48 protein-coding genes, 4 tRNA genes and 1 riboswitch (1 of these 53 running past the window's edge) are annotated in these 57,671 nt (G+C 57.2%); of the genes, 21 read left to right on the top strand and 31 right to left on the bottom strand.

What is annotated here, in order from left to right; all coding sequences use genetic code 11:
* The 7 genes from kdpB to G5253_RS14815 all read right to left on the bottom strand — a co-directional run.
* On the bottom strand, positions 1 to 1,883 hold the 5' portion of the coding sequence (gene kdpB / locus G5253_RS14845; protein ID WP_421203643.1) for a potassium-transporting ATPase subunit KdpB. Its footprint begins 175 nt before the window's first position; the window shows 1,883 of its 2,058 coding nt (coding positions 1-1,883); the start codon lies at positions 1,881 to 1,883; its stop codon lies off the left edge, out of view.
* A gap of 67 nt (positions 1,884 to 1,950) precedes the next feature.
* Complete coding sequence (gene kdpA / locus G5253_RS14840; protein WP_266135171.1) at positions 1,951 to 3,645, bottom strand: potassium-transporting ATPase subunit KdpA; 1,695 nt, start codon at positions 3,643 to 3,645, stop codon at positions 1,951 to 1,953.
* Positions 3,646 to 4,206: 561 nt separating this feature from the next.
* A complete protein-coding gene (gene gorA, locus G5253_RS14835) occupies positions 4,207 to 5,556 on the bottom strand; it encodes a glutathione-disulfide reductase (RefSeq protein ID WP_266135172.1) in 1,350 nt (449 codons plus the stop codon).
* A gap of 76 nt (positions 5,557 to 5,632) precedes the next feature.
* Positions 5,633 to 7,600 (bottom strand): ATP-binding protein, encoded by a 1,968-nt coding sequence (locus G5253_RS14830; protein ID WP_266135173.1) that lies wholly within the window; start codon positions 7,598 to 7,600, stop codon positions 5,633 to 5,635.
* A 118-nt stretch (positions 7,601 to 7,718) separates the two neighbouring features.
* A complete protein-coding gene (locus tag G5253_RS14825; RefSeq protein ID WP_216952542.1) occupies positions 7,719 to 10,799 on the bottom strand; it encodes a multidrug efflux RND transporter permease subunit in 3,081 nt (1,026 codons plus the stop codon).
* A gap of 15 nt (positions 10,800 to 10,814) precedes the next feature.
* The gene (locus G5253_RS14820) at positions 10,815 to 11,948 is read right to left on the bottom strand and encodes an efflux RND transporter periplasmic adaptor subunit (protein WP_005355753.1); all 1,134 of its coding nucleotides are present in this window, start codon (positions 11,946 to 11,948) and stop codon (positions 10,815 to 10,817) included.
* Positions 11,945 to 12,541 (bottom strand): TetR/AcrR family transcriptional regulator, encoded by a 597-nt coding sequence (locus G5253_RS14815; protein ID WP_266135174.1) that lies wholly within the window; start codon positions 12,539 to 12,541, stop codon positions 11,945 to 11,947. Before G5253_RS14815 ends, G5253_RS14820 begins: the two co-directional genes overlap by 4 nt.
* Before the next feature lie 232 nt (positions 12,542 to 12,773).
* Here G5253_RS14815 and G5253_RS14810 point away from each other — a divergent pair.
* From G5253_RS14810 to G5253_RS14790, 5 genes are all read left to right on the top strand, one after another.
* Positions 12,774 to 12,850, top strand: a tRNA-Arg gene (locus G5253_RS14810).
* A gap of 51 nt (positions 12,851 to 12,901) precedes the next feature.
* Positions 12,902 to 12,977, top strand: a tRNA-His gene (locus G5253_RS14805).
* A gap of 20 nt (positions 12,978 to 12,997) precedes the next feature.
* Positions 12,998 to 13,083: transfer RNA gene (locus G5253_RS14800), tRNA-Leu, on the top strand.
* 76 nt (positions 13,084 to 13,159) lie between these two features.
* Positions 13,160 to 13,236, top strand: a tRNA-Pro gene (locus G5253_RS14795).
* Positions 13,237 to 13,415: 179 nt separating this feature from the next.
* Positions 13,416 to 13,931 (top strand): ricin-type beta-trefoil lectin domain protein, encoded by a 516-nt coding sequence (locus G5253_RS14790; protein ID WP_266135175.1) that lies wholly within the window; start codon positions 13,416 to 13,418, stop codon positions 13,929 to 13,931.
* Positions 13,932 to 13,965: 34 nt separating this feature from the next.
* Here G5253_RS14790 and G5253_RS14785 read toward each other — a convergent pair whose 3' ends face one another.
* The 8 genes from G5253_RS14785 to G5253_RS14750 form a co-directional block, all read right to left on the bottom strand.
* Positions 13,966 to 14,781: a Cof-type HAD-IIB family hydrolase gene (locus G5253_RS14785; RefSeq protein ID WP_005339262.1), complete on the bottom strand. Its 816-nt coding sequence runs from the start codon at positions 14,779 to 14,781 to the stop codon at positions 13,966 to 13,968.
* Between the two features lie 89 nt (positions 14,782 to 14,870).
* On the bottom strand, positions 14,871 to 15,911 hold the full coding sequence (locus tag G5253_RS14780; protein WP_266135176.1) for an alpha/beta fold hydrolase: 1,041 nt from the start codon (positions 15,909 to 15,911) through the stop codon (positions 14,871 to 14,873).
* A complete protein-coding gene (locus G5253_RS14775; protein WP_266135177.1) occupies positions 15,911 to 16,570 on the bottom strand; it encodes a CatB-related O-acetyltransferase in 660 nt (219 codons plus the stop codon). The genes G5253_RS14780 and G5253_RS14775 overlap by 1 nt, the downstream gene beginning before the upstream one ends.
* Positions 16,570 to 17,301: a tRNA (guanosine(18)-2'-O)-methyltransferase TrmH gene (trmH, locus tag G5253_RS14770; RefSeq protein ID WP_159162642.1), complete on the bottom strand. Its 732-nt coding sequence runs from the start codon at positions 17,299 to 17,301 to the stop codon at positions 16,570 to 16,572. The genes G5253_RS14775 and trmH overlap by 1 nt, the downstream gene beginning before the upstream one ends.
* Before the next feature lie 44 nt (positions 17,302 to 17,345).
* Positions 17,346 to 19,463 carry a bifunctional GTP diphosphokinase/guanosine-3',5'-bis pyrophosphate 3'-pyrophosphohydrolase gene (gene spoT, locus G5253_RS14765; RefSeq protein WP_005339255.1) on the bottom strand — a complete coding sequence of 706 codons (2,118 nt, stop codon included), beginning with the start codon at positions 19,461 to 19,463 and terminating at the stop codon, positions 17,346 to 17,348.
* Positions 19,464 to 19,594: 131 nt separating this feature from the next.
* Positions 19,595 to 19,870: a DNA-directed RNA polymerase subunit omega gene (gene rpoZ, locus G5253_RS14760; protein WP_005307060.1), complete on the bottom strand. Its 276-nt coding sequence runs from the start codon at positions 19,868 to 19,870 to the stop codon at positions 19,595 to 19,597.
* A 79-nt stretch (positions 19,871 to 19,949) separates the two neighbouring features.
* Positions 19,950 to 20,576 carry a guanylate kinase gene (gmk, locus tag G5253_RS14755; protein ID WP_005339253.1) on the bottom strand — a complete coding sequence of 209 codons (627 nt, stop codon included), beginning with the start codon at positions 20,574 to 20,576 and terminating at the stop codon, positions 19,950 to 19,952.
* A gap of 303 nt (positions 20,577 to 20,879) precedes the next feature.
* The gene (locus tag G5253_RS14750; protein WP_266135178.1) at positions 20,880 to 21,932 is read right to left on the bottom strand and encodes a glycosyltransferase family 9 protein; all 1,053 of its coding nucleotides are present in this window, start codon (positions 21,930 to 21,932) and stop codon (positions 20,880 to 20,882) included.
* Positions 21,933 to 22,132: 200 nt separating this feature from the next.
* Here G5253_RS14750 and G5253_RS14745 point away from each other — a divergent pair, with 200 nt between their 5' ends.
* Positions 22,133 to 22,846, top strand: a complete 714-nt coding sequence (locus tag G5253_RS14745) for a 3-deoxy-D-manno-octulosonic acid kinase (protein WP_042031136.1) — start codon at positions 22,133 to 22,135, stop codon at positions 22,844 to 22,846.
* Positions 22,847 to 22,916: 70 nt separating this feature from the next.
* Positions 22,917 to 23,780 carry a GGDEF domain-containing protein gene (locus G5253_RS14740; RefSeq protein ID WP_266135179.1) on the top strand — a complete coding sequence of 288 codons (864 nt, stop codon included), beginning with the start codon at positions 22,917 to 22,919 and terminating at the stop codon, positions 23,778 to 23,780.
* Positions 23,781 to 23,786: 6 nt separating this feature from the next.
* Here G5253_RS14740 and G5253_RS14735 read toward each other — a convergent pair whose 3' ends face one another.
* Positions 23,787 to 24,641, bottom strand: a complete 855-nt coding sequence (locus G5253_RS14735) for a carboxylate/amino acid/amine transporter (protein ID WP_129503003.1) — start codon at positions 24,639 to 24,641, stop codon at positions 23,787 to 23,789.
* A gap of 39 nt (positions 24,642 to 24,680) precedes the next feature.
* Between G5253_RS14735 and G5253_RS14730 the strand changes: the two genes are divergently transcribed.
* A complete protein-coding gene (locus tag G5253_RS14730) occupies positions 24,681 to 25,142 on the top strand; it encodes a DUF6314 family protein (protein ID WP_266135180.1) in 462 nt (153 codons plus the stop codon).
* A 124-nt stretch (positions 25,143 to 25,266) separates the two neighbouring features.
* Here the strand turns inward: G5253_RS14730 and G5253_RS14725 are convergent, their stop codons facing one another.
* Together G5253_RS14725 and G5253_RS14720 are read right to left on the bottom strand one after the other, a co-directional pair.
* Entirely contained in the window at positions 25,267 to 25,428 is a 162-nt protein-coding gene (locus G5253_RS14725) for a hypothetical protein (RefSeq protein WP_279506390.1), read from the bottom strand.
* A complete protein-coding gene (locus G5253_RS14720) occupies positions 25,413 to 26,312 on the bottom strand; it encodes a DMT family transporter (protein WP_005355734.1) in 900 nt (299 codons plus the stop codon). Before G5253_RS14720 ends, G5253_RS14725 begins: the two co-directional genes overlap by 16 nt.
* 91 nt (positions 26,313 to 26,403) lie before the next feature.
* Between G5253_RS14720 and G5253_RS14715 the strand changes: the two genes are divergently transcribed.
* Positions 26,404 to 27,363, top strand: a complete 960-nt coding sequence (locus G5253_RS14715; protein WP_058056572.1) for a LysR family transcriptional regulator — start codon at positions 26,404 to 26,406, stop codon at positions 27,361 to 27,363.
* On the opposite strand, the gene trpS is transcribed toward G5253_RS14715, so the two are convergent.
* Both trpS and G5253_RS14705 read right to left on the bottom strand, forming a co-directional pair.
* The gene (gene trpS / locus G5253_RS14710) at positions 27,342 to 28,355 is read right to left on the bottom strand and encodes a tryptophan--tRNA ligase (protein ID WP_421203637.1); all 1,014 of its coding nucleotides are present in this window, start codon (positions 28,353 to 28,355) and stop codon (positions 27,342 to 27,344) included. The two genes, G5253_RS14715 and trpS, sit on opposite strands and share 22 nt — an antisense overlap.
* 192 nt (positions 28,356 to 28,547) lie before the next feature.
* Entirely contained in the window at positions 28,548 to 28,985 is a 438-nt protein-coding gene (locus tag G5253_RS14705) for a universal stress protein (RefSeq protein WP_005339229.1), read from the bottom strand.
* A gap of 401 nt (positions 28,986 to 29,386) precedes the next feature.
* Here G5253_RS14705 and fabV point away from each other — a divergent pair, with 401 nt between their 5' ends.
* The 4 genes from fabV (at position 29,387) to G5253_RS14685 (ending at position 33,265) form a co-directional block, all read left to right on the top strand.
* Entirely contained in the window at positions 29,387 to 30,574 is a 1,188-nt protein-coding gene (fabV, locus tag G5253_RS14700) for an enoyl-ACP reductase FabV (protein ID WP_421203635.1), read from the top strand.
* A 92-nt stretch (positions 30,575 to 30,666) separates the two neighbouring features.
* On the top strand, positions 30,667 to 31,191 hold the full coding sequence (gene ftnA / locus G5253_RS14695) for a non-heme ferritin (RefSeq protein WP_005339225.1): 525 nt from the start codon (positions 30,667 to 30,669) through the stop codon (positions 31,189 to 31,191).
* Positions 31,192 to 31,341: 150 nt separating this feature from the next.
* Positions 31,342 to 32,526: an NAD(P)/FAD-dependent oxidoreductase gene (locus tag G5253_RS14690; protein ID WP_421203647.1), complete on the top strand. Its 1,185-nt coding sequence runs from the start codon at positions 31,342 to 31,344 to the stop codon at positions 32,524 to 32,526.
* 130 nt (positions 32,527 to 32,656) lie between these two features.
* A complete protein-coding gene (locus G5253_RS14685; RefSeq protein WP_421203633.1) occupies positions 32,657 to 33,265 on the top strand; it encodes a hypothetical protein in 609 nt (202 codons plus the stop codon).
* Positions 33,266 to 33,653: 388 nt separating this feature from the next.
* Here G5253_RS14685 and G5253_RS14680 read toward each other — a convergent pair whose 3' ends face one another.
* The 5 genes from G5253_RS14680 to ecpA form a co-directional block, all read right to left on the bottom strand.
* Complete coding sequence (locus G5253_RS14680) at positions 33,654 to 35,270, bottom strand: hypothetical protein (protein WP_421203631.1); 1,617 nt, start codon at positions 35,268 to 35,270, stop codon at positions 33,654 to 33,656.
* A gap of 113 nt (positions 35,271 to 35,383) precedes the next feature.
* Complete coding sequence (locus tag G5253_RS14675; protein ID WP_421203629.1) at positions 35,384 to 36,058, bottom strand: fimbria/pilus periplasmic chaperone; 675 nt, start codon at positions 36,056 to 36,058, stop codon at positions 35,384 to 35,386.
* Between the two features lie 309 nt (positions 36,059 to 36,367).
* On the bottom strand, positions 36,368 to 38,830 hold the full coding sequence (locus tag G5253_RS14670) for a TcfC E-set like domain-containing protein (protein ID WP_421203627.1): 2,463 nt from the start codon (positions 38,828 to 38,830) through the stop codon (positions 36,368 to 36,370).
* A 51-nt stretch (positions 38,831 to 38,881) separates the two neighbouring features.
* Positions 38,882 to 39,544, bottom strand: a complete 663-nt coding sequence (locus G5253_RS14665) for a hypothetical protein (RefSeq protein WP_421203626.1) — start codon at positions 39,542 to 39,544, stop codon at positions 38,882 to 38,884.
* A 65-nt stretch (positions 39,545 to 39,609) separates the two neighbouring features.
* Positions 39,610 to 40,197 carry a common pilus major fimbrillin subunit EcpA gene (gene ecpA, locus G5253_RS14660; protein WP_421203624.1) on the bottom strand — a complete coding sequence of 196 codons (588 nt, stop codon included), beginning with the start codon at positions 40,195 to 40,197 and terminating at the stop codon, positions 39,610 to 39,612.
* A 639-nt stretch (positions 40,198 to 40,836) separates the two neighbouring features.
* Here ecpA and G5253_RS14655 point away from each other — a divergent pair.
* Together G5253_RS14655 and G5253_RS14650 are read left to right on the top strand one after the other, a co-directional pair.
* The gene (locus G5253_RS14655; protein ID WP_421203623.1) at positions 40,837 to 41,460 is read left to right on the top strand and encodes a response regulator; all 624 of its coding nucleotides are present in this window, start codon (positions 40,837 to 40,839) and stop codon (positions 41,458 to 41,460) included.
* 10 nt (positions 41,461 to 41,470) lie between these two features.
* On the top strand, positions 41,471 to 45,082 hold the full coding sequence (locus tag G5253_RS14650) for a response regulator (protein ID WP_421203621.1): 3,612 nt from the start codon (positions 41,471 to 41,473) through the stop codon (positions 45,080 to 45,082).
* 25 nt (positions 45,083 to 45,107) lie between these two features.
* Here G5253_RS14650 and G5253_RS14645 read toward each other — a convergent pair whose 3' ends face one another.
* Positions 45,108 to 45,512: a hypothetical protein gene (locus G5253_RS14645; protein WP_421203620.1), complete on the bottom strand. Its 405-nt coding sequence runs from the start codon at positions 45,510 to 45,512 to the stop codon at positions 45,108 to 45,110.
* Between the two features lie 133 nt (positions 45,513 to 45,645).
* Between G5253_RS14645 and G5253_RS14640 the strand changes: the two genes are divergently transcribed.
* The 3 genes from G5253_RS14640 to G5253_RS14630 all read left to right on the top strand — a co-directional run bounded on the left by G5253_RS14640 (position 45,646) and on the right by G5253_RS14630 (position 49,492).
* The gene (locus G5253_RS14640) at positions 45,646 to 47,319 is read left to right on the top strand and encodes a sensor histidine kinase (RefSeq protein ID WP_160880862.1); all 1,674 of its coding nucleotides are present in this window, start codon (positions 45,646 to 45,648) and stop codon (positions 47,317 to 47,319) included.
* A gap of 129 nt (positions 47,320 to 47,448) precedes the next feature.
* The gene (locus G5253_RS14635) at positions 47,449 to 48,192 is read left to right on the top strand and encodes a LytR/AlgR family response regulator transcription factor (RefSeq protein ID WP_421203619.1); all 744 of its coding nucleotides are present in this window, start codon (positions 47,449 to 47,451) and stop codon (positions 48,190 to 48,192) included.
* A gap of 109 nt (positions 48,193 to 48,301) precedes the next feature.
* The gene (locus G5253_RS14630; protein ID WP_040069602.1) at positions 48,302 to 49,492 is read left to right on the top strand and encodes an L-lactate MFS transporter; all 1,191 of its coding nucleotides are present in this window, start codon (positions 48,302 to 48,304) and stop codon (positions 49,490 to 49,492) included.
* 73 nt (positions 49,493 to 49,565) lie between these two features.
* Here the strand turns inward: G5253_RS14630 and G5253_RS14625 are convergent, their stop codons facing one another.
* The 4 genes from G5253_RS14625 to G5253_RS14610 form a co-directional block, all read right to left on the bottom strand.
* Entirely contained in the window at positions 49,566 to 50,690 is a 1,125-nt protein-coding gene (locus G5253_RS14625) for a 5-(carboxyamino)imidazole ribonucleotide synthase (RefSeq protein ID WP_421203618.1), read from the bottom strand.
* On the bottom strand, positions 50,687 to 51,196 hold the full coding sequence (gene purE, locus G5253_RS14620) for a 5-(carboxyamino)imidazole ribonucleotide mutase (protein ID WP_317103121.1): 510 nt from the start codon (positions 51,194 to 51,196) through the stop codon (positions 50,687 to 50,689). The genes G5253_RS14625 and purE overlap by 4 nt, the downstream gene beginning before the upstream one ends.
* Before the next feature lie 63 nt (positions 51,197 to 51,259).
* Positions 51,260 to 51,562 (bottom strand): P-II family nitrogen regulator, encoded by a 303-nt coding sequence (locus G5253_RS14615; protein WP_005321666.1) that lies wholly within the window; start codon positions 51,560 to 51,562, stop codon positions 51,260 to 51,262.
* A gap of 4 nt (positions 51,563 to 51,566) precedes the next feature.
* Positions 51,567 to 52,493: a sodium-dependent bicarbonate transport family permease gene (locus G5253_RS14610; RefSeq protein WP_040069609.1), complete on the bottom strand. Its 927-nt coding sequence runs from the start codon at positions 52,491 to 52,493 to the stop codon at positions 51,567 to 51,569.
* A gap of 109 nt (positions 52,494 to 52,602) precedes the next feature.
* Here G5253_RS14610 and G5253_RS14605 point away from each other — a divergent pair, with 109 nt between their 5' ends.
* From G5253_RS14605 to murI, 3 genes are all read left to right on the top strand, one after another.
* Positions 52,603 to 53,505 carry a LysR family transcriptional regulator gene (locus tag G5253_RS14605; protein WP_421203616.1) on the top strand — a complete coding sequence of 301 codons (903 nt, stop codon included), beginning with the start codon at positions 52,603 to 52,605 and terminating at the stop codon, positions 53,503 to 53,505.
* Between the two features lie 35 nt (positions 53,506 to 53,540).
* Positions 53,541 to 53,719, top strand: a riboswitch (cobalamin riboswitch).
* Between the two features lie 51 nt (positions 53,720 to 53,770).
* A complete protein-coding gene (locus G5253_RS14600) occupies positions 53,771 to 55,621 on the top strand; it encodes a TonB-dependent receptor domain-containing protein (protein ID WP_421203614.1) in 1,851 nt (616 codons plus the stop codon).
* Positions 55,622 to 55,729: 108 nt separating this feature from the next.
* Positions 55,730 to 56,533 (top strand): glutamate racemase, encoded by an 804-nt coding sequence (gene murI, locus G5253_RS14595; protein WP_199428019.1) that lies wholly within the window; start codon positions 55,730 to 55,732, stop codon positions 56,531 to 56,533.
* A gap of 6 nt (positions 56,534 to 56,539) precedes the next feature.
* Here murI and G5253_RS14590 read toward each other — a convergent pair whose 3' ends face one another.
* Positions 56,540 to 57,031 (bottom strand): RNA recognition motif domain-containing protein, encoded by a 492-nt coding sequence (locus G5253_RS14590; protein ID WP_005339200.1) that lies wholly within the window; start codon positions 57,029 to 57,031, stop codon positions 56,540 to 56,542.
* Positions 57,032 to 57,671: the final 640 nt, after the last annotated feature.

Below are 57,671 nucleotides of genomic sequence, written 5' to 3'. Positions count from 1 at the left end.
TTGAAGATGATGGCCGACAGGATGGCGCTCTGCGGGCTGCCCAGCTGCATCAGATTCAGTGCCCCCAGTTGCGGGTAGGCGGCGATGAACAGGGCTGGCAGGATGGCGAAGTACTTGGCCACGTCGTTGGCGATGGAGAAGGTGGTCAGGGCGCCACGGGTCACCAGCAGCTGTTTGCCGACCAGCACCACGTCCAGCAGCTTGGTGGGGTTGGAGTCGAGATCCACCAGATTGCCCGCCTCCTTGGCTGCCTGGGTACCCTCGTTCATGGCCAGACCCACATCAGCCTGTGCCAGTGCGGGTGCATCGTTGGCACCGTCGCCGCACATGGCAACCAGACGACCATCGGCCTGCTCCTGCCGGATATAGGCGAGCTTCTTCTCCGGCGTCGCTTCGGCGATGAAGTCATCCACCCCGGCTTCGGCGGCGATGGTGGCGGCGGTTTTCGGGTTGTCGCCGGTGATCATCACGGTACGGATCCCCATATGGCGCAGGATCTGGAAGCGAGCCTTGATACCGGGCTTGATGATGTCCTTGAGGTAGACCACCCCCAGCAGTTTCTCCTGAGTGCAGACCAGCAGCGGAGTCCCACCCTGACGGGCGATGCTGTCGACTGACTTGAGCACCAGCTCAGGTACCGCCTTGCGGTCGAGGCTGAGGTAGTTCAACACGGCATCCACCGCACCCTTGCGATATTGATGACCGTTGCGATCCAGCCCGCTCAGCCGGGTTTCGGCGCTGAAGGGGATCACCTTGTCGCTCTCCAGCTGGCTCGGCTTGGCCATGCTCTTGCTGGCCAGAGTCAGGATGGATTTTCCCTCCGGGGTGTTGTCACCCAGCGAGGCCAGCATGGCCGCTTGTGCCAGCAGGGCGGGGTCGACGCCCGGTGCCGGGATCAGCTCATCCGCCATCCGGTTACCGAAGGTGATGGTGCCGGTCTTGTCCAACAGCAAGGTGCGCACGTCACCGGCCGCTTCGACGGCACGGCCAGACTTGGCGATGACGTTCAGCTTCACCAATCGATCCATACCGGCAATACCGATGGCGGAGAGCAGGCCACCAATGGTGGTCGGGATCAGGGTGATGAAGAGGGCGATCAGGTAGAGGCGCGGTACCTGGGTGCCGTTGTAGTCGAGGAACCAGGGCAGGGTGGCGACCACCAACAGGAAGATCAGGGTCAGGCCCACCAGCAGGGCGTCGAGCGCCATCTCGTTGGGGGTCTTCTGGCGCTTGGCCCCTTCCACCAGTGCGATCATCCGATCCAGCGTACTTTCGCCCGGATTGTTGCTGACGCGCACCCAGATCTCGTCGGAGACGACCGTCGTGTTGCCGGTCACGCCGCTGCGGTCGGTTCCCGACTCGCGGATGACGGGGGCGGATTCGCCAGTGATGGCCGCCTCGTTGACCGAGGCGATACCGGCGATCACTTCGCCGTCGGCCGGGATCATCTCGCCGCTGCGTACCAGCACCAGATCCCCCTTCATCAGGCTGGTGGCGGGTACCCACTCGCCCTGACCATCTTTGGCATTCGCCACCCGACGGGCCTTGAGCTGGCTCATGCCCGCCTTCAGGCTGTCGGCGCGAGCCTTGCCGCGCCCCTCGGCCAGGGTTTCCGCGAAGTTGGCAAACCAGAGGGTCAGCCAGAGCCAGGCGGTCAGCTGCCAGGCCAGCGAGGGGGCGACGCCGGAGAGAGGCTGCCCCAGCAGGGACTCCACGGTCGCCATGACTGCGGCCAGCCAGAGGGTGAACAGGATGGGGCTGCCAAACAGCGCCTTGGGATTGAAGCGATAGAGGGCCTCAACCATTGCCTGGATGATCTGTGATTTCTGTTTTTTGCCCTTCACCAACATGGTGTCGGTGCTCATTGCAGTGGACTTGCTCATTGGAAAGCTCCCAGCATCAGATAGTTGGCGATTGGCATCCGGATGGTGATCGACAGGGTCAGGTTCATCAGAATGCACCTCCGATCAGACTCAGATGTTCAGCCACCGGGCCCAGTGCCAGCACCGGCAGGAAGGAGAGGCCACCTATCAGCAGGACGGTGATGATCAGTAGGGTAACGAACAGCGGGCCGCTGATGGGGAAGTCCCCTTCGCTCGTCTCCTGACGGGGCGCGCGGGCCAGCTGACCGGCGATGGCCAGTACCGGAATGATGTAGCCGAAGCGACCGAGCAGCATGGCCAGACCGATGGCGATGCACTGCCAGTTGTCACCGGCGGCAAAACCGGCAAAGGCGGAGCCGTTGTTACCAGCAGCCGAGGCGTAGGCGTAGATGAGGCGTGACAGACCGTGCGGGCCATCATGGCCGATGATGGTGCTGGCATCCGGCATCAGCAGGGTGACACCACCGATCACCAAAACCCCCACCGGCATGACCAGCATGCTGGCGACTACCCACTTCATCTCGGTGATGCCGAGGCGTTTGCCCAGATAGGTCGGGGTGCGCCCGACCATCAGGCCGCACAGGAACACGGTCAGCAGTACGAACAGCATCATGCCGTAGATACCGGAGCCGACCCCGCCGAAGATGACCTCACCCAGCAGCATGTTGATCATGCCCACCATGCCGCCGAGCGGAGTAAAGCTGTCGTGCATGGCGTTGACGGCACCGTTGGAGGCGGCAGTAGTCGCCACTTCCCAGATGCTGGAGAGCACAGGGCCGAAGCGGCTCTCCTTGCCTTCCCAGTTGCCAGTCATGTTGCTGGCGTCAGTGGTGAGCTGGGCGAGGGCGTGATCCGGTTTCAGCTCTTGGGAGAGGGAGACGAAGAGCCCCAGCACCAGCATGAGGGTCATGGCACCGAGAATGGCGCGGCTGTGGGCCATGTCCTTCACATAGCGGCCCAGAGTAAAGACCATGGCGGCGGCGATGGTGAGCAGGGCGACCATCTCCAGCCAGTTGGAGAGGGCTGTCGGGTTCTCGAACGGATGTGCCGAGTTGATGCCGAAGAAGCCGCCGCCGTTGGAGCCCAGTTGCTTGATGGCGATCTGCGAGGCCGCCGGGCCGAGGGGCAGCAGCTGCTCCTGACCCTCCACACCGTGGAACGACAGATAGGCGGAGAGGCTTTGCGGCACCCCTTGCCATACCAGCACCAGCGCCATGATCAGCGCGATGGGCAGCAGCACATAGAGGCAGAAACGCACCAGATCCTGCCAGAAGTTGCCAAGGTTGATGGCCTGCTGGCGGGCGATACCGCGGAACAGGGCAATGGCGACGGCTGCGCCCGTCCCTGCGGAGACGAAGTTCTGGGTGGTCAGCCCAACCATCTGGCTGAAGTAGGAGAGGCTGGCCTCACCGGAATAGGCTTGCCAGTTGGTGTTGGTCATAAAGCTGACCGCGGTGTTGAATGCCAGTTGCCAGCTCAGACCCGGCAGTTGTTGCGGGTTGAGGGGCAGCAACCCCTGCGCCATCAGGATCAGGAACAGCAGACCGAAACCGGCGCCGTTGAAGGCCAGCAGGCTGAGGGCGTAGGACTTCCAGTCCTGCTCCCGTCCATCGGTGCCACAGCAAGCCAGCGTGGCGCGCTCGACCGGTGCCAGCCAGTGGATTTTGCCTTCAAATACCCGATAGATGTAGTTGCCCAGCAGCGGTGCTGGTAGCAGAACCAGCAGCACGAAGGCCACCGGATAGATTATTTCTTGCCACATGTTCTAGTTCCTCACTCGTGGTCACGGTGCGTCAGGGCACGCATTGGATTGCTCACGAGGCTCGGCAGTTTGCTGGCCACCGGGTAGATAATTTCTTGCTGCATATAGTTAGTCCCTCACTCGTGACTGCGCGTGAGTGCGCGCATCAGATAGGCCATCAAGGCGAGGACGAGCAGCAGATATAGCCAATTCATATCGACTCCATTGAGATAATTAGCTGCGAGAGCCGATGTAAGACCATATCGACTCTGTTGGTGTCATTGACGCTGAAAAGGTATGTAAAACAGGCGTAAAGGCGCCATAAAGCGCCATGTGGCAGGCGTAAAATCGGCGTAAAGAACGGCGGATTTGCGAGAGAAATGGCGAGGAGGGATCAAAAAAAGCGGCCTGAGCCGGGTTTGTGGGAAGGGGCTACATGGCTGTAGACGCCGGCTGCTCGTGACAGGCCAACGTCAAACGTACCTATCGCATCGTCACGAACTCTTCAGCGCTGGTGGGATGAGGCATGGGAACGCAGTTGTTGAAGCTGGCCTGATAATGACAGGCCAACTTCAAACGTACCTATCGCATTGTCACGAACTCTTCAGCACTGGTCGGATGGATAGCAACGCAGTTGTCGAAATCTGCCTTGGTGGCCCCCATCTTCATGGCGACGCCGAAGCCTTGCAGGATCTCGTCCATCGCAAAGCCGATACCATGCAGACCGGCCACCTTCTCTTCCGGGCCGACACAGACCAGCTTCATCCGGGTGGGCTGGCGATGCTGGGTCAGTGCCGAGTACATGGCGGTGAACTGGCTGCGGTAGACCTTCACCTGGTCCTCGCCGTATTCGGCGATGGCTTCCGGTTCGGTCATGCCGATGGTGCCGATGGGCGGGTGGCTGAACACCACGGTCGGCACCAGATCGTAGTTGAGGTGCTCGTTCGGCTTGTTGTTGAACAGCCGCTCGGAGAGACGGCGGCCCGCCGCGACGGCTACCGGCGTGAGCTGGATGCGACCCGTGTTGTCACCCACCGCATAGATGTTGGCGACGGCGGTATTCTGGAACTTGTCGGTCGGGATAAAGCCCTTCTCGTCAAGCGCGATGCCTGCGGCGGCCAGATTCAGGTTGTCGGTAGCCGGTACCCGGCCGATGGCCCAGATCAGGCTGTCGACGGTGAGGTGGCGACCATCTTCCAGTTGCAGGGTCAGGCTGTTGTCAGCGTTCTTGAGCACGGCTTTGGGAATGGCGTGGGTGTGCAGCTTGGGCCCTTCCTGCGCCATGATTTCGACCAATGTCTCGTGGATCATGGGGTCGAAGTTGCGCAGCGGCGCGTGCTTGCGCACCACCAGATGGGTCTCTGAGCCGAGCGCCTGCATCACCCCTGCGATCTCGACTGCGATGTAGCCCGCACCCACTACGGCAACCCGCTTGGGTTGGCTTTGCAGGTCAAAGAAACCGTCGGAGTCTATACCCAGCTCGGCACCCGGGATCGCCGGAATTTCCGGGCGGCCACCGGTAGCGATCAGGATATGATCGGCCGTGTAGTGCTCGCCATTAACCTCGATGGTGTTGCTACTGACGAAGCGGGCGAAGCCCTTGATGACGGTGATCTGGTTCTTGCCCAGCACGTTCTGATAGGACTGGTGAATGCGGCCGATGTAGGCCTGGCGGGACTCGACCAGCTTGGCCCAGTTGAAGTGGTTGAGGGTGGTGTCAAAGCCGTAGTCGGCGCCATATTTCAGGGCATCGGCGATCTGGCCTGCATACCACATGGCCTTCTTCGGTACGCAGCCTACGTTGACGCAGGTTCCACCCAACTCTTTGGCTTCAATCAGGGCAACTTTCTTACCGTACATGGCAGCCCGGTTGGCAGAAGCAATACCGCCGCTGCCGCCGCCGATGGCGATATAGTCAAAATGCTGTGCCATTGCGAGGTTCTCCGCTCATTAAGAATGCAATCACAGCATGATGGGGATAAAGCGGCTGGCTCACAAGAGCCAGCGCTCAGTTATGTTGGATCGGCAGGCGAATATGGAACTGGGCGCCCTGGCCCGGTTCGCTGGCACAGCTGATACGGCCTTTCAGCAGTTGCACCACCAGGTTGTAGATGATGTGGGTGCCCAGACCGCTGCCACCCTGACCCCGCTTGGAGGTGACGAAGGGATCGAAGATGCGCGGCAAGATTTCGGGCGGGATGCCGCGGCCGTTGTCCGAATAGTCGATAAACAGCTCCTCTCCCTGCTGTTCCACCTTGATGGTGATCTTCTTCGGTTTGTCCCAGCTGTCGAACCCGTGGTTGATGGAGTTGAGGATCAGGTTCGAGTAGATCTGGGTAAAACTGCCCGGGAAGGAGAAGATCGACAGCTTGGGATCGCACTGGATATCCACTTCGCACTGGCTCTTCTTCAGTTTGTGGCCAAGCGAGACCACCACCTGATGGAGGTTGTCGGCGAGACTGAAGTTGTAGCGAGCTTCCGATGACTGGTCGACAGCCACCTGCTTGAAGCTGGCAATCAGCTCGGAGGCGCGCCGCAGGTTGCTCTGCAGCAGTTGCATCGATTCGTCGAGGTTGACGGTGAACTCGTTGAGATAGGAGCGCGACAGCTGCTTGGAGTCGATATGAGACTTGAAGTCGGCGACCCGCTCTTGCAGGTAGGAGGAGGCGGTCACGCTGATGCCGATCGGAGTGTTGATCTCGTGTGCCACCCCGGCTACCAGCGAGCCGAGGGAGGCCATCTTCTCCGACTCCACCAGAGTCTGCTGGGCCTGTTTCAGGTCGTCGTACGCTTTGCCGAGCTGGTTGTTGGCTTCACTCAGGCTGCGGGTACGTTCCACCACTTTTCCTTCCAGCTGCTCATTGAGCTGGATAATCTCCCGCTCGACCTTTTTCAGTTGGGTGATGTCGTAGCCGAACCCGATCTGGTACTTGAGGTTCGGCCCTTCATAGAAGGGTACGAAGGTCCACTGCAGCACCAGCTCGTGGGCCTGCTGGTCATGCATGATGACCTCTTTGTCTGCCAGTGACCCCTCTTCGTTCAGGATATTGTTCAGCTCTTCACGCTGGGTCGGGCTGACGAAGAGATCCAGCCAGTTGTGCTGGAGCAGCTCCTGTTGGTGATAACCGGTCAGCAGGATGGCTGCCGGATTGATGCTGGCGATGGTGAGATCCGGCTCCATACAGCAGATGACCATGTTGGCCGAGTTGATCAGGGTGGCGGAGAAATCCCGCTCCTGTTGCAGTTGTTCCACCGCCTGATGACGAGCGACCAGCTCGTCACGTAGCCGGGTGCGCATCTGGTTGAGGGTGGAGACCAGGGTATCCAGTTCGTCGGGTTTCTTGCGTGGTTGCGGACGCCCCTCCAGCACCAGCTCCATGTCGAGCCGATCGAGGTTGAACTTCTGGGCGTAGTTGGCGATGCGGTTGATGTGTCTGACCACCAGATAGTAAATGATGATCAGGATACAAAATGAGACCACCAGGGTCTTGATGGTCTGGCTGACCATGATCAGCACTGACTTCTCAATCAGACGCTGGTAAATCTGCTCCAGCGACGCGGCGACAAACAGCTTGCCGACAATTTCCCCCTGATAGGTGAGATTGAACTCCTGGGAGATGTCATAGCTTTCCCGTTCCACTCCCTGGGTCAACAGTGGCACTTCGGAGTTGCCGAGCATCTCCTTGACCATCACAAACTGCATGTTGGGCAGGTTCATGATCCCTTCGATCTGCACCTTGACCTGCTCCTCATCGAGGTTCCACAAGCTGGCGGCAATAGGTTGCAAAAAGGAGGCTTCGATCTGGCCGATGCTGTCTTCGATGACGGCGACATCCTTGCGGTAATCCCAGGCGAGTTGCAGCACCGTAATGATCATCGCCAATACGGTACTACACACCAGAATATAGGAGAGCAGGCGGTATGAGAGTCCGTTGCGGCCTACGGCCTCGGCGGTCTTGGAGATGAGTCCTGACATGGCGTCCTTGCGGTCTGGATGTTGTGTTTTTTAGTTTAACTGCTTCATGGACTTATGTCGTCTTTCCTGCGAACCATAAAAAAGGCCCCGTATCGGGGCCTTGGCAAGTGATTGATGATCAGTGTCCGCCGTTTGCCTTGGGCGGAATGGTTTCATCGAATACCGGCAAGGGTTTGTGCTCGGAAGCCAGATAGGTGTATATCACCGGCAGTACGAACAGGGTGAACAGGGTACCGATAGCAAGGCCTGCCACGATGACGATACCGATGCTGAACCGTTGTGCTGCACCGGCGCCTGCGGCGTAGAGCAGCGGGATCAGACCGGCAATCATGGCGGCGGTGGTCATCAGGATCGGACGCAGACGCACCTTGGCGGCTTGCATCACGGCTTCCATCCGGTTCATGCCGCGCAGCAGCTGCTCTTCCTTCGCTACTTCACAGATCAGGATGCCGTGCTTGGTAATCAGACCCACCAGGGTGATGAGGCCCACCTGGGAGTAGATGTTCATGGTCGCTAGTCCCCATGCCAGGGCAATCAATGCTCCACTGATGGCGAGCGGGACAGAGACCATGATGACCAAGGGGTCACGCACCGACTCGAACTGGATCGCCAGCACCAGGAAGATGATCGCCAGTGCCAGCGCGAAGGTGGCATAGAGCGCATTGCCTTCGGTGACGAACTGACGGGCTTCACCCATGAAGTCGTAACGATAGCCTTGCGGCAGCTTCTCGTCGGCGGTGGTCTGGAACCAGTTGATCGCATCACCCATGGCCACACCCGGAGCCGGAACGGCACCGATAGTGGCGGAGTTCAGCTGGTTGAAGTGGGGCAGGGCGCGGGGCTCGCCAACCACTTCAATGGTGATCAGGCTGCCGAGCGGGATCGACTTGCCATCTGCGGCCCGCACGTAGTAGCCCTTGATGGACTCCGGATTGAGACGGTATTTGCGCTCGACCTGCGGGATCACCTCGTAGGAGCGGCCATCCAGGTCGATACGGTTGACGTAACCGTCCGCCATCATGGTGCCCATGGTGATACCGATATCCTGCATGGTGATGCCGTAGGCACCCGCCTTGTCCTTGTCGATGCGGATCTTCATGGTGGCGGAGTCGTAGTTCAGATCGAGATCCGAATAGACGAACTGACCGTTACTCTGCGCCGCTGCCAGAATTTCACCGGCCACCAGGAACAGGCTTTCGAAGCTGTTCGGGGTGGTGATGACGAACTGGATCGGCAGACCACTCGATGCACCCGGCAGTTCCGGGAACTGGAAGGTGGTGATGGCCATACCCGGGATGTCTTTCACCAGATTGGCGACCCGGTCCAGCACCTCTTTCTGGCTCGCTTCACGTTGGCTCCAGGGCACCATGGAGGCGATACCGAACGCCTGGTTGGCGTTGAACACCCCTGAGAAGACCTGGGAGAAGGCGATCTCGGGCTGCTCGTCCAGGATCTTGTTCACATCCGCCATGGTGTTTTCGATGTAGTCTAGGTTGGCGTTGGACGGTGCGGTACCCAGCACGGCCATGACCCCCTTGTCCTCTGACGGTGCCAGTTCGCTCGGGATGAACTTGAACAGCAGCGGCAGGCTGGCGAAGACGATGACGGCGAACACCACGATGACGGGGCGCTTTTTCATCACGGCGTGCAGCATGCTGTCGTAGCGATCGGTCATCCGCTCCAGCAGGTGATGGACTGTGCTCTCGAACTTGCCTGGCTGCTCGTTGGCCTTGAGCATCTTGGAACACATCATCGGTGACAGAGTCAGGGCGATGATGCCCGAGACGAACACGGCACCGGCCAGCGTCAGGGCAAACTCCTTGAACAGGGAGCCGGTGATACCCCCCATCAGGGCGATAGGCGCGTATACCGCCGCCAGGGTGACCGTCATGGCGATAACCGGCACCGCAATTTCACGGGTACCGATAATGGCGGCCCGGAACGGCTCTTCCCCCTCCTTGATATGGCGGTCGACGTTCTCCAGCACCACGATGGCGTCATCCACCACCAGACCGATCGCCAGCACCATCGCCAGCAGGGTCATCAGGTTTATCGAGAAGCCGAACATATCCATCATCATCACCACGCCGATAAGACTGAGCGGAATGGTGATGATCGGGATGATGACCGCGCGGAACGAACCGAGGAACAGGGTGATGACCACCAGAACGATGGCGGCTGCCTCCAGGATGGTCTTGATAACCTCGTGGATGGACTCGTTGATCGCCACGGTGGAGTCATACATCACGTTGAGACGCATGGTGCTCGGCATATTGCGCTCAAGGCTCGGCAGCAGTGCCAGCACATCGCGGGCGATGTTGATGGGGTTGGCTGTCGGGGCGGCGTTGACCGCCATGACAACCGCTTCGCGACCATTGGCGCTGGCACGATAGACATCGTGACTCTTCTCGAGGGTTACCTTGGCGATGTCCGCCAGACGGATCACCTTGCCGTCGCGGGTAGCCACCACCAGTCGCTTCAGCTCGTCGACATCCTTGACCTGGGTCTCGGCATTGCCATTGAACAGGGTGAAGTAACCGGTCGCCTGACCTGTCGCGGACTGGTAGTTGTTGCTGTTGAGCACCGTCATCACGTCGCTGGCAGTCAGGTTGAAGGCCGCCATCTTGGCCGGATCCAGCCATACCCGCAGGGCAAACTCGACACCGCCGTAGAGGTCAACCTTGGAAACCCCGCCGACAGTAAAGAGCTGCGGCTTGATAACCCGCTCCAGATAGTCGGTGATCTGGCTGGAGTTGAGCTCCGGGCTGGTAAAGCCGAGGTAGAGCACTGCCGTGGTGGAACCGGTGGAGGAGGTGACCGACGGGTCTTCAGCCTCTTTCGGCAGCTGGGAGCGCACCGAGTTCACCTTCGCCAGGATGTCGGACAACGCGGCGTTGGGGTCGGTGTTGAGCTTCATGTACGCAGTGATGGTGGAGCTGCCCAGCTGGCTGGAGGAGGTCATGAAGTCGATGTTGTCGGCTTGTGCGACCGCCTGTTCCAGCGGCTGGGTGATGAACCCCTGGATCAGATCAGAACTGGCGCCATAGTAGCCAGTGCTGACGGTGATCACCGTGTTGGTCACCTCGGGGTATTCCCGTACCTGCATCTTGAAGATGGCCTGAAAGCCCAGCAAGGCGATCAGGAAGCTGAGCGAGATCGCCAGCACAGGCCGTTTTATAAATATGTCAGTAAATCGCATCGCAGATCTCCGCGCTTACAGCATCGGGGTTTGTGCCGGAACGGCCAGGGCATCGTTCTCGACCACATGCACCTTGGTGTCGTTGCTCAGGCGAACCTGACCCGACAGTACGATCTGGTCACCGGCCTGGATGCCGGAGAGCACATGCACATCGTTGCCACGGCGCTCACCCGCCTTGACCACAACCTGCTTGGCTCGCAGCACTTTCACCTTGTTACCCTCTTTGTCGGTCTCTTCGCCCTCTTTGAGCACGTAGACGTTCTGACCGTAAAGGGTGAAGGAGATAGCGGTTTGCGGGATCACAATCTGATCTTTCACCGTCGGCAGAATGATGCTGGCGCGGGCGAACATACCGGAACGGAGCTGACCGTCGTTGTTCGGAATGTCTGCCTGTACCTGGATCAGGCCGCTCTGGAAGTTGACCGCAGGCTCGATAGCGGTGATATGGCCGTCAAACTGGGTTTGCGGATAGGCATCCACATTGATCTTGATGGTCTGGCCCAGCTTGATTTTGGAGATATCGGTCTGGGGCACGGTGAAGCGCAGGCGCATCACGCTGGTATCTTCCAGGCGCACGATATCGGTGCCCGGCTGTAGATACTGACCGAGGAACACATTGCGCAGGCCGACCACGCCGCTAAAGGGCGCACGGACTTCACGACGGGCAATGGTCGCCTTCAGACTCTCGATATCCGCTTCCAGTGAGCGATAGGCCGCTTCCGCCTCATCTAGCTGCTCTTTGGAGATGGAGCTGGTCTTGTAGAGGTTCTGGAAACGATCGAACTTGGCTTTTGCCGCCGGCAGCTTGGCCTGGGAGGCGCGCAGATTGGCCCGCTCCACGGTGGAGTCCAGGCTCAGCAGCAGCTGGTCTGCCTTGACCGGTTTGCCTGACTCGAAGGTGATGGCGTCAATGGTACCTGCCAGTTCGGTGGAGAGGGTCACCCCCTGATTCGGCTCGATGAAGCCGATCGCTTCGATGGTCGGTACCCAATCCTGCGCCTTGGTCACCATGGCGGTGACGGGGAACTCGGGTTCCGGCCGGTTGGCCATGTATTGGGCAATCATCTTCTGTTTGAACAAATTGAAGCCGATGACGCTGCCAAACAAGGCGATCGCTATCAGCAACATAATGGCCATCCACTTTTTCATGAACAGGCTCCTGAGGTGGAAAGATTGGGGGATAAAATGGCATTCCAGCTGGCTCGGATCGCGGTTTCCAACTGCGATTCGGTCAGCGTGATGTTGTGAACCCTGCACTGCAGGGCCAGATGCATGACACTGTCCAGACTCAACACCTGGAGTGCCCGTATCGGTAAATCAATAAACAATCCTTGTTCAACGCCCTGTTCAAAGAATCGGTCCAGAGGCTCCCAAGCGGCCAGAATGACAGGATTGGTCTCCAATTCTGCCCCTAGCGGAGAGCTCTCGTACTGTAATTTGCACTTTATTGCGTTGGGTTCATTAACAAAAATGGCGTGAATATTGAGCCATAGTTGGCGGAATTGTTGAAATGAAACTTTATCGATCGCTACATCTGCCATGACCATGGGCACACACTGCAAGATAGTGTGCTGATGCAGTTGCCGGATCAGATCATCCTTGTCACCGAAGTAGCGATAGATGGTGCCGGTGGCAACATTGGCCTTCTTGGCGACTTCTGCAATCGACAGACCATGAAAACCCCGTTCACCCAGCACCTCATGGGCCGCGTTGAAGATGCTCTCTTTTTTATCCAGAATCATCAGTGTGACTTTCGATTGAATGAACGTTCATTCATTCTAGATGGGCACAACATCAAGTCAAGACGGCAAGATGAACTGATGCGGGGATGTATGCCTTTTGTCAGGCTACAGGCAGGAATGTGGAAGAAAAACACACAGATTGCCTGAAAAAACAACGAACAGTCCTTCGGTGACAGAAAAGTGTAGACAAACCAGAAACCATCATTAATAATGCGCCCCGTTCGACAGCGTAGCGCCCGTAGCTCAGCTGGATAGAGCGCTGCCCTCCGGAGGCAGAGGTCACAGGTTCGAATCCTGTCGGGCGCACCATCAAAAGTGCGTCGGTTAAACGGGCGTTGTTGTGGAACGAAAACAGCTGTGGTGGCTGTAGCTCAGTTGGTAGAGTCCCGGATTGTGATTCCGGTTGTCGTGGGTTCGAGCCCCATCAGCCACCCCATTTTACAGCTTGTCAGGTACGCGAAGGTGGCGGAATTGGTAGACGCGCTAGCTTCAGGTGTTAGTGCCCCCCGGGTGTGAGGGTTCGAGTCCCTCTCTTCGCACCATGCTTGCTGTATGACGAGGATGACCATAAGGTCGTCTTTGTTTTTTTGAAGTAAACTATTTTGAAAGAAATAGCCTCGGTGATTAGCGCAGTCCGGTAGCGCATCTGGTTTGGGACCAGAGGGTCAAAGGTTCGAATCCTTTATCACCGACCACATTTAGAAAAACCTCGCTTCGGCGGGGTTTTTTACTTTCTGGCCTCCGCTGGGCCAGTACTCTCTCCCTGTTACGTCTGTTTACACTCTATTTGGGCAGCGCGCCCCGCCTTTCGGTTATGCTTCAGCCTCGAGTCACTGACAACCGGATGTCATCGGCCCATTTCAGGCATTTTTCCATGAATGACAAAATTTCCTTTGCTTGCTCTCCCGCCCTGCTGGCTGCCTTGCTGCTGGGGGGGTGTACCATCAAACCGCCATCAACCGATGAAATTATGGACTCAATCGCTTCGAGACCTTCGGAAGATCGGGTGCTCTCTCCCTTGCTGACCAGCGGCGGCTTTTGTGTCGCAGTATCCCGACAGAAGGTGTTGGCACAACCTTGCAGCGGAAAAGACGATCAACTGTTCGAGTGGGATCTGGGTGAGTTGCGCCTGCAGGATCTCTGTTTGCAAGCCAAAAACGACAGCGAAGTGATGCTGGCACCCTGTGACGGTCAGGCGCAGTGGGAGTGGCAGAAAGACAGGCTGTTCAACAGCAAGGTCTCCCGCTGCCTCGATGTGGCCGGACGACGCCATACTCCCGGCACGCCGCTGCGGCTGGCCGAATGCTACGGCGGGGCGAACCAGAGCTTCAGCTGGCAGCGGCCCAATCCTTGGCTGGAAACCCTGAAAAAACAAAGCCTCACATGGTGAGGCTTTGCTGAATCGGATGGCGGTCTGAAGAGGATCAGGCTGCGCTGACGCTCTCCAGCTCGAACAGCTTCTCCAGATAGACGGCGACGCCATCTTCATCGGAGGTGAGGGTCTGCTCGTACTCCGGCAGCGCCATTTTCAGGCGGTCATGGGCGTTACCCATCACGATGCCGCGCCCCACCATAGTCAGCATCTCGAAGTCGTTCATGCCATCGCCGAATGCGATCGCCTCCGACATGTCGAAACCGTTCTGCTCCAGCACGGCACGCACCGCATTGCCCTTGTGCACCCCGGCGTGCATCACTTCGAGGCAGTCCGGCAGGGAGAAAGTGACGTTGAGCTGATCGCCGTAGCGCTGGTTGAGGTGCGCCTCGATCTTCAGCAGCTTTTCGTGGTCGCCGATGTAGAACACCTTGTTGATCTGCTCTTTCGGTTCCTGTTTCAGGTCATCGACCAGACGGTAGGTGAACCCTGACTCGTCGTGGAACTGCAGCAGCCAGGGCAGCTCCTCTTCCACCACCCAGTCATCACCCTGATAGACATTGAGGTGGATAGAGGGGTCGCGCTCCAGCGCAATCAGTTCGGCGGCGATTTCGGTCGGCAGCGGCTGGTTGAAAATGAGCTGATCCTGTTTGTCATGGACCACGGCGCCATTGGAAGTAATGAGGTAGATGTCCATCCCCAGCGCATCGCGGAAGCTGCGTACGTCAACGTGATGACGGCCGGTGGCGACCACGAATTTCACACCTTGTTCTACCAGGCGGTGCAGGGTATCCCGGGTACGGGGAGAGATCTGGTGCTGCTTGTTGAGCAGAGTGCCATCGAGATCGGATACAACTACCTTGAACATCATTACCTCGGCATCGATTGAAAACAGGGGCAGTTTACCTTAGCCCGCACTGTCACCCCATTTATTTAGGGTTACAAAAAATAGCCAGCTCAGAAGCGGGCGAAAAAGTCGACCATCGCGGTCAGGGCGGGCTGGCGCTTGTCATCGGATTCGATAAACAGTTCGTGCCAGGCACCCTCGATGCGCAGTGGTTTGCCCCCTTCGCACTTGGCAATGGTGCAGAAGCGATCCTGTGCGGCATTGTCCACCACGCTGTCGTTGCCAGCCTGCAGCACCAGCAGCGGCGTCTTGATGGCGCCCGCATCGGCGATGGCAGCATCGGCACCGGTGATCCCCTGATAAATCCAGTGGGCGGTCGCGCCACCCAGCTTGATCTGCGGGTGCTGTTCGTAGAGCTGGCGGAACGCCTGATAGCGGGACTGACTGTGAGTCAGCTCGTTGTCGGCAAAGCCGTGATCCTGATAGGTGCTCTGACCCGGCCCATAGGGTGGTTCGCCAAACCAACCGCCGACCGTGCCTATGGTGCTCGCCAATCCCTTGGCCAGCCACTTGGGCAGACCGCCGAGATTGATGCCCAGCATGGGGGAGGAGAGCACGGCCGCCTTGATATCATCGGGCCAGCGCTCCAGATAGCGGGCCGAGATGGCACCGCCCATGGAGTGGGCCAGCAGGAACAGCTTGGCAGGTTGGTCCGCCATGATTATCTGGTCGTGAAACTGCTTGAGATCGAGCACATAATCGTCGAATTGGTCGACATATCCCTTCTGCGGGTCATTCAGCATCCGGCCAGACATTCCCTGACCGCGATGGTCGATGAGATAGAGGCTGTAGCCCTGACGCCACAGATCCCACGTCAGCTCCTGATACTTGAGGTAGCTTTCGACCCGGCCATTGACGATGAGGATGGCGCGATCAACCTTCTCCTGCCGCAGCGCGGCATAGCGGATGGTCACCCCGTCCTTGCCCTTGAACTCCCCTTCAACCGCATGCTGGCGCCAGAAGTCGGGTAGGATTTGCTGGTAGAGGCTGGGTACATCGGCTTCGCTGGTGAGCTGATAGGTATTGGTCACGGCAAGGGCTCCGGCAGAAAACAGGGTCAGGGCCAACAGGGAAAGAGAGAGGGGTTTCATCAGGCACACTCCTGTTGCCAATGGTGATAAAGGGCAGCGATATCCTCCGAGCAGAGCAGCGCCATGCAGGCTTGCAAGCGAGGCAGGGGCCAGTCCCACCACTGCATCTCTTGCAGCATGAGGATCTGCTCATCGCTGAAACGACGGCGGATCGGCTGAGCCGGGTTGCCGCCGACTATGGTGTAAGGGGCCACATCCCTGGTTACCACGGCGCGGGTGGCGATGACGGCGCCATCACCTATGGTGATGCCGGGCATGATCATCGCTTCCGAGCCGATCCAGACATCGTTGCCAATCCGGGTGTCTCCCTTGCGCAGAAAGCCGCTGCGGGCCCCTTCGCCAAAGGTGTCGGGGTTGAACGGGAAGGTGGAAACCCAATCCAGCCGGTGGCCCTGATTGCCCGCCAGCACGAAGGTGGCGCCCGAGCCGATGGAGCAGAACTTGCCGATGATCAGCCGATCCACCTCGCCCCAGAGGCCGCTCTCCCAGGTGTCGCGGGTCGAGCCATCGCCGAGCAGGTAACGGACGCAGTGATCCTCGAACGGCTTGCCGTGGTAGTAGCCGGAGTAGTAGCTGTAGTCGCCGGCCTCTATGTTCGGGTTGGTCAGGTGATCCCGGATGATTTGCGATTCCAGCCAGCTGCCAAAAGGGTTCTCCATCACTCCTCCTGCGGATCGTCCTGCTCGCTCTGCTGCGCCCACCCTTTGCGGGTCAGCTGCATCCGTTGCCACCACTCTTCGTCCGCCAGAATTTCACCGGCCGGGCCGAGCTGGGGGTAGGGCATCTCTTTCTCTTTGCAGAGCTGGGCATAGATGGGATATCCACCCTCGAACAGGATGCTGTTCTGCTCCTCCGGAGTGAGCGGGCAGCCGCGCTGATAGCAACCGGCCAGCTCGCGCTGACGCTGCGCTTCGTAGAGGATGGCGGCAGCAGCCACCGAGACGTTGAGGGACTGCACCATGCCCACCATGGGGATGACGATATGGTGATCGGCCAGTGCCAGCGCCTCCTCACCGATGCCATGCTTCTCCTGACCCACCAGAATGGCGGTCGGTTTGGTGTAGTCGATAGCGCGAAAATCGACGGAGCTGTCGGAGAGGTGGGTTGCCAGGATCTGCATGCCTGAAGCTTTCAGCTCGGCAACGGCTGTGCCGATATCCGGGTGCAGTTTTACATCCACCCAGTTCTGGCTGCCGCGGGCGGTGCCCTTGCGCTTGTGGATCCAGGTTTTGGGCCAGACGGCGTGTACCCGGTGGATGCCGATGGCATCGGCGGTACGCACGATGGCGGCCAGATTGTGAGGTTTGTGTACCTCTTCCATACAGACGGTCAAATCGAGCTGACGCTGGGCCAGCATGTCGGTGATGCGCTTGAAGCGTTCGGGGGTCATGGCTTGTCTCTATAAAAGCAGCAGGCGGCTTGCGCCGCCTGTGTTCAGTTCTTCTGTCGGCTCACTTTGAGCACGTTGGGCATCACGCGGATCTTGCGCATGATGTTGGCCAGGTGGATGCGGCTCTTGGTGGTGATGAGCAGGCTCACCTGATAGACCCGGCCATCCTTCTCTTCGGTGCTGATGGCGTGAATGTTGGCACCGGTGGCGGCAATCACGTTGGCCAGCTCGGCCAGCGCACCCTGATGGTTGACGATCTCGATGCTGATGCCGGTGCGGAACTCCTGTTCCTGCTCCTTGTCCACTTCCCACTGCACTGGCAGGTACTTGTCCGGCTCCTTGCTGTAGCCCTTGATGTTGCGGCAGGCTTCCTGGTGGATCACCAGACCCTTGCCCGGGCTGATGTGGGCGATAATGGCATCTCCCGGGATCGGACGGCAGCAGTTGGCGAAGGTGACCAGCATGCCGTCGGCACCCTTGATCGGCATCTTCTTGCTGCTGGTTTTGGGCTGCTCTTCCGGCGGTAGTTCATCCCCCAGCATGCGGCGCGCCACCATGACGCTCATGGCGTTGCCGAGGCCCACATCGGCCAGCAGCCCCTGCAGGTTCTCATGCTTGGTATCGGCCAGCACCTGTTTGATGCGCGGCTCGGGGATGTCTTCGATATTCTTGGCGCCCAGCGCATGGTTGAGCAGGCGGCGACCCAGCACCACCGACTCTTCGGTGCGCAGGTTTTTGAGGAACTGACGTATCTTGGAGCGCGCCTTGGTGGTCACCACGAAGTTGAGCCAGGCCGCGTTGGGGCGGGCGCCCGGCGCAGTGATGATCTCCACCGTCTGGCCCGAGTGCAGCGGACTGCTGAGCGGGTAGGGGTGGCGGTCGACCCGCGAACCGACGCAGGCGTGGCCGATATCGGTGTGCACCGTGTAGGCAAAGTCCACCGGCGTTGCGCCAGCGGGCAGCTCCATGATGCGCCCTTCGGGGGTAAAGACGTAGATTTCGTCGGGGAAGAGGTCGGTTTTGACCCCTTCGATAAATTCAAACGAGCTGCCGGCGCTCTGCTGCAATTCCAGCAGGCTCTGCATCCAGCGCTGGGCTCGGATCTGGGCAGTGGTGCCCGAGCTGTCGCCATCCTGCTTGTAGGCCCAGTGGGCGGCAACCCCTTTGTCGGCCATCTGATCCATGAACTCGGTGCGGATCTGTACCTCCACCGGTACCCCGTGCGGCCCCACCAGAGAGGTGTGCAGCGACTGGTAACCGTTGGTCTTGGGGATGGCGATGTAATCCTTGAAGCGGCCGGGGCGAGGCTTGTAGAGGCTATGCATCTGCCCCAGCACCCGGTAACAGGTATCTATGTCCTTCACTTTTACTCGAAAGGCGTAGATATCCATTACCTCATGAAATTGCAGCTCTTTTTTCTCCATCTTGTTGTAGATGGAGAAGAGATTCTTCTCGCGGCCACTGACCTGATGCTCGATCCCCGCTTCTTTCAGACGACCGCTGATTTCGCTCTGGATGGAGTCGATGATCTCGCGGCGATTGCCACGGGCGCGGCGCACCGATTCGCGCAACACGCGGGATCGCATGGGATAGAGCGCCTCGAAGCCCAGCTCTTCCAGCTCGTTCTTCATGGTGTGAATACCGAGGCGGTTGGCGATGGGGGCGAAGATTTCGAGGGTTTCCCGAGCGATACGGCGGCGCTTGTCAGGGCGCAGGGAGCCCAGGGTGCGCATATTGTGGGTGCGGTCGGCCAGCTTGATCAGAATGACCCGGATATCCTGGGTCATCGCCATCACCATCTTGCGGAAGTTCTCGGCCTGCGCCTCTTTGCGATCGCGAAACTTCAGCTTGTCGAGCTTGGAGACCCCGGCCACCAGTTCTGCAACCGCGTTGCCGAATTGTTCGGCCAGATCGGCCTTGGTGACAGAGGTGTCTTCGATGACGTCGTGCAGCACGGCGGCCATCAGGGTTTCATGATCGAGGCGCATGTCACCCAAGATCCGGGCAACGGCAACAGGGTGGGTGATATAGGGTTCGCCACTGGAACGCATCTGGCCCTGGTGGGCATCACGGGCCACCACATAGGCTTGCTTGAGCTTCTCAACCTGCTCTGGCGGCAGGTAGGAACTGGCTATTTCTTTAAGGTTTTCAAATAAATACAAGACAGTCCCCGCAGCGGTGAAACGGCAATTCGTGGAATTGAGGGTATAGCCCTGAGTTTGCGAGGTTTTCGAGCGGTTGTAAATGGGGATGAACAGTCGGCACCCGGGAGGGTGCCAACCGGAGGAATAACTTAACCGCGGCCTTCGGCGATGGCAGCAACGGCAGCCAGCTCGGCGGCTTCCTGCTCTTGCTGTTCGTAGCGGTCCTGGGTGTCCATCACTTGATTGTTCACCAGACCCAGCTCGATCTCACGCAGGGCGATCACAGTCGGCTTGTCGTTCTCTTCGTCGACCAGGGGATCTTTGCCTTGTACCGCGATTTGACGAGCGCGGCGCGCGGCGACCAGCACCAGGTCAAAACGGTTACCTACCTGTTTTACAGCATCTTCTACAGTAACGCGTGCCATGCAGGACTCCAGTGTTTGGGCTTTCTGTATTTAGAAAAGCAGTGTTTAAAAATGACGCAAAAGTTTACTTGTTTTTGGCTTACTCTGCCAGTAGCTGTTGCAGCAAGTTTTTTTGAGCCTGTTGCTGGTGACGCATCTCCAGCCGTTGGCACTCAATAATGGACCTGAGCTGGAACAGCGCCTGCTCGAAGTCTTCGTTGATAATGACATAGTCATACTCGTCGTAGTGCACCATTTCGGCAATGGCTTTCGCCATCCGGCCGGCAATCACTTCGGCGCTGTCCTGACCGCGCCCAATCAGGCGGCGCTCCAGCTCTTCGCGGCTGGGGGGCAGGATGAAAATGGATTTGGTCGGCATCTGCTCGCGGATCTGGCGGGCACCTTGCCAGTCGATGTCGAGGAATACGTCGATCCCCTTGGCCAGGCAGGCTTCGATGGCGGCGCGTGAGGTGCCGTAGTAGTTGCCGAATACTTCGGCCCACTCCAGAAAATCACCACGCTCGATCAGCGCCTTGAACTCTTCCACCTGAACGAAGTGGTAGTGTACGCCGTGCTCTTCGCCCGGGCGGGTGGCGCGAGTGGTGTGGGAAACCGATAGCTGCATCTTGCCAGCTTGATTGTGGTTGGTCAGCAAGGCATTGAGCAGACTGGATTTACCCGCGCCGCTCGGAGAAGAGATGATATAGAGTGTGCCTTGTTGCGCCATATTATTACCTTTAATCGAAACCGCTGTTTTGGTTGTAGCAGAGACCGCCGTCTTGTGCCCGAAAGGGAGACAGCCAAACGCAAAACGCGGAAAATTCTTGAGTCAGGGGGATGTAAAGGCGGCGAATTTTACCAGAATGCGGCGAATAAAAAAACGGCCGGAATCATATTCCAGCCGATCAAAGTATTCGTAGCTTGCTGCGGGAGCGTAACCCACATCAGCCTGCATTGTGCCTTTGGCTGAGGGCAGAGGCTATCAGGTTATCCCTGCCTGATGGCTCGGAATTCCCGAGGTGCCCTGTCATTACGGCAGTTGACGATCTGCACAGAGGCGGTCGAAGGCGGTGATCACCTGCTCGCTGGTGATTTTTCGCATGGCCTCCGGGTCTTTGAGACGGGTGCGCCAGCTCAATTCGGCCAGCGGCTTGCCGGTCTCCTGTTCGACCAGCTCCTGATAGACGCTGACCACGTAGTCGCGGCACAGATAGGGGCCGGTGCGGGCCGGATTGTGGTGGGCATAGAGACCGATCACCGGCGTGCCCACTATGGTGGCCATATGGGTGGGGCCGGTATCGGGGGCCAGCACCAGACTCGCCTCACCAATCAGCGCCAGCAGTTGCTTGAGGTTGGTCTGCCCCACCAGATCGACCGGTTTGCTCTGGCTTAAGCGCTGGATCTCGGCAGCCAGATCCCGCTCCAGTTTGGCAGGCCCGCCACAGAGATAGACCTGAAAGCCCTTGTTGGCGGCGTGATCTGCCAGCGCGGCATAGCCTGCGGCCGTCCAGTTTTTGAATGCCTTGCTGGCGGCTGCGCAGATAAGCAGAGTCGGTTTGCCGCCAATCTTCTCCCTTGCCCACGCCTGATGATCGGCGCTGATGGGCAGTTGCCAGTCCGGGGTCAGATCCTTGATGCCGAGCTCTTTGGCGAAAGCGAGGAAACCGTCCAGCACATGGGGAGAGGCAGGCGAAGGCACCTTGTGGTTGGTGAACAGCCACTGGCCGTCGTTGGCCCGTTCCCGATCAAACCCGAGTTTGACCTTGGCCTTGATGCCGAGGGTAGCGATGCTGGCCCGCATCGCCGCCTGCAGGTGGAGCAGGGCATCGAATTTGCGCCCCTTGAGGGTCTGCCAGAGATCGCGATAGCCGCGCCACCCCTTGCTCTTGTCGAAGGGGATTACCTCGACCCCGGGCAGATCGGCAAACAGGGTTGCTTCGATTTTGCCGGTGATCCAGGTGATGCGGGTCTGTGGCCACTCCCGCTGGATGACGCGCACCAGCGCCAGTGCGTGGCAGCAATCCCCGATGGCGGAGAGCCGCAGGATGCAGATGGAGGAGGGGGGCGTTTGAAATAGCGGCATGTTGTGGCGCACGGCTGGCAAAAAGGGTGGATGGCATTATGCAAACTCCCCTGTGGATTGTAAAATTGCGCGCAATCGTCAGCCGGGCTTTGCCACCCGAATAGCCGCCATGGCTGGCACATGTTGCGGGCATGCCACAGTCGCAGCCTCATCGCCCATAAACAGGGGCGATCAACGACCCACCGAGCGGGATCTTCATGATGCTGATACAGACCGAACACAACCAGGTTTGCTGGTTCGCCGAAGGGGCCTTTCGCGACCCCACTTCCCAGTTATTCGAACCGGCCTGGTGGCAGAACAACCGTCAGGTGGTGGGAACCTCCATCGGTCGCGGCGTGACCTGGTTCGTCAAGGATGAGTCCCGCCATCTGGTGCTGCGCCACTACTATCGCGGCGGCATGGTGGGCAAGGTGGTGCGGGATCGCTTCTGGTTCGAAGGGGTCGAATCGAGCCGTGCCATGGCGGAATACACCCTGCTGGCCAAGTTGTGCGAACTGGGGTTGCCGGTGCCGCGTCCGTTTGGTGCGCGGATGGCCAAACAGGGCCCATTTTATCGCGCCGACATCCTGATCGAGCGTATTCGCGGTGCCAAGGACATGGTCGCCCTGCTCAAGCAGGGGCCGGTGGCCAGCGAGGTGTGGCACAAGATTGGCCAGACGGTGCGCCAGCTGCACGATGCCGGGGTTTACCACGCCGATCTCAACAGCCACAACCTGCTGCTTGATAAGGATGAGAAGGTGTGGGTGATCGACTTCGACAAGGGGGCGATCCGCTCCCCCGGTGAGTGGCAGAAGGGCAATCTGGAGCGGCTGTTGCGCTCCTTCAACAAGGAGTCTCAACTGCACACCAGCTTCCACTTCGTACCGGACAACTGGCAGACCCTGATGGAGGGTTATCACGGAAAAGCGAGCTGACCCTGTTGCTCGGCGTGAACGCCAATGTTACTTATTGAGCAGGTATTCAGATCCTGTTTCGAGGCGCCCCATGGAAATGCTCAAGACACCTTTGGTCGATGTGACTGCCCGGCTTGATCCGGGTCTGCTGTCTGATGCCATGGCGCTGCTGGAGGCTGGGATCTGGAGCTGGTCAGCCCAACATGGACTGCAGCGTGATCCCTCCTGCCTGCGCCTGTTGGGATTGGGAGAGTGCTGGCCGGATGATCTCGGCTGGCTGGATCGGGTGCATCCCGACGATGTTGCCCGGCTGGAAGATGCCCTGCTCGCCTGCCAGAGCGGCCGCAGCAGCGGTCTGCGCCTCGAATACCGCATTCTGCATCATCACGGTCACTACATCCGGCTGGAAGAGAGGATGCGTCGCGATGAGCGGGGGTATCTGCTGGGGGTTGTCCGTCACCTCGATCCCGCTGCCGTGCTGGTGGAGGAGCGACATGGCACCGATCCGCTGACCGGACTGGAGAGCCGTGGCCGTTTCGAGCAACTGCTGGAGGAGCGGCTGGCGACCGAGAGTGGCACTTTCAGTCTGCTGCAGTTTTCGGTCGATCACATGGCCAAAATCCAGCAATTGTTTGGCGAAGCGGCTTGCGACGCCATGCTGGCCAAGCTGGCGCGTATCGTGCGCCACGAGCTGCGGCGGGAAGATCCCTTTGCCCGCTGGGATCAGGATGGTTTTATCCTGATGCTCTCCCAGACCGAACGGATGAGTGCGCTGGAGATTGCCGAGCGACTGCGCCTCGAGATTGCCGATGCCAGCCTGCTGCCGCAGCGGCCGGTCACCGTCAGCATCGGGCTGGTGCAGAGTCAGGCTGGCGAGCAGCTCGATCATCTGCTGGCCCGGCTGGCCAGCTGTCACAGCCAGGCCAGACGGGAGCACAACACAGTCGTCGGCTGAGTGCGGTCAGGGCTGGCCGCGCTTGTCACGCTGGCAGACCCAGAGCGAGGCCAGCATCAGCAGGCCGCCGATGGTCAGCCGGGTCAGGTCGGTATCCTTGCCCCAGAGCAGCAGATTGACCAGCAAGCCGGCCGGAATGAGCGCATTGTTCATGATGGCCAGCACCCCGCTGGTGACCAGCGTCGCCCCCTTGTTCCAGAGGAAGTAGCCGAGGCCGGAGGCACCCACCCCCAGCCAGAGCAGAATACCCCACTGCAACCCTGACGTCGGATATTGCGGCTTGCCCAGCAGCCACCAGGCGGGCAATGCGATCACCAGCGCTCCCAGATAGAAGCAGCCGAACACCGCCAGTTGCGGCGGTTGCTCCGCCTCCCTTGCCAGCAGTACCTTGTAGCCCACTTGACCCAGGGCGAAACAGAGGTTGGCCCCCTGCACCACCAGAAATCCCAACACATAGCTTTCGGTCAGGCCGTCAAAGCGGATGACGGCAGCCCCGAGCACCGCCAGCAGGGCGCCCCACAGATAGGTGGGCTTGAAGCGCCCCTCCAGCAGATCGTGGAGCAGGGTGACGTAGATGGGGGTGAAGATGGTAAAGACCAGCACTTCCGGCACCGTCAGCAGCAGAAAGGAGTGGTAGTAGAAGAGATACATTATGCCGAGCTGGATGGCGCCCAGCGCCATCAGCTTGGCCGCCAGATCGGGGCGCAGCCAGCGGCGGCGCAGGAAGGGGAGAAACACCAGACTGGCGAGGGCGATGCGGGTCAGCACCGAGAAGTAGGCATCGACCTGACCAGCGAGGTAGACCCCGATCAGGCTGAAGGAGAATGACCAGAGCAGGGTGACCCCTATCAAGTAGTTCATGTGTTTGATTTATCGTCAGTTGTCAATTTTAAGGGGGCTATGATGGCCGAGATGGAAGCGGCAATCCAGCGTTTATGGGGGCGATTGCCACAGGTCGGAGCATTTTCCTTTACCGCCAGCAATGGCGAGGGGTCGGCGACCGACTGGAATGGTCGGGGCGAGGGGCGTGTGCAGGTGACCGATCATCAGGGTGGCTGGCTGTTTAACGAGCAGGGCCGTTACATCACGCCTCATGGCAGGGAGCTCGCCATGCACAACTGCTTCTGGTGGCAGCGCAGCGAGCGGGGGATCCGCCTTTCTCACCTGCGTTATGAAGCGCCGGTCGAACTGTTCGAGCTCCTGCCGCAGGGGGATGGCCGCTGGCTGACCGCCGAGCCCCATCTGTGCGGGGCGGATCACTACAGCGCCGAGTTGACCGAGATCGACGGTGGTTTTCTGCTGAGCTGGCAGATCACCGGGCCGCGCAAGAACGAGCGACTCAGCTATCGCTATCTGATCTGACGCCGGCTGGCAGGCATAAAAAAACCGGCGCAGAGCGCCGGTAGCGGGGGACAAATCGGAGGTTTTTTAAAACAGTCCCAAAAACAGGAGAGATAGACTCTCGTCACACATTCAGAGATGGACTTCAGGCATTCAGGGCATAGCTCAGCATGGCTTGCAGCCTGCTATCGAAGAACCAGGGCAGCAGTACCATCAGCAGGCCCAGGATCCCGGCCAGCCGCTGGCGATACTGCCAGCCGGCAATCAGTACCAGACCACCGCACAGTGTGGTCAGGATGCCTGACATAGGGAGACCTCTCGCTGCATGCGACGCTGCTGCGCCCACTGGTTCATGGCGACCGAGCCGAGGATCAGGGCCAGAGCAACACCTGTGGTGGGGTGGATCTGCTCGCCGAGGAACAGGGCACCCAGCATCACGCCGAACAGCGGCACCAGATAGTTGCTGAAGGAGGCGAACGTCGGGCCGGCCTTCTGGATCAGCGCCATGTAGAGGAAGTAGACCAGACCGGTGCAGAGGGTACCCAGCACGGTGATCGCGCTCAGGGCCTGGGTGCTCGGCAGGGTCAGGCTGCTGAGGTCAACCATGAAGGGGGCGACCAGCAGCAACTGGATTGCCGAGGAGATCAGGATATTGCGGGCGACCACGACCGGATGGTCCTTGGCGAAGCGCTTGATCATCAGCAGGCCGATGGCGAAGCAGCTGGCACCCAGCAGGATGGCCATGGCACCGAGCAGACCAGCGTTCATGCCCTGGGAGAGTTTCGGCCAGAACAGGGTGAGTACACCGGCAAAGCCGATGATCACGGAAAGCAGCCCGGTTTTGGTGATTCTTTCACCAGAAATAAACAGCGGTGCAGCCAGAATGGTCACAAACGGGATACAACCCATGACTACGGCGGCGATGGCGCTATCCACATACTGCTGGCCCCAGGCGACCATGATGAAGGGGATGGTGGCATCCAGCAGGGCGATCAGCATATAGGTGCGCCACGGGGTGTGCTCACTCTTGAGCCGCATGAACAGGCAGAGCAGACCCAGGGTCAGGCTGCCGCACAGGGCACGACCGGCAGCCACCAGAATGGGGGGCAACTCGGCAACGGCCTGGTGCATGAAAATGAACTGGGAACCCCAGAGCAGGCCAATGGCCAGCAATAACAGATAGCTACGCATTTTAATCTCCGATGTATTAAGCCAGCGCATTCTAGGTAATCTGTTACTATGGTAAAAATGAATTGTTGGCATTTAACTATGGCTAATATCGATGGATAGCTCACTCGCCCGTCTCGACCTCAACCTGCTCGCCGTATTCGACATGCTGATGCAGGAACGCAACGTCACCCGTGCCGCCGAACGGCTGCATCTCTCCCAATCCACCGTCAGTCACGCCTTGGGGCGGCTGCGGGTGGCGCTGGATGATCCGCTGTTCGTGATGAGTCGGCGCGAGATGATGCCGACCGAGCGAGCCAAGGCGCTGGCCGGGCCGGTGCGTCAGGCGCTGGCGATGCTGGAGCAGGGATTGCGGCAGGCCAAAGGGTTTGATCCCGCTACCGCACGGCGGATTTTCCGTATCGCCACCCCGGGCTCGGTGGAGCACGGGCTGGTGCCGGTGCTGGTGGACAGACTTCATCGGCAGGCCCCTCACTGTCGGCTTGAGGTGTGCGAGCTGGCGGACAGCGACTACGAGCGGGAGTTGGAAAAAGGTGAGCTGGATCTGGTGATCGGCTTCGCCGGGGCGAATCATCTCTCACCCCGCTTGTGGCGGGAGGAGTGGTTCAACAACCCGCTGGTCTGCCTGTCGCCCCTTGGCAGCGAATTGCCCGATGTGCTGACCCCGGTCGAGCTGGTGAGCCGTCCCCACATCCACACCTCCAGCTGGGGCCACAGTCAGGCGATGGTGGAGCTCTGGCTGGCCCGCTTCGGGGTGGAGCGGGAGTTGGGCGTGCGGTTGCCGAGCTTTATGGCGGTGCCGCCGTTGATGGCGACCGGCCGCTATCTGGTGGTGGTGCCCGAGATGATCGGGCGCCACTTCTGCCGCTACTACCCGCTGCGGATGCATCAACTCGACCCCGCCATCCCCATCGTCTACCTGATGGCGGGGCACCCGCTCACCGCTCACGACGAGGCGATCGGCTGGTTCAAGAGCCTGCTGCACCAGTTGGTGTTCGACCTCTACGGCGACGATGCGCTCGGGACCCCCGCTCAGCGGATGCTGGCGAAGTAGTCGAGCCCCATGGCGCTTTTCACCTCCGCCAATACCTCATCGGTGATGATGCGGGCCTGCTCGGTGCCCTGATAGAGCAGTTCCAGCAGCATCTTCTTGTCGGCGATAGCCGCGGCCCGGCGCTCCCGCATCGGGGCGAGCAGGGTTTGCAGGCAGTCATTGAGCACCTGCTTGCAGCGCATGTCCCCTAGTCCGCCGCACCGGTAGTGGGCCTTCATCTCGGCGACCAGCGCCTTGTCGGGATGGAAGGCATCGAGATAGGCGAACACCGTATTTCCCTCCACCTGACCCGGATCGCTCACCTTGAGGTGGTTGGGGTCGGTATACATGGCGAACACCGCCTGTTTGACCTCTTCCGCCGACATGCCGAGCTCTATGGTGTTGCCGAGGGATTTGGACATCTTGGCCTTGCCGTCGATGCCGGGCAGGCGGCCGGTGTCACTCAGGATCGGTTGGCATTCGGTCAGCACCTCTTTGCCTACCAGAGAGTTGAAGCGGCGGACGATCTCGTTGGTCTGCTCCAGCATCGGCAGCTGATCTTCACCCACAGGCACATGGCTGGCGCGAAAGGCGGTGATGTCGGCGGCCTGACTGACCGGATAGACCAGAAAACCGGCCGGCAGCGTTCGTTCAAACCCTTTTTGCTGGATCTCCGCCTTGACGGTGGGATTGCGCTCCAGCCGGGCGACGCTGACCAGATTGAGGTAGTAGCAGGTGAGCTCGCTGAGGGCGGGCAGGGCGCTCTGCAGGCAGAAGGTAGTCTTGGCCGGGTCGAGGCCGACCGCCAGATAGTCGGCCATCACCTCCAGCACGTTGTCGGTCACCTTGGCCGGGTTGTGGCCGTTGTCGGTCAGCGCCTGCAAGTCGGCGATCATCACGAATTGACGGTAGTGGTGCTGGGCTTCGACGCGCTGGCGCAGGGAACCGACATAGTGGCCGATGTGCAGTTTGCCGGTGGGACGATCGCCAGTAAGGATTACGGGGTTGTGCATGTCACTCTCTCCAGTTGGGTGAGCCGGGAGGCGACAAAGGGATAAAAACAGTTGACCGCCTCTCGGCGGTCACGGTGTTTTCTTTGGGAAATCTTGAATAGAAACGCGGTGCCGCCTGTTTAGGAGCAGCACCACCAGTAGTTGTGATTGAATGCGGTCATATTCATAGCAAATCAAACTACGCCGGTTTCATTACTTCTGCAAGGGGACGACCAGCAGATCGCAGGGCACCGTATTCATCAGCTGACGGGCGCTCGAGGTGAGCAGGCTCCAGAAGCTCTGGCGATGGCCGCACACCAGCAGGTCGATCTCGTACTCCTTGACCGCCTGATTGACCCGCTCGCTCAGATCGCCGCAGATCACCAGCTTCTTCTCGATGGGATAGTCCACCGAGGCCAGAAATGCCTCCAGCTTCTCTTTCGCTTCGGCGATCACCTGATCCTGCACGTTGTCGATATCGATATCGATCATCTCGGTGTAGAGATCCTTGAGGTCCACATCGACATGGATAACCGACAGCTTGGCGCCGTTGGAGCGGGCTCTGTCCACCGCCTTGTCGATCACCTTGCGGTTATCTTCAGAGAGGTCGATCGCGGCCAGAATATGCTTGTAATAGGTTGTTCCACTCATGGGGGTTCTCCTTACCGATCCTTCAGCCCACTATACCAATCTCTGCTGAAACTAAAATGGTGCCTCAGGCACAGTTTTGGGATTTAAATGAGTTTAATGACGTGTGACACAGGGTCAGCCACTCCGTTATTAACCACTATTTGCCTATAAATTAAACAAGAGTTTGATGCCGGTCACACCCCTCAGCTTGCCGATCAGGGGGGAGAGGCATAGGATGGGCCCGTGCTTCGCAATGAACACAAAACAACAAAAAGCATCTGAATACCGCTTTGGGGAGCCACGTGCTCCCTTTTGTTTTTCTGCCTCAATTCCCGCGGCTTTTCTGACTGATAGCGATCCGGCATCAAGTTAATCTCTTTTGATTTGGTTATGCTGTAGCCAGTTTCTTTGGAGGCCTTCCCATGATCATTCATCCCCAGATTCAAGGTTGTGTTGCCCGCAACTGTCACCCCATCGGCTGTCGCGCCGCCGTGCAGCAGCAGATCGAACGCATCAAGGCTGCGGGCCCGTTCAACGGCCCCAAGCGGGTGCTGGTGCTGGGTGCCTCCTCCGGGTTTGGGCTGGCGTCGCGCATTGCGCTCGCCTTCGGGGCTGGTGCCGACACCATCGGCATCTCCTTCGAGCGTGGCCCTTCCGACAAAGGATTGGGTAGCGCCGGTTGGTACAACAACATCTGGTTTCGCAAGGAGGCGGAACAGGAGGGGCGTATCGCCATCAACCTGATCGGTGATGCCTTCTCCGATGCCATGCGCCAGCAGGCCATCGACACCATCCGCCAGCAGCTGGGGCAGGTGGATCTGGTGATCTACTCGCTGGCGAGCGGCATCCGGGTGCTGCCCGACGGTACGCAAGTGCGCTCTGTGCTCAAGACCACCGGCCAGCCATTCAGCGGTTGGGGGCTGGATCTGGAGCGCGATGCTCTGGTGCAGCAGTCGCTGGCGCCCGCCACGCCGGAGGAGATCCGCGATACCGTCACCGTGATGGGGGGCGAGGATTGGCAGCTCTGGATGCAGGCGTTGCAGCAGGCCGGTTGTCTCGCTCCCGGCGCGCAAACCGTGGCCTACTCCTACATTGGCCCCGAATCCACCTATCCCCTCTATCGGGATGGCACCATCGGTTATGCCAAGGAGCATCTGCACGCCACCGCCGAGACCATCAACCTGCAGCTGGCCGAGATTGGCGGTCACGCCTGGGTGTCGGTCTGCAAGGCGCTGGTGACCAAAGCGAGCGCCTATATTCCTGTGTTGCCGGTCTATCTGGGCCTGCTGATGGGGGTGATGAAGGAGCGCGGCGTCCATGAGGGCTGCATCGAGCAGATGCAGCGACTGTTTGCCGCCAAGATGTACGGGCCCAATGGGGTGGTGGCCGATGGCAACCGGCTGATCCGGATGGATGACCACGAGCTCGACCCGGCCATTCAGGCCGCCGTTTCGGCGCTCTGGCCCAAGGTGACGCCGGACAATTTCCACGGGCTGGGGGACTTTGCCGGGCTGCGGCAGGACTTCATGCAACTCAACGGCTTCGAGCTGCCGGGCGTCGATTATGCTGCGCCGGTGGATGTCGCCTCCCTTGGCGAGCTGACCCCCTGAGCTGAAAGAAACGGGATCTCCCTCTCGTTGGCGGGTTGATTCGCGGCGGGAGTGTGGCGACAATCGATACCAAATCACTGAGGAGAAACAAGATGCTGGCCCAAGCCATGATCGAGAAGTTGAACGAGCAGATTAACCTGGAGTTCTACTCCTCCAATCTCTATCTGCAGATGAGCGCCTGGTGCGAAGACAAGGGCTTTGAAGGGGCGGCGACCTTCCTGCGCCAGCACGCCGTCGAGGAGCGCCAGCACATGGAGCGTCTGTTCACCTATGTGAGCGAGACCGGCGCCATGCCCAAGCTGGGTGCCATCGATGCCCCTCCCCACGAGTTCAAGTCGCTGGGCGACGTGTTCCGTACCACTCTGGAGCACGAGTATCACATCACCAAGTGCATCAATGGTCTGGCCCACGTAGCCTTCACTACCCAGGACTACTCCACCTTCAATTTCCTGCAGTGGTATGTGGCCGAGCAGCATGAAGAAGAGAAGCTGTTCAAGAGCATCGTCGACCGTCTGGGTCTGGTGGGTGAAGATGGCAAAGGCCTCTACTTCATCGATAAGGAGCTGGCCGAACTGGCCAAGGGCGCCCCGGCCAGCATCATGGACAGCAACGCCTGATAGTCGTGGACACTTAGTGTTCAGCCAGTACAATAACGGCCCTTTTAAGGGCCGTTGTTTATTCTGGTGGGCAGCCACTATGGTTGTGTTCCGCCAGAGGCAATCTCGGTTCTGGCCAGGTGCCGTTTCTATTTTGATAAGTGAGTGATGATGAAGCAGGTCGATGTGGTGGTGATCGGGGCCGGTGCGGCCGGATTGATGTGTGCGGCGCAGGCGGGCTACCGTGGCCGCTCCGTGCTGGTGCTCGACAACGCCAAGAAGCCGGGCCGCAAGATCCTCATCAGTGGCGGTGGCCGCTGCAACTTCACCAACCATCAGGCTGGCGCTCACGCCTACCTGTCGGAGAATCCCCACTTCAGCAAGTCGGCGCTGGCCCGCTACACCCAGCAGGACTTTATCGATCTGGTGGACCGCCACGGGGTCAACTATCACGAGCGCACCTTGGGGCAGCTGTTCTGTCTCGAGAGTGCCAAGGATATCGTCGATGTGCTGCTCACCGAGTGTGACTGGGCCGGGGTGACCCTGCAGTTCCAGACCGAAATTCTCACCGTCAGCAAACAGGACGAGGGCTTTGTGTTGACGACCAGCAAGGGTGAGATCGGCTGTCACTCGCTGGTGGTGGCGACCGGCGGTCTCTCCATGCCCAAGCTGGGGGCGACCCCTTATGGCTTCAAGCTGGCGGAGCAGTTCGGTCTCAAGGTGCTGCCGACCCGCGCCGGTCTGGTGCCCTTCACCCTCCATCAGGCGGAGAAAGAGGCGTTCGCCGATCTGGCGGGCATCAGCCTGCCGGTGGCGGTGACCGCCGAGGATGGCACTCGCTTCAAGGAGGCGATGCTGTTCACCCATCGCGGCCTCTCCGGCCCCGTCATCCTGCAGATCTCCTCCTACTGGCATGCGGGTGAGAAGATCCACATCAACCTGCTGCCGGAGCTGGATATTCCGGCTGCCCTGCGCGAGTGGGCGCAGGCTCACCCGGCGCAGGAGCTGAAAACCGTGCTGGGGCGCGAGCTGCCCAAGCGCTTCGTCGACAAGCTGGTGGAGCTGGGCCAGCTGGTCAGCAAGCCGATGCGCCAGTACAACGAGCGGGAGCTGGAAGCGGTGGCCAATTTGCTGGGTGACTGGCAGATCCTGCCCAACGGCACCGAGGGGTATCGCACCGCAGAAGTGACCCTGGGTGGCGTCGATACCAACGAGCTCTCCTCCAAGACCATGGAGGCGCGCAAGGTACCGGGCCTCTACTTCATCGGCGAAGTGGTGGACGTGACCGGCTGGCTCGGTGGTTACAACTTCCAGTGGGCCTGGTCCTCCGGCTGGGTGGCTGGTCAGTTCTGTTGATAGGAAGAAAAATCTGTGCAGAGATCTTGCCATACCTATTCATGTAAGAACTTTCCTTTTTGTGTGGCGAGTTCTTTTATTGTTCAACTGAGTGCAATGAAATATGCCCCTTATGAAAAAGGGGTATTAGATGATTGCTCGGGTGATAGGGTTGTTATGTATTTTCCAATGGTCATGGGCTGCAGAGTCATTTCAGTTCCAAAGCTATCGGGATGGATTCTTGCGCATGATGCTAATCACACCCAGCGTCCAGGGAGAGCTATTTTTACGGGGTGATGATAAATTGGTGCCATTACAAGGCGGTATAATCGAAGATTTGTTTACCCTGCGTATTCCAGTATCCTGTCAGTTATTAAGTTCGCAACAAACTATCTATTGGTCATCGCCAGGACGGCCACTAATCAAGGGTCAGGTGCCGGCACAGTCGTGCAAGCGTCTCCCTGAGTTGCCATTGAAATTGCCGGTTCGGGTTTTTTCCAAAGGTGGGAAATGCCTGATCGATACTGCGGGTAATACTTTGTGGCATACAGCATCTGAATTGGCAAAGAAAAATCGTGCGTCTGTCTATCAAAATGTTTACGCATTATTTCTTACAAATAAACCCGCCTTTGCGGGGCAAGATATTCATCGGTTACGTACTCAGGTTCTTCATTGTCCTGATCCAGCATTGTTTGAACATATCGATGCTGAACATGCCCGCCAGCTATTTAAGGAAGGACTACTGTTGCAAAAACAATAAAATCTATAATGAATTGAAAGCCATATTGCGATTGTTTTCGTCATTTTATACTGAATCAGTCTCAGCCTATTGCATAGGCTACCCTCCCTATTGGGCGTTTTTATGCCGATGTTACCACTCTCGCCTATTCAATTAAGTTGTTGTCATGTTGATGACTTTTAAATGAGTTTTTAAACGCATAAAAAGCATAGTATAGTTGCCTTTTATTTAGAGTGGTGCGCAGTTTTGAGATATTTATAACTGTGGTTTTATAAATATACAGAACAAGAATGTGTAGTAATGTTATACTAAGGCAGATGCCATGATTTCATCATGGCATCTGCCTTAATTGTTGTGTTATCTCAGCCTGGCAAAGCCAGGTATTAATTTGGTTAATATATTGGCAGCATCAATTCCAGAGACCGGTAAGAATGATTTTTCCACTCTGATGAACGAGCCCTTCCCAGTCATCACCGCTCACTGTTTTTCTGGTCATATTGTCAGTGAGTGAAAATTGCAGGCCCAGGTCATAGAAGCGGGTATAACCTATACCCCCCTCATCCCATTCTTGTGCTGGTCGTGATTCAATAATCTTTCTGGACCTCAGGTCTATGGGAGGACCATTACACTCTATGGGCGTGGATACCGGCTGGTTACCAGCAGAGCTGAAGATGATGCTGGTAGGCACAGGCACTGCCCGGGAGGATTCGATTTGTCCGTCCGGGTAGAAGGTACACCGACCCTGATGGGGAATACCGACATCTTGCGTGACTTTGACCTCCAGTCGGGCCGCATTGGTATAACCGGTTTCCGACAGCTCGTAGTTAAACACCAGATTGTCCTTGCCCACCTCACCGGTCTGATAAGGCGATGGGTTACCATCGGCCGACTTGATGCTCACTGTCTGTGCTCGCGGTATAAACTCAAACCCTCCCCTAAAAGGTATGGATAGACCAAACAGGTAACCGGTTGAATATGTGGCATACAGTTCCGCAATGTCATCGAAATGTATTTTATTTTGCTTGTACATTCTCTTGAGAAGTGCATTATTGAAAAATACTTTAATCTGTTCTGTTCCGCTCCGGCTTCTAATCCTTGCTGAGTTCACTATAGTTGTATTCCCAGGATAAATAGGCGCCCAGTTAATTTGTGGGCCAAACTTGAAGGCGATTAATTCATTGCTACCAGATAGTCTTTGCTTGAGAACCATAGAAAAGAAATATTCATCTAAGGGTGAATAAGGGGGATACGGAGCCGGTACCCAGCTTAGGTTGTATGAGGCAATGGTGCATGTGAGCCCATCGCTATCGCCCACCCTGTCAGCAATACAGGCGCCGCTCCCACCGGGGGCAGGAGTAGGGTTGCCATTGCTATCTATCACAATCTCTTCATTGATATCTTTGCTGACAAACTTGATGTGCCCGGCCTTATTGGTGGTTAATTTACGCACGCGCCAGTCGTGTGGCTGGGTTTGGGCGGTGCAACGATTGGAATTGTTTGTATCTTGGTAGATACAATAGTGGAGGTCACGCACTATCGATGTGCCTACCGGCGCATCGCGCAGATACCAGAGTGTATTTTGCGATAATCTGCTGCTCAAACCATAGGAACTGTGCCCATAGTCGCTGAAGCCATAAAAGCCTTTGGCGTCTATCTGAGCAGGCCTCGCTCGTGGACTGAAACCGCTGCACCCCTGCCTAAAATTGCCACCATTATTATTGCTACACAGCAAACTTGCATACGGGAAGGAAATGGGGCCATCCTCCCATACATCCAGTTTGTAACCATCAGGTAAGACTCGTGGTAAAAAATTATCATCGTTACTAAAAGCCAACACTCCATTGGTCTTGTCCAGGTTATAGATGTTAACATCAGTAGGTTTAGGCGTACGAATGAGCAAATCGGGGTGCCCCTCTACGCTTACGATGACCAGATTCGATTCTTTGTCGATATAACGGACCGGGGTGTTGGCCATCACCTGGTAACTACCTAGCAGTAGCAGCAATATTTTGGAAAGATGTGTCATGAGTTATCCTGATATGTTCAAAATATGTCAACCCAGTCGTGTCTTGAATACTGTTTTCAGTCCGCGACGTTTAGGGATGCATCATCACGAAGAGAAGCGGATACGCTTATGCGTTAAGCTGGTGAGCATGCTTGACCTATGGTCATAAAACGGCGGTCATACACGATCAGCTTCTGATTGCCGGATTGTGAAATCTTGGTGTTATACCAAGTCTCCCCCGGTAGCAGATATTTGGTATCTGCCGTGCTGTCTGGTTCATCACAGCCTTGTTTGACAATAAACTCAAAGAAGGTGTTGCCTGTGTTGCGAATCGTCCCTTCGCTTTCATCGAGCTCGTAATTGAATTTCTCCTGACGGGGTCGCACCACCAGAATGGATTGCACCTCAATGTTCAGCTCCAGTGTACCTTTGCGATCGACGGGTGGTTTTTTTTCAAGCTGGGCTGCGGGTGATTCGACAAAAAAGACGCGATAGTAGCGCTCCTGATCATCCTTGGCTCCCTTGTAATAGAGTTTGACATTTTGCCTCTGCCCTTCGTGCAGTACAAAGCGTTTGGGGGTGTACAGCAGCTCACCGGGCAACATGGCCAATGGGTAGCCTTTGGCTGTGGGGTCGCTTATCTTCTGTGCTTTGACTTCATACACCTTGGGTAAACGGTCATTATTAATAATGGTCCGCGCTATCAAATCACTTGATGGTTCCATGATTGCTGTCATGGCACCTATATCAATGGCTGTGACGGGGAGCCCCCAAACCAGCGAGATCAAACACAAGAAAGTACGATACATATCTATCTCTTCCAATAATAAGTTCTGGTGACCTTCATCATGGCCTGGGGCATTTTGCTATTCACCATCTGTCGATCATTCGATGAGTGACCGGAGCTTTGATTGTCATCAACATTACCCGGAGTGATACATCCTTCCTTGATAAGGTGCTGCTTGTACCACCTTTATCGGTCTCACAAGCCAGCTGTCCTCGGTTTCGTTTTCAATTAACAGGAAATGATGGCGTCGTGCTTAATCACAATGACCCAATATCCGGTGCAGTCAGCGCAGCGTACAACCATTGCGTCGAGCAAAGAGAGGCCTTCACGGTTAATTCCTTGTCACCATCGCATATGTCGGCAGCCCCTGGCAGGTAATGACCCCTATCCAGGCGGCGCCAGTCTGCTCTTCAAGATCCAACTCCGCCTCACAAAAATCACTGCCGCGGCGGAACATCAACATGGGGTTGGCTTTATCCACATCCAGAGAGAACTCCCCTGCTTCATTGGTGACCGTGCTGCCGATGTGATTATCCAACCTGGCATTGGTCAGCAGGCTGCCATCCTCTGCCTTGATGATGCCAAACACTGTGACCATCTCTTTGATATTGTTGCGCGCATCCAGGGTGGCCACGTTGCCGGGAAACAGGGTGTAACGTTGTTTACCGGTGTTTATTTCATAGCTGTCCATGCTGGTTTTGCTGTTGAGCAGCTCGATTTCATATTCCTGATAGGGTTGCAGGGCCAGGAAGGTTTTCTCACCTTGCAGGGGATAGTCCTGGCCATTGACCTTGGCCAGCATTTGTCCACCACCAGATAACCCGGTATCGATAAGCACGCCAGCGTTGGCCTCGTTCCTGCCTGATGCTGCCAGGTGTTCACCCGCAGTGGCGATCGAGCCCCGTGCGATCAGGTTGCCGTTAAGATCACCCTGACTGCTGCGCGACAGACTGGAGGTGCCGCTAATGACTTGATGCTCGAAGCCCAAGGTACCCGAGAGGGCGGGTGAACCTCGTTCATCACCGTTCAAGACCTTTTGGACGTTGAGAGAAGCCAGGTTGACAACCCCCTCCAACCGCTGTTGGTAGTTGAGGTTGGCAATGCTCTGGCCCTGTTCGTTGCTGCTCATGCCCATGCTGAACAGCTGGCCCAGCGGCAAGCTGTAATCGAGCGTGATGCTCTTGTTGCTGTTGCTACCGATGCGGTCATCATTGCCGCTCTGCACGCTGGCGCGCATCGACAGGTTGCCATAGCGACCGGAATAGAGGTGCTGGTAGTAGTCCAGATAGTTGCGTGTGCTGCCTATCTCTTTGTCATGGGTAGTGCTGAACGAGAGTTGGCCCAGGCCATTCAGCCAGCCGCCAAGGCTCAAACTGAGTCCTGATGAGTAGAGGTGGCTTTCGCTGAGGTTAAGGCGTGAGCCGCTGCTCAGCTTCTCTTGTGAAGCCCAGAGTGACACATTGTCGATCGGTTGTACGCTGATGTTGCTACCTGCTCGCCAGGCGCTATCAGAAGAGGCCATGGCCTGGGCGCCCAGGTTGATGCGTTCATGGGCCTGCCACTGTATCCCGCTTTCAGCAACAACGGCCTGGTTGAAGGCATAGCTGGTACCGGAATAGGTGAGGGCATCCAGGGTGCGAGAGAAAGATACGCCCAACAAGGGAGAGTCACCCTGCTCATCTGAGGTTGATTCCATCCAGCCCCCCCACCACTGCCAGCCCCAACGGCCGACGAACTGGTTGCCCCCTCCCAATTTGGTGACGCGCTGGGTGCTGGTGTCGGTCAAACGTCCATCAACATAGACTTCAACGGTGACGTTATAGACACCACCAGGGAAGGAAGTGGTATCAATACTCTGGTTGCCGATATTGAGGTTCTGCAGCCCAATCAGACGGCCATCCCGATAGATGCGCGCTTCGCCGTTGGCGGGCATAAAGACCTGCACCGGGGTCGTGGATTGGTTGGCGTTCTGCTGGCGAGACTGGGCCTGGTTGCCATAAGAAGCACCATAGATACGTCTGCTGTTCAGGGCTGTGACCATGCCCAATGTTTGCAAATCCCAGGTCGATACCATGCCAGCGGCCAGACGACGATCATCCAGATCCCGCTCGTACATGGCACTGTAAAGTGTGCCGCTTTGCTGTGGCTCGCCCAGGTTGAAGAGAGAACCATCCAGCGTCATGTGATGCGCCCCGTAGCCGAAGGTACTGCCAAGCTGGACAAAGTTGGAGTCGAGATAGCCGTAATCCGTGTTGTTGAAGGAGTAGCCCAAGTTGTAACGATGCACGCTGGTCAGCGCCTCTACACTGGGTGTCAGGCTGGTGCTTGAATCTTGGGTAGCGGCCATCCCAAAGGCATCGCGAGAAACCTCTATATTCAACTGCATGGTGAGCAAATCCAGCTTCATGCTGGCATCGGAATTGACCTCCAGATGACCTTGCTCATCAAAGGTGCGTTGTTCGCTATCGGCAGAGAGGGTCGAGACCAGCGCCTCGTTGAGCTGCGTCTGTTGCTGGCTGGCACCGAAGTCGATATTCAGCAGTTGCAACTGCTGTTCTCTGAGCACCAGAGTGGCACTGCCAATCGGATCTGAGGTGAGGGTTTCTTTCCCGCTCAGTTCATCCCGATAGTGCAGTAGCACAGGGACTGACAAACCATCGCGCAGTGCACTGGCAAAACTGGCTGGAATGATGACATTGGCAAGGCGCAACGGTGCGATCGATTCTGCGGCTGCGCTGGTGGCAAGCAATAGAGCGGCAACACTGACGGCATATTGTTGAATCCAGGGGCGCATCATTTATCCAAAGTAGTGATTAGTCTGCTGCTTGAGCTGGTCGCTGCAAGGTTACTTGACGGTGGCAAAGTCTTTGCCGAGCCAGAGACCGACGTGACTCTTCTCGTGATTGGTATCAACCCGTTTGAAGACGCGCTGTTTGCCCGGCAAGTCGTAATAGGTCTCTTTGCACTGCTTGCCCGGTTGGTCGCGGCAAACACCATAGGCCACCACCCGATAAGAGGCATTGCCCCGGTTGGTGAGCTCGCCATGGCTCAAGAGATAGTCAAAGCGTACCTTGCGTGGGGTCACCACCAGAATGGTGCCGATCTGGGCAGAGGTAGTGGCCATCGCCTGACGACTCTCGTTGCGCTGCTCATCCATGGAGAGCGCCGTATCGCGCCAGGTGATGCGGTAGTAACGCTCCTGGTCATCAGCGGGACCTTTATAGAAGAAACGCACGTTGTTCTTCCCCTTGGCGGGCAACATCATGCGTGCCGGTGAGAGCAGCAATTCACCCTCTACCTCCATCGGAATGTCTACCCCTCCTTCTTCAGGGGATGAGATACGCGAGATATTCACCGTTACCAGTCGAGCCTGGTCACTGTTGTTTTCAATCTCTTTGGCCACTTCGGTTTCATTGCTATCGATAAAGGTCGTGACCGACCCTACGTTGATCGCATTGACCACCGGCAGATAAAACAGGCCTGCCAGCAGAAAGATCGTGAATCGCATGATGGTGTTCCGTAATTAAAAAAGGGGGACCAGATTGGCCCCCCAGTTGGAGTCGGGTGGCGTGTTTAGGCCCAGCTGGCGACAAACTCAACGCTGACCTCACCAGACCAGATACCGTCAGGCAGGGTGGTGAATGGAGCGTTTGTCCCATTGACGGTGGCGCTGTCGATATTGAAGCTGAAGGCGGCCTGAGCACTGGTGCGCTCACCAGCGGTATTGGCGCCCTGTGCAACTGGTGCCAGGTTGCCACCATTGATGCCGGCTGCGGTGTCAATCAGGGTGGTGTAGCCTGTGGAAGCGACCGGCTGGCCCATCCAGAACACACCCACATCGACAGTTGAACCGCCGCTCAGGTGGTTCAGGGTACCGCTCAACTTCTTGGCCTTGAGGGTAAATTCGGTCAGCTCAGCGCCCACCTCGCCGGCATTACCCTGAACGCTAACGTCGAACAGGCCATCGACGGTGTTAAAGCCCTTGATGCCTTCGGCATATTGGAATGCGAGGCTGCCCAGCGGAGTGACGACCAGGTCGCTACTGGTATCTTTCTTGGCTGTGGCTTTCCAGGTTGCAATGGAAGGAGGTGCTTCAACTGCAGCATGGGCAGCAGTTGACGCAAAGCCAGCTAGAACGATGGCGATCAGAGTCTTTTTCATTATAAATCCTCGGTTGTTTTTATATTCTGGTGATTGAATATGCGTTCTCGTGGTCTTGGCTGGTATGCAATGCACTTATTATCGGAATCTCACCGCGACATGCCTGTTTGCCAAGATGGAAAAATATTAATCGGCCATGTTTCGAGATGCGACCAAAAAGCATGTAGGACAATTCCTAAGGTGCATTTAAAAAACAACAACGGGGTTTGTTGTTTTTTTGTTGGTTATTTCGGCGACTGTTGTTGCATCGATGTTTTGGCAGGGATGCTTGAAACAATCTATTACGAAATAGTTATTGCTAGACATAACAATGTGTTAAGTGGTAATCGAAAGTACCTTTGCTTTACCATTCCTTAACGTATAGTTATGTAGGGAATCTTATAAAGGCATTAATTATCAATGATTTACAAGTAGATCTTTCTCTCCGTTAGCGATGGCCACATTCAGCTATAATCATGATGCATCAGACATTCATGTATTAGCTCCAGCAGTAAATGCCAGATAAGATTCATGATTGATGAGGCGTTCATTAAGCTATTAGAAAGCTTGGCTATGGCTTGATACGCCTTAGGAACTCAAGTAAAGCTAAGAATAGATAGCATTATTTTGGTTTTCAGTTGGAGCCGTCCTGGAGGGAGCATGAGAAAAGTATTGGTTGTGGATGATCATCCAGCAATAAGAGTTGCCATTCGCATATTGTTGCAACAAGAAAATTATATAGTTGCGGGTGAGGTTGATAATGGTGTTGATGCCCTGTCAGTTTTTAAAAAAATCAATCCGGATATTACTATCATTGATATCGGAATTCCAAGTTTGGATGGTATAGAAGTGATTAAAAGAATTAGAATGGAGGGATCGCCTGCTATTATCATTGTTTTCTCCGCGCTCGATAGTCAACATAATATGTTAAGGTGTTTGCAAGCCGGAGCAGATGGTTTTGTCTCAAAATTAGATGATATTATGATGCTTAAAAAGGCTATATTGAAATGCCAGAGTCAGAAAAAAGCTTTTCCAAAAAAAGTTATGCATCATGGGAAATATGCAGAGCTAATTGATGGAGATAATATTTTCAGCACCCTATCAAGTCGAGAAATGACAGTGTTGCGCAACCTCTGCCTTGGCAAGGCAAATAAGGAAATTGCTATAGATATGTTGCTTAGTGAAAAAACCATCAGCACTTATAAAGCACGACTGATGGCAAAGTTAAATGTTTCCAATATTGTGGAGCTAATAGAACTAGCAAAGAGCAAAAGTCTTTTTTGAGTGGACGCCAATGAAAATGAACAGCTTCATTAAATATCTTGCTATTATGCTGGTGATACCTTTTTTTAGCTTTGCATCATCGAAAGACGAATATATTAAAATTCATTCTCGTGAGAAATCGTATAACTATAAAAACACCTTGCCGGCATTTAATGCTGAACAACTAATATGGTTGCGTAAAAAAGAGCAATTGGTATTGGCTGTGCCATTGCCTGATAACCCCCCCTTGGATATTACCATTCGCTCAGAAAACTATGAGGGTGCAACGGCCGATGTACTTGGATTGCTGTCGAAAATTCTTGATATAGATATTTTTGCCAAAAAATACCCTTCACGTGATGCAGCGATCATGGCTGTCAAGATGGGTGAGGCTGACATGATCAGCTCTGCCAATGGGTATGAGATAAATAATGGATTGTTATTAACGGATGTCTATCTTGAAGATCAGCCGGCTCTCTATAAAAACATCAGTGTAAATAATAAAAAGATAAAAAATATTACGGTGGCAGAAGGTTATTTGCCTATGGCCGAAATAATAAAAATATTACCTGGTGTGAAGATAGATATACATGCCTCAAAATACAGTGCGGTAGCTGCGGTTGCCTATGGTGAGGCTGATGCCGTATTGATTGACATGATATCAGGTAACTTTATTGTCAATAAGCTTTATCAGGACAGTGTGCATCTGGTTAGACCACTTTTTGCGCAGACCAATGGTTTTGCATTTGGACTCAAGTCTGATGATGATCTCCTAAGAGATATAGTGAATATTGCTCTCCGTGTCGTCACCACGTTCCATCATGACTCTATTTTGAAAAGATGGAGTGGTGGGGGCCTATCTATCGAATCAAAGCCTGCCATGCTGACGGAAGAGGAATGGCAATGGATCAATAGCAAAGGGGAGCTTAGAATTGCGGTAAATAAAGGGGCACCGCCACTGAGCTTTATCGATGTCAGAGGTAACCTGCATGGCATCTCTCTGGATGTATTACAGGTGATTGGTGCCAAGCTCGGCATTCAGGTCACTCCCGTACCTATCGGCTCTTCTCTTGAACAGCTAGAAAGACTGGGGCGCAGAGAGGTTGATGCCATCGTCATTACCCCGACGAAAGCTCGTGAAGACACGCTGCTGTTTAGCCGTGCGTTTATGCTTGATCCCATTGTGATGGTCGTTAAGAAAAATCCACAGCGACCATCTGCCAGCGAGATATTAGAACGTGGCCGTATTGCGCAGATTGAGGGTGCTCGATTGGAATATCCTTATGGGGGCCAGCTATCAGTCAATAAGCCAGTATGGGTGAAAAAACTTACTGACGCGGTGGAATGTGTCTTCTCTGAACGATGTGATATGGCACTGGTGCCACTGCGAGCAGCCAAGTATCTGATTAACTCAGAATATTCAGATAGCTTGATCATTGCTGGTGAGCTTTTTGATTCGATGCCAATAAGAGCATCCTTTGCTGTCAACCAAGATCAGTCAAACCTGATTGGCATCATCAATAAAGTATTGGCCTCCATCCCACCTGATGAGCTGGATATATTGGCATCTCGCTGGCGAGTCAGTGCAAAACATGATGAAATGTCTTTTTATGAGTTTATAGTTATTTATGCTAAGTATATTTTTGCAGCACTGCTGACGCTGGTATTAGCCTTTTTTTGGATACTCTATTTGCGCCGGCAAGTCAAGCTGAGAAAAAAAGCGGAAATAGAGCTGAATGCACAGCTTAACTTTATTGAAGAGTTGGTGGATAGTACTCCCCATCCTATTTATGCTAGGGATGTAACAGGTCGCTTGATACTCTGTAATAGCAGTTATGCGGCATTTTTTGATGTTGAAAAAAGAGACTTAATCGGCTTGACAATAGAAGAATGTGAGCGACGCTGGCCATATATGTCAGTCCTTGGCGATGTTTATCGAGGGACTCTTCAGGATGCAGAGCCCAGAGATGGCGATCATGTATTGCTGCTGACCGATCGAGTTTTAAATATATATCACTGGATACAGGTTTTTCGTGGCCTTTCAGAAGAGGTCGATGGTGTTGTCGGTGGCTGGATAGACATCAGTGAACGAGTCTCTTTGATCGAGAGACTAGATAATGCAAGCCGTGATGCTCAGGCGGCCAGTCGTGCCAAGTCAACCTTTTTAGCCACAATGAGCCATGAGATCAGAACGCCGATGAATGCCATCATTGGTTTGCTTGAGTTGACATTAAGAAAGGATGGCTTGAATACGGAGGACCGTGATGCAATTCGAGTCGCCTATCAAGCGTCGCATGATTTACTAGGGTTGATAGGTGACATACTGGACCTTTCAAAAATTGAATCAGGCAAACTGGAGCTGTCTCCATCACCGCAACAAATCAATGTGCTTAACCAGTCTGTAATCAATGTTTTTTCTGTCGTAGCACGTCAGAAGGGACTGACCTTGAAATTATACGACCAGCATGATGTGGCCGTCATGGTTGACCCTATTAGGTATAAGCAGGTGCTTTCCAACTTAGTGAGTAATGCCATTAAATTTACCCGCCAAGGCGGTGTCGAACTGGCGGTTGATTTACGGCCAGATGGAGAATGGTGTGACATCACCGTAAGTGTCGCTGATACCGGGATCGGGATCAGTAAGGAAGATTTGGAGTATCTGTTTTTGCCCTTTAGTCAGGCTACGCAACCTGCCGATATACAAAAATCTGGCACCGGGTTGGGACTGATGATCAGCCGGACTCTGTGTCAGATGATGGGAGGTGATCTGGAAATAAACAGTGAGCTGGGACTGGGGACAAAGGTAATCGTGTCGCTTCGTTTGCCTCTTGCGGAAACCTTGGCTGTCCGAGAGTGTGGCTCAGAAGAGAGGTTTACTCCGTCATATGACAATGCGGGATACCGTATTCTTGTTATTGACGATCACCCGACAAATCTCTTGCTGGTCAGCCAGCAACTGACATTTTTAGGTCATGAGGTGCTGACGGCCAGCTCAGGTAAATCCGCTCTGCAACTGTTGTCACAGGAGCCTGTTGATATCATCATTAGCGACTTCAATATGCCTGATATTGATGGTTTGGAATTTACCACTTTGCTGCGCCAGCAGGAGCGAGATAATGAAGCCGTGCGTACCGTAGTGATTGGTTTGACTGCAGATGCTCGCCAAGATCAAGTGCAGAGGGCCATGGAGGCTGGGATGGACGATTGTTTGTTCAAGCCCGTGAGTCTCGATGACCTCAAGGCATGCTTGGCTACCCACCACCCAGGGAAAATATTGCTGGCTCCTGAAGATATGGCTACTCGATTCATGCATAAATTGAGCAAGCTTACGGTAGGGAACAGTGAGCTGATGAGCGTATTGATTAATGAGTTTGTCACTGCATCTGAACAAGACATGCAGCATCTTGCTGAAGCCTGTATGCAAGGTCATAGCCAGAAGTTCTTGGCCCAGCTGCATCGTTTGAAAGGGGGGGCCAGGATTCTGGGAGCGGATGAATTGGTTGCCTGCTGTAACGAATGGGAGCAGTCACCTCGTCTGTCGGTTTGCATGCCCGCAGCATTGAGACAGGTCCGAAATATGTATCAACAGGTAAAGGCTGGGGTCGATTATTGGAATAAAGCACACAAAACGAGAGGGGAGTAACCCCTCTCACTGCGGTCTTAGGCGATTACCAGTAGGCTACTAGCTCATACCCACTTTCGGTTAGCTGCCCAGCAGACTGGGCAGTTTGTTGATATGAAAGATAATATTGTTCCGTTGCTGGGACTGACTGGTACTTTGTAGTGAGCTTTTTGCCATTAAGCATCACAGTGGGGGTATCACTTGCCGTCGACAAGGTGCGAGCTTTAAACGTTAACCCGCTATCGGGAGAGGTTAGCTTGGCTGCCAATACTTGAGCCGCCGGGTTTGTTGTGGAAATGGCTTGTTGCCCCGGATGCAGCAAGCTGACGGAGGATTGGCTGTCTTTGCTGGCTGTTGCTTGCCAGGTCACTGTCTGGCTCAGTGTTTGTGCCTCGACCTGGTTGGCAATCAGCAGGGTGGGGAGTGCAAGCAGCAGGAAGTTCTTTTTCATGATGTGTATCTCCTGTGTGGTGGCCCCGAATGGAGTCAATTTCTCTATCGGCGAGCATTAGAAAAAGCTTAGACCGACCTGGAGTGGCACAATGCGCAGCCTTGTTGTTTTACATGCGGGAGAGGTGCGGGTGTTGCTCGAAAATCAAATGATGTTGTTGGCGGTGTTCGAACGGGCGGCGCTGATGCTGATGACCCTCTTCTTCCTGACCCGCACCCGGCCGTTCCAGCGGCTGTTCCAGAAGCGGGATCACACCCCGGCGGAGCTGGTGCTGGTAGCCTCCATCTTCTGCCTGTTTGCGGTGTTCAGCACCTACACCGGCATTCCGGTAGAGGGGGCGCTGATCAACGTGCGGATCATCGCCATCATCTCGGGCGGCATTCTGTTCGGCCCCTGGGTCGGCATTCCGGCCGGGGTCATCTCCGGTCTGCACCGCTATCTCATCGACATGGATGGCCACACCTCGATCCCGTGCCTCATCGCCAGCATCATCGCCGGTCTGCTCGCCACCTGGCTGCACCTGCGCTGCCGCAAGTCGCGGCTCTGGCTCTACGGCATTCTGGCGGGGATGCTGTGCGAAGGGCTCACCATGCTGCTGATCTGGCTGCTGACCGAGCCCCACGAAGTCGGGGTGGAGATCGTCAACCATATCGCCTATCCGATGATCGCCGGGGCGCTCTGCATCGGCCTTATCATCAAGCTGGTGCAGGATCTGGATGACGAGAAGGAGCTGATTGCCGCCAAGCAGGCCAAGCTGGCGCTCGATATCGCCAACAAGACGCTGCCCTTCTTCCAGAACATCGATCGCCACTCTCTCAGTCAGGTGTGTGATGTGATCCGGCGCGACATCAGCGCCGATGCGGTGGCCATCACAGATACCCATGACGTGCTGGCTTATGTCGGGGTGGGCAAGGACTATTACGAGCTGGATGAGCACCACGCCATCAGCGGCATGACCCAGCAGGCGGTGCTGCTCGACCAGATCATCATCAACAACGATCTGCGCCAGTATCACCTCTCCGATTTCCACTCGGTCATCATTATTCCGCTGCGAGAAAACGGCTCGGTGAGCGGCACCCTCAAGATCTACTACCGCCGCACCCACAGCATCACCAGCTCCCTGCGGGAGATGGCGGTGGGCCTCTCCCAGCTCATCTCCACCCAGATGGAGGTGTCGCGCATCGAGCAACTCAAGGAGATGACCCGCAAGGCGGAGTTCACCGCCCTGCAGAGCAAGATCAACCCGCACTTCCTGTTCAATGCCCTCAATGCTATCTCGTCGCTGATCCGCATCCGGCCCCAGCAGGCGCGCCAGCTCATCGCCAATCTGGCGGACTACCTGCGCTACAACCTCAACAAGGGGGATGAGCTTATCGACATTCAGGAGGAGCTGCAGCAGGTGCGTGACTACGTGGCAATCGAGCAGGCCCGCTTCGGCGACAAGCTAGAGGTGGTGTTCGAGGTGGACGACGTGCACATTCAGGTGCCGAGCCTGCTGTTGCAGCCGCTGGTGGAAAACGCCATCCTGCACGGCATCCAGCCCCGCAGCGCGCCGGGCCGGGTCACCATCGAGGTGAAACAGCTGGCGGGCGGCATCCGGGTATCGGTGCGCGATACCGGTTACGGCATCAGTCAGGCGGTGATCGACGGGGTCGCCGCCGGTCGGGTGGAGAGTCGCAGCATTGGCCTGATGAACGTGCATCAGAGGGTCAAGCTGCTCTATGGTGACGGCCTGCACCTCAAGCGGCTGGAGCCGGGTACCGAGGTGAGTTTCTATCTGCCGGATCAGGAGTCGATGCCATGCTGAGAGCCATCATGGTTGAGGATAAGTGTGTGCCGCGAGAGGTGTTGTCATGCTGAAAGCGATCATTGTGGAAGACGAATGTTTGATTCGTGAGGAGCTTGCTTCTCCTGTGCTCCTTCAGGGGGCAATGTCATGTTGAAAGCGATCATAGTGGAAGACGAGTATCTGGCTCGCGAGGAGTTGATCTATCTGGTGAATCAGCACAGCCAGATCGAGATAGTGGCGAGCTTCGAGGATGGGCTGGAGGCGTTCAAATACCTGCAGGATCACGAGGTGGATGTGGTGTTTCTGGATATCCAGATCCCTTCCATCGACGGCCTGCTGCTGGCCAAGAACCTGCACAAGTCGAGCCATCCGCCCCACATTGTCTTCGTCACCGCCTACAAGGAATTTGCGGTGGAGGCGTTCGAGCTGGAGGCGTTCGACTACATCCTCAAGCCCTACAACGAGCCCCGCATCATCAATCTGCTGCAAAAGCTCGAGCATGCGGGCAAGTCGCAGCCAGCCACCACAGGGGAGGCGAGCGGCGAGGGGATCAGCCCCCACAATCGCACCGTCAATCTGGTGAAGGGGGAGCGCATCATCGTCACCCCCTGCGAGCAGATCTACTACGCGGAAGCCGACGAGAAGCTCACCTATGTCTACACCCGCGACGATCGCTACGTGATGACCATGACCATCAGCGAGTTTGTCAGCCGGCTGCCGGCCGAGGGGTTCTTTCGCTGCCACCGCTCCTACTGCGTCAACATCAACAAGATCCGCGAAATAGTCCCCTGGTTTAACAGCACCTACCTCATCCGGCTCCATGATCTGCCGTTCGAGGTGCCGGTCAGTCGCAGCAACATCAAGGCGTTCCGTCAGCTGATGCGGCTCTGATTGTCATTCATTCCCGCCGATCTGCATTTCATGCCTTAATCGATCGGCGCGAGCTGCGTCTTGCCTATAGTGGCCTCAATTTCCTTAAGGCCATCGACCGAGACGCATCATGACCAAAGAGATGAATCGCACCCGGTACCTGACACTGATCGGTACCATCATCACCCAGTTTGCACTGGGTTCTGTCTACACCTGGAGCCTGTTCAACGCCCAGCTCTCCGACAAGCTGGACGAGCCGGTGAGTCAGGTCGCTTTCGCCTTCGGGCTGCTCAGCCTCTCGCTGGCGGTCGCCTCCTCCATGGCGGGCAAGCTGCAGGAGCGATTCGGGGTGCGCAACGTGACCCTGGGTGCCGGTGTGCTGCTCGGCATCGGTTTCTTCCTCACTGCCCATGCCAGCAATCTGGCGATGCTCTACCTCTGCGCCGGCATTCTGGTCGGTTTTGCCGACGGTACCGGCTACCTGATGACTCTCTCCAACTGCGTGAAGTGGTTCCCGGAGCGCAAGGGGCTGATCTCCGCCTGCTCCATCGGGGCCTATGGTCTCGGCAGTCTCGGTTTCAAATACATCAACCTGCTGCTGCTCTCCAGCTCCGGCCTTGAGACCACCTTCCAGCTGTGGGGGCTGATCGCCATGTCCATGGTGCTGGTGGGCGGCATGCTGATGAAGGATGCGCCCAAGCAGGCCGCTTCCGTGCAGCAGAGCGAGAGCCGTGACTTCACTCTGGCCGAGGCGATGCGCAAGCCGCAGTACTGGATGCTGGCGCTGATGTTCCTCACCGCCTGCATGAGCGGCCTCTACGTCATCGGCGTGGCCAAGGATATCGGCGAGAAGATGGTGGGTCTGCCTGCTGTAGTCGCCGCCAATGCCGTCGCCATCATCGCCATGGCCAACCTGGGCGGCCGTCTGGTGCTGGGTATCCTCTCCGACAAGATGTCCCGCATCCGGGTCATCACCATTGCCCAGCTGATTACCCTGGCGGGCATGGCGCTGCTGCTGTTCGTGCCGCTCAATGCCAACCTGTTCTTTGTGGCGGTCGCCTGTGTGGCGTTCAGCTTTGGTGGCACCATCACCGTCTACCCCTCGCTGGTGAGCGACTTCTTCGGTCTCAACAACCTGACCAAGAACTACGGCGTCATCTATCTGGGCTTTGGTCTGGGCAGCATCATCGGCTCCATCGTGGCCTCCCTGTTTGGCGGCTTTATGGCGACCTTCCACCTGATCCTGGTGTTGCTGGTGGTGGCGCTGGTGCTCTCCCTCACCATTCGCCTGCCGGCACCGGTAGCGGTGGAGCGGGCCTGATAAGCCTCCCTGCCACAGCAAGCAAAAACAGAGACCCGGGCCATGCCCGGGTCTTTGCATTTCCGATGGTCGATCAGCGCGGCGCTAGCCCCAGCAGCTGGCGGGCCTTGCGGCAGCTTTCCTCCACCGTTGACCAGTCGTCACCGGTTACCGTGATATGGCCCATCTTGCGGCCGGAGCGGGGTTCGCCCTTGCCATAGAGGTGCAGATGCAGGCCGGGCAGCGCCAGCAGGGCAGCCCAGTCGGGTGTGCCGTTCTGCCAGAGATCTCCCAGCAGGTTGATTAACAGGGCGGGCCGCACGGCGATCTGCTCCGGCAGCGGCATATCGCACAGGGCCCGCACCTGCAACTCGAACTGGCTGCATGCGGCGTTGTCGAGGCTGGGGTGACCCGAGTTGTGGGGGCGGGGCGCCAGCTCGTTGACCAGCAATTTGCCTTCCACCAGAAAGAACTCCACCGTCAGCACCCCCATGTAATCGAGGGCGGCAATCAGTGGCTCAGCGATCCCTTTGGCCTCGCGCTCCAGCGTTGGCACATTGGCCGGGGAGCGGGTCTGGTCCAGAATGCCGCCGCTGTGCCAGTTCTGCACCAGTGGCAGGGCGCTGATGGCGCCGCCCGGACTGCGGGCCAGGGTCAGGGCAAACTCCCCCTCCAGCGCCAGCCGTTGTTCCAGCACGCAGGGCACGCCACTGGCTGCCAGCGCGCTCGCCAGCTCATCCAGATCGCTCACCTGCCACTGCCCCTTGCCGTCGTACCCTTCGCGGGCCGTCTTGAGAATGGCGGGCAAGAGTTCGCTGGCCTGTGCGGGGATAGGCTCTTCCGGCAGTAGCGCCAGATAGGGTGCGACCCGGATGTTGGCTCCGCGCAGAAAGGCTTTCTCTTCACGGCGATCCTGACAGATGCGCACCGCGCTGGCGCCCGGGCGTACCGGCTTTTGTTTTTCGAGCAGTGCCAGGGTGGCGGCGGGCACATTTTCGAACTCGCAGCTGATGGCCTCGCAGCGGCTGGCCAGTTCGTGCAGGGCTGCGGTGTCGTCATAGGGGGCGACAATATGGTGATCGGCTGCGGCCCCGGCGATGCTGGCCGGATCGGGATCCAGCACCACTACCTTGTAGCCGAGGCGGTGGGCGGCCATCACAAAGTAGCGGCCAAGCTGGCCGCCCCCCAGCATGCCGAGGGTGGCGGGTGGCAGGATCATGTCGGTTCCTCCAGCGTGAGGGCCAGCACCCGGTCGCGCTCGCGGGTGCGGAAGTCGTCGAGCTGCTGCCGGTAGCGGGGGGCGTCGTCGTCTTGTGCGACCGAGAGCAGGGAGACGGCGAACAGAGCGGCGTTGGCCGCTCCCGCTTCGCCGATGGCGAAGGTGGCGACCGGTACCCCCTTGGGCATCTGCACGATGGAGAGCAGGGAGTCCATCCCCTTGAGATGGCGGGAGGGGATGGGCACCCCCAGTACCGGCAATGTGGTCTTGGCGGCGACCATACCCGGCAGGTGGGCGGCGCCACCGGCTCCGGCGATGATGGCGCGCAGGCCGCGCTCGCGGGCGGTGGCGGCATACTCGAACAGCAGATCCGGGGTGCGATGGGCCGAGACTACCTGCGCCTCGTAGGGCACGCCGTGCTCCTTGAGGATGCGGGCGGCAGCCTGCAGCACGGGCCAGTCGGAGTCGGAGCCCATTACCAGGCCGATCAGGGGAGGGGTGTTCATTTTCTCTGAATCCTTGCTGTTAAACGTTTGCTTTTGGTGAACAAAAAGAGCCGGCAAGCCGGCTCAGAATTTCTCGGGTCGCACGATTTCGACCGGTTGCAGAAAGGCGATCATGGCGTAATCGGGGTAGTAACGACTCTGCAGGTGGGCCAGCAGCCGCTCCGCCTGCTCCCGGCTGCAGATGGCCTCCAGCCGGATGTTGCCGCTCTCGCTCCAGCTGGCGTTGCGCTCGCCATGATCCCCTCGGCCGCGGGCATCTGTGATGGTGTAGCCGCGCAGCCCCTCGCGGGTGAGGGTGCGCAGCAGGGTCGGCTCCAGATTGGCTTCCGTAATGACGGTCAGCAGGGTGCGGGTCTCGGTCTGCATGTGGCTACTCCGTGAAGTGGCGGGCCCAGCTGTGGTAGAGCGGGATCCCCAGCATGATGTTGAACGGGAAGGTGACCCCCAGCACGGCGCTGAGGGACAGCCCCGGATTGGCCTGAGGCACAGCGATGCGCATGGTAGCCGGCACGGCAATATAGGAGGCGCTGGCCGCCAGGGTCGCCAGCAGGGTCAGTCCGCCGAGGGAGAGGCCCATCAGCTGGCCAGCTGCCAATCCCAGTCCCGCCGAGGCGAGCGGCATCAACAGGGCGAAGCCGAGCAGGAAGAAGCCATGCTTGCGTAAGTCCTGACACTGACGGGCGACGATGAGGCCCATCTCCAGCAGGAACAGCGCCAGCGCCCCCTTGAACAGGTCGACAAACAGCGGTTTGAGCGGGGCAATTCCGTCCGGCCCGGCCAGATAGCCGATGGCCATGCCGCCCAGCAGCAGGGTCACCCCTTTGCCGAGGAAGGTCTCGTGGGCCAGCATGCGCCAGCGGGTCTCGCGACTGATGCCGCGGGCCAGCACTATGCCCACCAGAATGGCGGGGATCTCCATCACCGCGAGGAAGATGGAGAGCTGGGATTCAAAGCTGATGCCCCGCTCGGTGAGCCAGTTCACCCCGACCGCAAAGGTGGCGACGCTGACCGATCCGTAGTGGGCGGCGGTGGCAGCGGCATCCACCCGGTTCATCTTGAGGCGCAGCACGGCAAAGCCGAGCAGGGTCTGCACCACGCCGAGCAGGATCACCAGCGCCAGTTGTGGCAGCAGAGGTTGCAGGGATTGCTGGGCCAGACCGACGCCGCCCTTGAGGCCGATGGCCAGCAGCAGAAAGAGGGAGAGAGTGTCGTAGAGGGCAGGAGGCAGTTTGAGCTCGGAGCGCACCAGACCGGCCAGCAGACCAAACAGAAAGAAGAGTACAACAACGTCCAGCATGATGGTTCGCAGGGCAGTTCAGATAATGGTTGCATGCTAGAGCCCGCAATGTTTCGATAAAATCAGATTCTCGCTGATGGTTGTTCGATAAAAACTGATAGGGAACGGCATGCTCAACTACAAACAGCTCTACTACTTCTGGCATGTGGCACGCAGCGGCAGCGTGACGCAGGCCGCCGAACAGCTGCATCTCACGCCGCAGACCATCAGCGGTCAGGTTGCAGAGCTGGAACAGTCCCTCGGGGTGGCGCTGTTCAACCGGGTGGGACGGCGTCTGGTGCTGACCGCTGCGGGTCGGCAGGCGCAGGAGCAGGCGGGGGCCATTTTCTCGCTCGGCGCCGAGCTGGAGCACACCCTGCGCCACGCCAGCCAGGAGCTGACAATGCAGGTGGGGATCGCCGATTCGGTCCCCCGCACCCTGGCGTTCGAGCTGCTGGCCCCCGCCATGGCGCTGGCGACCCCGCTGCGGCTGGTGTGTCATGAGGAGCGGGCCGAGCAGCTGTTCAGCGAGCTGGCCCGTCACAAGCTGGATATGGTGCTGATCGATCGCCCGCTTCCTCCCGACAGTGGTGTACGTGGCTACAACCACGAGCTGGGGCGCAGCCCGCTGGCGCTGTTTGCCAGTCCCGAGCTGGCGGCGCGGGCGCGGGACGGCTTTCCCGCCTCGCTGGAGGGGTTGCCGTTGCTCATCCCCGGAGAGAAATCTGCAACGCATGATCGGCTGTTGGCCTGGTATCGCCAGCAGGGCATTCATCCCCATCTGGTGGGGCAGTTTGATGACTCTACCCTGATGAAGTCGTTCGGCAAGGCGGGGATGGGGATCTTCCCGGCGCCGCTGGCGATGGCTGACGAGATTGGCCGCCTCTACGGGGTGGAGCGGATTGCGACCCTCACCGAGGTCACCCTCTCTTACTATCTGGTCTCGGCAGGGCGCCATCTCTCCCATCCCGGGGTACAGGCGGTGATGGAGGGCGCCCAGCAGCGGCTGGCGGCGCTGGCTGGCAATAAATAGAAATCTGGATGGCTATACATCCAGCTTTGCTCTGCCTATAATCCTCCCGCTTTGGCGCATCATGCTTAATAGGGAATCCGGTGAGAATCCGGAGCTGGCGCGCAGCGGTAAGGGGGAACGAAGCGACATCAGGGCACTGCCGTCAGGCGGGAAGCCGTCGCCGTAGGCTATCAGCCCCCGAGCCCGAAGACCTGCCAGAGTTCGTATTTCGGGCCGAGAGAAACCGGCCACGAAGTAGATACTTACGCGAACTTAAGGATCTCTCATGTCGAAGAAATTTCTGGCGGCTGCCCTGTTGCCGACGGCGGCGTTTGCCCAGCAGCTGACCATTCCCGTCAATCCCACCATGGTGGTGACCGCTACCCGCGTCGCCCAACCTGCCTCCAGCGTGCTTGCCCCGGTCAATGTGGTGACCCGGGACGAGATCGATCGCCTGCAAGCCCAGACCGTGACCGATGTGGTCAAGACCCTGCCCGGTGTGGAAGTGGTCAGCAATGGTGGCCGAGGCCAGCTCAGCTCGCTGCGGGTGCGTGGTGGCACCTCCTCCCAGACGCTGGTGCTGGTGGATGGGGTACGCAGTGCCTCCCTGACCGCCGGGATGACCGAACTGAATAACCTGCCGCTCAATCAGGTGGAGCGCATTGAATACATTCGTGGCCCGCGCGCCACCATCTACGGCTCCGACGCCATCGGTGGGGTGATCAACATCATTACCCGTCCCGACAAGGGGACAAATCAGCACAAGTTCAATATCGGTGCTGGTTCCCATCAACAGCGTCAGGCCGCTTTCAGTAGTGCCAGCCAGGTAGGTGAGGCGGGTCAGCTCAAGGTGGCTGGCGGTTTTGATGATGAAGAGGGTTACAACGTACACCCCTTGCCCGGCATCAACGATGGTGACCGTCACGGGCATCGGGGCTACAACGCCATGCTGGACTACCAGCAGGCCCTCGGCAGCAATTGGGATCTGTTCGGTACAACCCGCTGGTTCCGCAATGTGGCCCAGTATGCGGGGTCTGACGCAAACTATGCGCCGCATCGAGCCGAAACGTGGACTGAAAACCAGAGCTATCAGCTGGGGTCGCGCTATCACGATGATCGCTATCTGAGTGAGTTGCGTGGCGCCTTCTCCAGACAGGATGCGTACGACTATCTCGACAATAGCGGCCGCGATCAGGCCAATAATTGGACCTACACCCGCCAGTACAGCCTGAACTGGGTCAACAGCCTCAAGCTGAACGAGCTGTGGACGCTCGGCGGCGGTGCTGACTGGCAGCGCGACATGCTGGACGATCGCTCGCGATCTTCTGGCTCCCCCTATCCGGCAGGGGCCAAGGAGCGGGACAATACCGGGGTCTATGCCCTGGCCCAGTTCGACAACCAGACATGGCAGGGTGAGCTGAGCGGCCGCAGTGATGACAACGAGCAGTTTGGTCGTCACAACACCTGGCAAACCGGCGCAGGCTGGCGTTTTGTCGAGGATTACCGCCTGAGTGCCCGCTACGGCACCGGTTTCCGCGCCCCCTCCTTTAATGACCTCTACTATCCGGGCTCTGGCAATCCCAACCTGAAGCCGGAAGAGTCGAAGAGCAGCGAGCTGATGCTGGATGGTCAAACTGCGGGTGTCGAGTGGCGGGCCACCGGTTATCGCAACGACTTCGAACAGATGATCCAGTGGGCACCCAACAGTCAGGGTATGTGGACACCACAAAACGTTGGCAAGGCGCGCATTGAAGGGATCGAGCTGGAAGGGGAGTTCGACACTGGCTGGTTGAGTCATAGAGTCTCTGCCGAATACAAGGATCCCAAAGACAAGGTAACCGACAAGCAGTTGCAGCTGATCTCCCGCAAAGGGGCCAAGTGGGTGACGCAGGCGCAGTGGCAGCAGCTTGATGGTTCATTGAGCTGGATCTATCAGGGTGAGCGCTATGGCGATGTGGCCAACACCACAACACTTGGTGGCTACAGCGTGTGGAATCTGGCCGTTGGCTACAAGGTCACTCCGGCGCTCAAGGTATCTGGCAAGATCAACAACCTGCTTGATAAGGAGTATCAGACTGCGGTGGGTTATCCGGCCGATGAGCGCGCTTACTACGTGACGATGGATTACTCACTCTAAGCCGGAGCCGGCCAAGTGGAAAAATCAGGGGCCCTGCCATTGGCAGGGCCTTTTCTATTGGCGGCAGGCGGGAGTATGATCGCCGCCTTGCACCAAAGGGGAGCTCAAGTGGCCAATATTCTCGTGTTTGATTCCGGTATGGGTGGCCTGACCATCTACCGCGAGATCCGCCGCGTTCTGCCGGCACACAACTATTTCTACTGCTTCGACAACGCCAACTTCCCCTATGGTGAATTGAGCGAGCCCGCCCTGATTGCTGCCTGCACCCGCTTGGTGACCACCATGGTGGCTCGTCATCAGATCGATCTGGTGGTGATTGCCTGCAACACGGCCAGCACCATAGCGCTGCCGGCCTTGCGTGAGGCTCTGGATATTCCCGTGGTGGGGGTGGTGCCAGCCATCAAGCCCGCCGCTGCACAGACTCGCAACGGTTGTATCGGTCTGCTGGCCACTCCAGGCACCGTCAGCCGCGACTATACCCATGAACTGATCGCCCAGTTTGCTCCCGGCAAGCGGGTGCTGCTCAAGGGCACCACCGAGCTGGTCATAGAAGCCGAACACAAGCTGGCGGGCCTGCCGGTCAATATGGCGCTACTGCGCGAGGTATTGGCCGATTGGCTGGAGGGGGAAGAAAAGCCGGATACGCTGGTGCTTGGTTGCACTCACTTCCCGCTACTCAATGAAGAGATTGGGCAACTGATGCCGCAATGTCAGCTTATTGACTCGGGCAGTGCCGTTGCCAAACGGGTGGCTTGGTTGCTGAACAATGGCGGGCATGCCATCGTGCAGCCTGTACATATAGAAGAGGTAATTGCCAGGGCTTACTGTACCCGGCTGGATGGGGAGGCTCAAAAACTGACAGCCCCCTTGCAAGCATGGGGGCTGTCATCACTGGAAGAGGTGAAGTACTGACGGCGGTTAGGCGTCAGTTTCGCTACCTTCTCTTTCCTCTTTATCACGTTTGTCATTCGCTTCACGCACCTTGAGGGTGCGCTGCTGATACTCTTTGTCATTCAAAGCGGCAATCGCCTTGGCGGCATCGGCGGCGGGCATCTCCACGAAACCGAAACCTCTGCGCTTGCCGGTTGCCTTGTCTTTCATCAACCGCACGGAAATGACCTGGCCCTGTTCGGCAAACAACTCGCGCACTGCAATCTCATTGGCGCGATAGGGCAGGTTGCCTACATATAAGGTGCAAGTCTCCTGATTGGCGATCGACTCGGCAACATTAGCCGGGGTTCGCTTCAGGAACAGCGGTACCACGAAACCGCCGATGGCCAGACCTGCTGCAAAAATCACTTCCGCTTTCAAAGAGAACTGCAGGGCCTGGGCAACCAGGTAGCCAACCACTGCCAATACCAGAGCAAGGATTGCGGCCTGCATATATACGGGAAACTTGGATAAATTCATCTTAAAAGACCTTTTGTAAATGAAAGCAAAAAAGGTGCAACACTATATTCACCTCCATGGTAACCAGCTTTCCTGATTGGCGCTACCATGGACCACTCGGGAGAGGTTATCGGCTCCAGTATGGCATTCCCAAGGTCACTGAAGGCGACATAAATGACGCTAAAATGGGAGTGAAATAACCGGATTGTGGATAACGTTGTATATATACACTGAATAAGCTGTTTCTAATTGAATAATTTGAAATTTTCGTGATTTTCTTCAAAAAAAGTCTTGTCATCGCAGCGCGGCTCCCTATAATGCGCCCCTACCAGCACGGCGGAACACGCCGAACTGATGAGCCAGCTTCCTAGCGAAGTGGGCGCCGAAAGAAAAGCGAAAACAATCGCTTGACTTTCGAAGTGAGAAGCGTAATATGCGCCTCCTCAACGCGAAAAGCGTGACGCTCTTTAACAATTTGAATCAAGCAATCTGTGTGGGCACTCACAGCATCGAGCATCAAAAACAATTTTTGATTTTCAATGTCTGATGAAGTGACCAAAGCAACGAAATGTTGCAGCAGTTAATTCAGCAATTCATTGAGCCGCTTTTCGAAGCAACCAAACTTAAATTGAAGAGTTTGATCATGGCTCAGATTGAACGC

The sequence above is a fragment of the Aeromonas sp. 602658 genome, assembly GCF_049173005.1.
Lineage (GTDB): Bacteria > Pseudomonadota > Gammaproteobacteria > Enterobacterales > Aeromonadaceae > Aeromonas > Aeromonas veronii_A.
The sequence above is the reverse complement of the archived record's forward strand: the minus strand, read 5'-3'. Positions and strand labels throughout refer to the sequence as shown.

Coding starts and splice junctions, on each gene's coding strand:
- G5253_RS14590 (WP_005339200.1), bottom strand. CDS start 57,031: ATGAATTTATCCAAGTTTCCCGTATATATGCAGGCCGCAATCCTTGCT.
- rpoZ (WP_005307060.1), bottom strand. CDS start 19,870: ATGGCACGCGTTACTGTAGAAGATGCTGTAAAACAGGTAGGTAACCGT.
- G5253_RS14735 (WP_129503003.1), bottom strand. CDS start 24,641: ATGAACTACTTGATAGGGGTCACCCTGCTCTGGTCATTCTCCTTCAGC.
- G5253_RS14815 (WP_266135174.1), bottom strand. CDS start 12,541: ATGATTCTGGATAAAAAAGAGAGCATCTTCAACGCGGCCCATGAGGTG.
- G5253_RS14615 (WP_005321666.1), bottom strand. CDS start 51,562: ATGCAGACCGAGACCCGCACCCTGCTGACCGTCATTACGGAAGCCAAT.
- G5253_RS14650 (WP_421203621.1), top strand. CDS start 41,471: ATGAAAATGAACAGCTTCATTAAATATCTTGCTATTATGCTGGTGATA.
- G5253_RS14665 (WP_421203626.1), bottom strand. CDS start 39,544: ATGCGATTCACGATCTTTCTGCTGGCAGGCCTGTTTTATCTGCCGGTG.
- G5253_RS14830 (WP_266135173.1), bottom strand. CDS start 7,600: ATGTCAGGACTCATCTCCAAGACCGCCGAGGCCGTAGGCCGCAACGGA.
- G5253_RS14730 (WP_266135180.1), top strand. CDS start 24,681: ATGATGGCCGAGATGGAAGCGGCAATCCAGCGTTTATGGGGGCGATTG.
- G5253_RS14725 (WP_279506390.1), bottom strand. CDS start 25,428: ATGTCAGGCATCCTGACCACACTGTGCGGTGGTCTGGTACTGATTGCC.
- G5253_RS14705 (WP_005339229.1), bottom strand. CDS start 28,985: ATGAGTGGAACAACCTATTACAAGCATATTCTGGCCGCGATCGACCTC.
- G5253_RS14745 (WP_042031136.1), top strand. CDS start 22,133: ATGCTGATACAGACCGAACACAACCAGGTTTGCTGGTTCGCCGAAGGG.
- ecpA (WP_421203624.1), bottom strand. CDS start 40,197: ATGAAAAAGACTCTGATCGCCATCGTTCTAGCTGGCTTTGCGTCAACT.
- G5253_RS14645 (WP_421203620.1), bottom strand. CDS start 45,512: ATGAAAAAGAACTTCCTGCTGCTTGCACTCCCCACCCTGCTGATTGCC.
- G5253_RS14790 (WP_266135175.1), top strand. CDS start 13,416: ATGAATGACAAAATTTCCTTTGCTTGCTCTCCCGCCCTGCTGGCTGCC.
- G5253_RS14600 (WP_421203614.1), top strand. CDS start 53,771: ATGTCGAAGAAATTTCTGGCGGCTGCCCTGTTGCCGACGGCGGCGTTT.
- G5253_RS14605 (WP_421203616.1), top strand. CDS start 52,603: ATGCTCAACTACAAACAGCTCTACTACTTCTGGCATGTGGCACGCAGC.
- G5253_RS14775 (WP_266135177.1), bottom strand. CDS start 16,570: ATGGAGAACCCTTTTGGCAGCTGGCTGGAATCGCAAATCATCCGGGAT.
- G5253_RS14680 (WP_421203631.1), bottom strand. CDS start 35,270: ATGACACATCTTTCCAAAATATTGCTGCTACTGCTAGGTAGTTACCAG.
- G5253_RS14635 (WP_421203619.1), top strand. CDS start 47,449: ATGTTGAAAGCGATCATAGTGGAAGACGAGTATCTGGCTCGCGAGGAG.
- G5253_RS14630 (WP_040069602.1), top strand. CDS start 48,302: ATGACCAAAGAGATGAATCGCACCCGGTACCTGACACTGATCGGTACC.
- G5253_RS14690 (WP_421203647.1), top strand. CDS start 31,342: ATGAAGCAGGTCGATGTGGTGGTGATCGGGGCCGGTGCGGCCGGATTG.
- G5253_RS14610 (WP_040069609.1), bottom strand. CDS start 52,493: ATGCTGGACGTTGTTGTACTCTTCTTTCTGTTTGGTCTGCTGGCCGGT.
- kdpA (WP_266135171.1), bottom strand. CDS start 3,645: ATGTGGCAAGAAATAATCTATCCGGTGGCCTTCGTGCTGCTGGTTCTG.
- G5253_RS14670 (WP_421203627.1), bottom strand. CDS start 38,830: ATGCGCCCCTGGATTCAACAATATGCCGTCAGTGTTGCCGCTCTATTG.
- G5253_RS14740 (WP_266135179.1), top strand. CDS start 22,917: ATGGAAATGCTCAAGACACCTTTGGTCGATGTGACTGCCCGGCTTGAT.
- trmH (WP_159162642.1), bottom strand. CDS start 17,301: ATGACCCCCGAACGCTTCAAGCGCATCACCGACATGCTGGCCCAGCGT.
- gmk (WP_005339253.1), bottom strand. CDS start 20,576: ATGGCGCAACAAGGCACACTCTATATCATCTCTTCTCCGAGCGGCGCG.
- G5253_RS14825 (WP_216952542.1), bottom strand. CDS start 10,799: ATGCGATTTACTGACATATTTATAAAACGGCCTGTGCTGGCGATCTCG.
- fabV (WP_421203635.1), top strand. CDS start 29,387: ATGATCATTCATCCCCAGATTCAAGGTTGTGTTGCCCGCAACTGTCAC.
- trpS (WP_421203637.1), bottom strand. CDS start 28,355: ATGCACAACCCCGTAATCCTTACTGGCGATCGTCCCACCGGCAAACTG.
- G5253_RS14625 (WP_421203618.1), bottom strand. CDS start 50,690: ATGATCCTGCCACCCGCCACCCTCGGCATGCTGGGGGGCGGCCAGCTT.
- G5253_RS14750 (WP_266135178.1), bottom strand. CDS start 21,932: ATGCCGCTATTTCAAACGCCCCCCTCCTCCATCTGCATCCTGCGGCTC.
- G5253_RS14715 (WP_058056572.1), top strand. CDS start 26,404: ATGGATAGCTCACTCGCCCGTCTCGACCTCAACCTGCTCGCCGTATTC.
- G5253_RS14655 (WP_421203623.1), top strand. CDS start 40,837: ATGAGAAAAGTATTGGTTGTGGATGATCATCCAGCAATAAGAGTTGCC.
- G5253_RS14780 (WP_266135176.1), bottom strand. CDS start 15,911: ATGAAACCCCTCTCTCTTTCCCTGTTGGCCCTGACCCTGTTTTCTGCC.
- G5253_RS14675 (WP_421203629.1), bottom strand. CDS start 36,058: ATGTATCGTACTTTCTTGTGTTTGATCTCGCTGGTTTGGGGGCTCCCC.
- purE (WP_317103121.1), bottom strand. CDS start 51,196: ATGAACACCCCTCCCCTGATCGGCCTGGTAATGGGCTCCGACTCCGAC.
- G5253_RS14785 (WP_005339262.1), bottom strand. CDS start 14,781: ATGTTCAAGGTAGTTGTATCCGATCTCGATGGCACTCTGCTCAACAAG.
- G5253_RS14685 (WP_421203633.1), top strand. CDS start 32,657: ATGATTGCTCGGGTGATAGGGTTGTTATGTATTTTCCAATGGTCATGG.
- ftnA (WP_005339225.1), top strand. CDS start 30,667: ATGCTGGCCCAAGCCATGATCGAGAAGTTGAACGAGCAGATTAACCTG.
- G5253_RS14820 (WP_005355753.1), bottom strand. CDS start 11,948: ATGAAAAAGTGGATGGCCATTATGTTGCTGATAGCGATCGCCTTGTTT.
- gorA (WP_266135172.1), bottom strand. CDS start 5,556: ATGGCACAGCATTTTGACTATATCGCCATCGGCGGCGGCAGCGGCGGT.
- G5253_RS14720 (WP_005355734.1), bottom strand. CDS start 26,312: ATGCGTAGCTATCTGTTATTGCTGGCCATTGGCCTGCTCTGGGGTTCC.